The 53,379-nt window shown below is 73.2% G+C and carries 55 protein-coding genes; 17 read left to right on the plus strand and 38 right to left on the minus strand.

Translation table 11 applies throughout. From position 1 onward, the window contains the following. Positions 1-124: 124 nt before the first annotated feature. Positions 125-856, minus strand: a complete 732-nt coding sequence (locus ACIQM3_RS22370; protein WP_401510312.1) for a VIT1/CCC1 transporter family protein — start codon at positions 854-856, stop codon at positions 125-127. Between the two features lie 223 nt (positions 857-1,079). Here ACIQM3_RS22370 and ACIQM3_RS22375 point away from each other — a divergent pair, with 223 nt between their 5' ends. From ACIQM3_RS22375 to ACIQM3_RS22405, 7 genes are all read left to right on the plus strand, one after another. Beyond that, entirely contained in the window at positions 1,080-2,237 is a 1,158-nt protein-coding gene (locus ACIQM3_RS22375) for an ADP-ribosylglycohydrolase family protein (protein ID WP_401626911.1), read from the plus strand. Positions 2,238-2,302: 65 nt separating this feature from the next. After that, the gene (locus ACIQM3_RS22380; protein ID WP_401627436.1) at positions 2,303-3,559 is read left to right on the plus strand and encodes an ADP-ribosylglycohydrolase family protein; all 1,257 of its coding nucleotides are present in this window, start codon (positions 2,303-2,305) and stop codon (positions 3,557-3,559) included. Then, on the plus strand, positions 3,495-4,691 hold the full coding sequence (locus ACIQM3_RS22385; protein ID WP_401626913.1) for an ADP-ribosylglycohydrolase family protein: 1,197 nt from the start codon (positions 3,495-3,497) through the stop codon (positions 4,689-4,691). Before ACIQM3_RS22380 ends, ACIQM3_RS22385 begins: the two co-directional genes overlap by 65 nt. Next, positions 4,688-6,055: an ADP-ribosylglycohydrolase family protein gene (locus ACIQM3_RS22390; RefSeq protein WP_401626915.1), complete on the plus strand. Its 1,368-nt coding sequence runs from the start codon at positions 4,688-4,690 to the stop codon at positions 6,053-6,055. The genes ACIQM3_RS22385 and ACIQM3_RS22390 overlap by 4 nt, the downstream gene beginning before the upstream one ends. Next, the gene (rbsK, locus tag ACIQM3_RS22395; RefSeq protein WP_401626917.1) at positions 6,052-6,936 is read left to right on the plus strand and encodes a ribokinase; all 885 of its coding nucleotides are present in this window, start codon (positions 6,052-6,054) and stop codon (positions 6,934-6,936) included. Before ACIQM3_RS22390 ends, rbsK begins: the two co-directional genes overlap by 4 nt. Continuing rightward, on the plus strand, positions 6,933-8,129 hold the full coding sequence (locus ACIQM3_RS22400) for a CaiB/BaiF CoA transferase family protein (protein WP_401626919.1): 1,197 nt from the start codon (positions 6,933-6,935) through the stop codon (positions 8,127-8,129). Before rbsK ends, ACIQM3_RS22400 begins: the two co-directional genes overlap by 4 nt. Continuing rightward, positions 8,126-8,947: an HpcH/HpaI aldolase/citrate lyase family protein gene (locus ACIQM3_RS22405; protein WP_401626921.1), complete on the plus strand. Its 822-nt coding sequence runs from the start codon at positions 8,126-8,128 to the stop codon at positions 8,945-8,947. Before ACIQM3_RS22400 ends, ACIQM3_RS22405 begins: the two co-directional genes overlap by 4 nt. A 79-nt stretch (positions 8,948-9,026) precedes the next feature. Here ACIQM3_RS22405 and lgt read toward each other — a convergent pair whose 3' ends face one another. Further along, the gene (gene lgt, locus ACIQM3_RS22410) at positions 9,027-10,055 is read right to left on the minus strand and encodes a prolipoprotein diacylglyceryl transferase (RefSeq protein ID WP_401626922.1); all 1,029 of its coding nucleotides are present in this window, start codon (positions 10,053-10,055) and stop codon (positions 9,027-9,029) included. Positions 10,056-10,243: 188 nt separating this feature from the next. Between lgt and ACIQM3_RS22415 the strand changes: the two genes are divergently transcribed. Continuing rightward, the gene (locus ACIQM3_RS22415; RefSeq protein WP_401626923.1) at positions 10,244-10,561 is read left to right on the plus strand and encodes a hypothetical protein; all 318 of its coding nucleotides are present in this window, start codon (positions 10,244-10,246) and stop codon (positions 10,559-10,561) included. 35 nt (positions 10,562-10,596) lie between these two features. Further along, positions 10,597-10,881, plus strand: a complete 285-nt coding sequence (locus tag ACIQM3_RS22420; protein WP_401626924.1) for a hypothetical protein — start codon at positions 10,597-10,599, stop codon at positions 10,879-10,881. A 151-nt stretch (positions 10,882-11,032) separates the two neighbouring features. On the opposite strand, the gene ACIQM3_RS22425 is transcribed toward ACIQM3_RS22420, so the two are convergent. From ACIQM3_RS22425 to hisI, 10 genes are all read right to left on the minus strand, one after another. After that, positions 11,033-11,866 carry a thioredoxin domain-containing protein gene (locus tag ACIQM3_RS22425; RefSeq protein ID WP_401626926.1) on the minus strand — a complete coding sequence of 278 codons (834 nt, stop codon included), beginning with the start codon at positions 11,864-11,866 and terminating at the stop codon, positions 11,033-11,035. Between the two features lie 75 nt (positions 11,867-11,941). Further along, the gene (trpA, locus tag ACIQM3_RS22430; protein WP_401626928.1) at positions 11,942-12,754 is read right to left on the minus strand and encodes a tryptophan synthase subunit alpha; all 813 of its coding nucleotides are present in this window, start codon (positions 12,752-12,754) and stop codon (positions 11,942-11,944) included. Further along, positions 12,751-14,031, minus strand: a complete 1,281-nt coding sequence (trpB, locus tag ACIQM3_RS22435) for a tryptophan synthase subunit beta (protein ID WP_401626930.1) — start codon at positions 14,029-14,031, stop codon at positions 12,751-12,753. The genes trpA and trpB overlap by 4 nt, the downstream gene beginning before the upstream one ends. 138 nt (positions 14,032-14,169) lie before the next feature. Beyond that, entirely contained in the window at positions 14,170-14,439 is a 270-nt protein-coding gene (gene trpM / locus ACIQM3_RS22440) for a tryptophan biosynthesis modulator TrpM (protein WP_401626932.1), read from the minus strand. 8 nt (positions 14,440-14,447) lie between these two features. Continuing rightward, positions 14,448-15,257 carry an indole-3-glycerol phosphate synthase TrpC gene (gene trpC, locus ACIQM3_RS22445; RefSeq protein WP_356712289.1) on the minus strand — a complete coding sequence of 270 codons (810 nt, stop codon included), beginning with the start codon at positions 15,255-15,257 and terminating at the stop codon, positions 14,448-14,450. A gap of 114 nt (positions 15,258-15,371) precedes the next feature. Further along, positions 15,372-15,848, minus strand: coding sequence for a DUF2752 domain-containing protein (locus ACIQM3_RS22450; protein WP_401626934.1), 477 nt, complete (start codon positions 15,846-15,848; stop codon positions 15,372-15,374). A gap of 83 nt (positions 15,849-15,931) precedes the next feature. Further along, positions 15,932-16,183 carry an HGxxPAAW family protein gene (locus tag ACIQM3_RS22455; protein ID WP_401626936.1) on the minus strand — a complete coding sequence of 84 codons (252 nt, stop codon included), beginning with the start codon at positions 16,181-16,183 and terminating at the stop codon, positions 15,932-15,934. Between the two features lie 94 nt (positions 16,184-16,277). Beyond that, positions 16,278-16,937: a TIGR02234 family membrane protein gene (locus ACIQM3_RS22460; RefSeq protein WP_401626938.1), complete on the minus strand. Its 660-nt coding sequence runs from the start codon at positions 16,935-16,937 to the stop codon at positions 16,278-16,280. A gap of 14 nt (positions 16,938-16,951) precedes the next feature. Beyond that, on the minus strand, positions 16,952-18,445 hold the full coding sequence (locus ACIQM3_RS22465; RefSeq protein WP_401626940.1) for an anthranilate synthase component I: 1,494 nt from the start codon (positions 18,443-18,445) through the stop codon (positions 16,952-16,954). Between the two features lie 11 nt (positions 18,446-18,456). Next, a complete protein-coding gene (hisI, locus tag ACIQM3_RS22470) occupies positions 18,457-18,837 on the minus strand; it encodes a phosphoribosyl-AMP cyclohydrolase (protein WP_401626942.1) in 381 nt (126 codons plus the stop codon). Positions 18,838-18,921: 84 nt separating this feature from the next. Between hisI and ACIQM3_RS22475 the strand changes: the two genes are divergently transcribed. After that, entirely contained in the window at positions 18,922-19,554 is a 633-nt protein-coding gene (locus ACIQM3_RS22475) for a TIGR03085 family metal-binding protein (RefSeq protein ID WP_401626943.1), read from the plus strand. 90 nt (positions 19,555-19,644) lie between these two features. Here the strand turns inward: ACIQM3_RS22475 and ACIQM3_RS22480 are convergent, their stop codons facing one another. From ACIQM3_RS22480 to ACIQM3_RS22490, 3 genes are all read right to left on the minus strand, one after another. After that, on the minus strand, positions 19,645-21,246 hold the full coding sequence (locus tag ACIQM3_RS22480) for a cation acetate symporter (RefSeq protein WP_401626945.1): 1,602 nt from the start codon (positions 21,244-21,246) through the stop codon (positions 19,645-19,647). A gap of 216 nt (positions 21,247-21,462) precedes the next feature. Continuing rightward, positions 21,463-22,809, minus strand: a complete 1,347-nt coding sequence (locus tag ACIQM3_RS22485) for a PucR family transcriptional regulator (RefSeq protein WP_401626947.1) — start codon at positions 22,807-22,809, stop codon at positions 21,463-21,465. A gap of 209 nt (positions 22,810-23,018) precedes the next feature. Beyond that, positions 23,019-25,769, minus strand: a complete 2,751-nt coding sequence (locus ACIQM3_RS22490; RefSeq protein WP_401626948.1) for an AAA family ATPase — start codon at positions 25,767-25,769, stop codon at positions 23,019-23,021. A gap of 160 nt (positions 25,770-25,929) precedes the next feature. On the opposite strand from ACIQM3_RS22490, the gene ACIQM3_RS22495 reads away from it, so the two are divergent. Further along, positions 25,930-26,703: an alpha/beta fold hydrolase gene (locus ACIQM3_RS22495; protein ID WP_401626950.1), complete on the plus strand. Its 774-nt coding sequence runs from the start codon at positions 25,930-25,932 to the stop codon at positions 26,701-26,703. Between the two features lie 63 nt (positions 26,704-26,766). Here ACIQM3_RS22495 and ACIQM3_RS22500 read toward each other — a convergent pair whose 3' ends face one another. The 10 genes from ACIQM3_RS22500 to hisD form a co-directional block, all read right to left on the minus strand. Continuing rightward, the gene (locus tag ACIQM3_RS22500) at positions 26,767-27,696 is read right to left on the minus strand and encodes an alpha/beta hydrolase family protein (protein ID WP_401626952.1); all 930 of its coding nucleotides are present in this window, start codon (positions 27,694-27,696) and stop codon (positions 26,767-26,769) included. A gap of 257 nt (positions 27,697-27,953) precedes the next feature. Further along, entirely contained in the window at positions 27,954-28,886 is a 933-nt protein-coding gene (locus ACIQM3_RS22505) for an alpha/beta hydrolase family protein (protein WP_401626953.1), read from the minus strand. Positions 28,887-29,075: 189 nt separating this feature from the next. Beyond that, a complete protein-coding gene (gene hisF / locus ACIQM3_RS22510; protein ID WP_401626955.1) occupies positions 29,076-29,831 on the minus strand; it encodes an imidazole glycerol phosphate synthase subunit HisF in 756 nt (251 codons plus the stop codon). Beyond that, positions 29,828-30,226, minus strand: coding sequence for a RidA family protein (locus ACIQM3_RS22515; RefSeq protein WP_401626957.1), 399 nt, complete (start codon positions 30,224-30,226; stop codon positions 29,828-29,830). Before ACIQM3_RS22515 ends, hisF begins: the two co-directional genes overlap by 4 nt. Continuing rightward, a complete protein-coding gene (priA, locus tag ACIQM3_RS22520; RefSeq protein WP_104789850.1) occupies positions 30,223-30,948 on the minus strand; it encodes a bifunctional 1-(5-phosphoribosyl)-5-((5-phosphoribosylamino)methylideneamino)imidazole-4-carboxamide isomerase/phosphoribosylanthranilate isomerase PriA in 726 nt (241 codons plus the stop codon). The genes ACIQM3_RS22515 and priA overlap by 4 nt, the downstream gene beginning before the upstream one ends. Continuing rightward, on the minus strand, positions 30,948-31,589 hold the full coding sequence (hisH, locus tag ACIQM3_RS22525) for an imidazole glycerol phosphate synthase subunit HisH (RefSeq protein ID WP_401626959.1): 642 nt from the start codon (positions 31,587-31,589) through the stop codon (positions 30,948-30,950). Before hisH ends, priA begins: the two co-directional genes overlap by 1 nt. 11 nt (positions 31,590-31,600) lie before the next feature. Beyond that, positions 31,601-31,768, minus strand: a complete 168-nt coding sequence (locus ACIQM3_RS22530; protein ID WP_401626961.1) for a hypothetical protein — start codon at positions 31,766-31,768, stop codon at positions 31,601-31,603. Continuing rightward, positions 31,765-32,358 (minus strand): imidazoleglycerol-phosphate dehydratase HisB, encoded by a 594-nt coding sequence (hisB, locus tag ACIQM3_RS22535; RefSeq protein WP_031098999.1) that lies wholly within the window; start codon positions 32,356-32,358, stop codon positions 31,765-31,767. The genes ACIQM3_RS22530 and hisB overlap by 4 nt, the downstream gene beginning before the upstream one ends. Beyond that, positions 32,355-33,479, minus strand: a complete 1,125-nt coding sequence (locus ACIQM3_RS22540; protein WP_401626963.1) for a histidinol-phosphate transaminase — start codon at positions 33,477-33,479, stop codon at positions 32,355-32,357. Before ACIQM3_RS22540 ends, hisB begins: the two co-directional genes overlap by 4 nt. Next, positions 33,476-34,798, minus strand: coding sequence for a histidinol dehydrogenase (hisD, locus tag ACIQM3_RS22545; protein WP_401626965.1), 1,323 nt, complete (start codon positions 34,796-34,798; stop codon positions 33,476-33,478). The genes ACIQM3_RS22540 and hisD overlap by 4 nt, the downstream gene beginning before the upstream one ends. A gap of 160 nt (positions 34,799-34,958) precedes the next feature. On the opposite strand from hisD, the gene ACIQM3_RS22550 reads away from it, so the two are divergent. From ACIQM3_RS22550 to ACIQM3_RS22570, 5 genes are all read left to right on the plus strand, one after another. Next, complete coding sequence (locus ACIQM3_RS22550; RefSeq protein WP_401626966.1) at positions 34,959-36,560, plus strand: oxidoreductase; 1,602 nt, start codon at positions 34,959-34,961, stop codon at positions 36,558-36,560. A gap of 222 nt (positions 36,561-36,782) precedes the next feature. Then, on the plus strand, positions 36,783-37,817 hold the full coding sequence (locus ACIQM3_RS22555; protein ID WP_401626968.1) for a hypothetical protein: 1,035 nt from the start codon (positions 36,783-36,785) through the stop codon (positions 37,815-37,817). Positions 37,818-37,828: 11 nt separating this feature from the next. Continuing rightward, the gene (locus ACIQM3_RS22560) at positions 37,829-38,605 is read left to right on the plus strand and encodes an LON peptidase substrate-binding domain-containing protein (protein WP_401626969.1); all 777 of its coding nucleotides are present in this window, start codon (positions 37,829-37,831) and stop codon (positions 38,603-38,605) included. Between the two features lie 17 nt (positions 38,606-38,622). Continuing rightward, a complete protein-coding gene (gene ybaK, locus ACIQM3_RS22565) occupies positions 38,623-39,123 on the plus strand; it encodes a Cys-tRNA(Pro) deacylase (protein ID WP_401626971.1) in 501 nt (166 codons plus the stop codon). A 65-nt stretch (positions 39,124-39,188) separates the two neighbouring features. After that, positions 39,189-39,578 carry a TraR/DksA family transcriptional regulator gene (locus tag ACIQM3_RS22570; RefSeq protein ID WP_401626973.1) on the plus strand — a complete coding sequence of 130 codons (390 nt, stop codon included), beginning with the start codon at positions 39,189-39,191 and terminating at the stop codon, positions 39,576-39,578. 51 nt (positions 39,579-39,629) lie between these two features. Here the strand turns inward: ACIQM3_RS22570 and ACIQM3_RS22575 are convergent, their stop codons facing one another. From ACIQM3_RS22575 to ACIQM3_RS22635, 13 genes are all read right to left on the minus strand, one after another. Further along, a complete protein-coding gene (locus ACIQM3_RS22575) occupies positions 39,630-39,803 on the minus strand; it encodes a hypothetical protein (protein WP_401626975.1) in 174 nt (57 codons plus the stop codon). Positions 39,804-39,885: 82 nt separating this feature from the next. After that, positions 39,886-40,935 carry a metallopeptidase TldD-related protein gene (locus tag ACIQM3_RS22580; RefSeq protein WP_401626976.1) on the minus strand — a complete coding sequence of 350 codons (1,050 nt, stop codon included), beginning with the start codon at positions 40,933-40,935 and terminating at the stop codon, positions 39,886-39,888. Beyond that, a complete protein-coding gene (locus ACIQM3_RS22585) occupies positions 40,932-41,717 on the minus strand; it encodes a JmjC domain-containing protein (protein WP_401626978.1) in 786 nt (261 codons plus the stop codon). Before ACIQM3_RS22585 ends, ACIQM3_RS22580 begins: the two co-directional genes overlap by 4 nt. Then, a complete protein-coding gene (locus ACIQM3_RS22590) occupies positions 41,714-42,550 on the minus strand; it encodes a hypothetical protein (RefSeq protein WP_401626980.1) in 837 nt (278 codons plus the stop codon). Before ACIQM3_RS22590 ends, ACIQM3_RS22585 begins: the two co-directional genes overlap by 4 nt. Beyond that, complete coding sequence (locus ACIQM3_RS22595) at positions 42,540-43,475, minus strand: DUF692 family multinuclear iron-containing protein (RefSeq protein WP_401626982.1); 936 nt, start codon at positions 43,473-43,475, stop codon at positions 42,540-42,542. Before ACIQM3_RS22595 ends, ACIQM3_RS22590 begins: the two co-directional genes overlap by 11 nt. Then, a complete protein-coding gene (locus ACIQM3_RS22600; protein ID WP_401626984.1) occupies positions 43,475-45,400 on the minus strand; it encodes a B12-binding domain-containing radical SAM protein in 1,926 nt (641 codons plus the stop codon). Before ACIQM3_RS22600 ends, ACIQM3_RS22595 begins: the two co-directional genes overlap by 1 nt. Positions 45,401-45,403: 3 nt before the next feature. Continuing rightward, the gene (locus ACIQM3_RS22605; protein ID WP_401626985.1) at positions 45,404-46,666 is read right to left on the minus strand and encodes a tetratricopeptide repeat protein; all 1,263 of its coding nucleotides are present in this window, start codon (positions 46,664-46,666) and stop codon (positions 45,404-45,406) included. Beyond that, positions 46,650-47,984, minus strand: a complete 1,335-nt coding sequence (locus ACIQM3_RS22610; RefSeq protein WP_401626987.1) for an MFS transporter — start codon at positions 47,982-47,984, stop codon at positions 46,650-46,652. Before ACIQM3_RS22610 ends, ACIQM3_RS22605 begins: the two co-directional genes overlap by 17 nt. 184 nt (positions 47,985-48,168) lie before the next feature. Continuing rightward, a complete protein-coding gene (locus tag ACIQM3_RS22615) occupies positions 48,169-48,294 on the minus strand; it encodes a hypothetical protein (RefSeq protein ID WP_393755593.1) in 126 nt (41 codons plus the stop codon). 455 nt (positions 48,295-48,749) lie between these two features. After that, entirely contained in the window at positions 48,750-49,475 is a 726-nt protein-coding gene (locus ACIQM3_RS22620; protein WP_401626989.1) for an ABC transporter permease, read from the minus strand. Between the two features lie 34 nt (positions 49,476-49,509). Beyond that, on the minus strand, positions 49,510-50,358 hold the full coding sequence (locus tag ACIQM3_RS22625) for an ABC transporter permease (RefSeq protein ID WP_401626990.1): 849 nt from the start codon (positions 50,356-50,358) through the stop codon (positions 49,510-49,512). 55 nt (positions 50,359-50,413) lie between these two features. Continuing rightward, a complete protein-coding gene (locus ACIQM3_RS22630) occupies positions 50,414-51,394 on the minus strand; it encodes an ABC transporter ATP-binding protein (protein ID WP_401627438.1) in 981 nt (326 codons plus the stop codon). A 118-nt stretch (positions 51,395-51,512) separates the two neighbouring features. Then, complete coding sequence (locus ACIQM3_RS22635) at positions 51,513-52,772, minus strand: NYN domain-containing protein (RefSeq protein WP_401626992.1); 1,260 nt, start codon at positions 52,770-52,772, stop codon at positions 51,513-51,515. A 269-nt stretch (positions 52,773-53,041) separates the two neighbouring features. Here ACIQM3_RS22635 and ACIQM3_RS22640 point away from each other — a divergent pair, with 269 nt between their 5' ends. After that, complete coding sequence (locus tag ACIQM3_RS22640; protein ID WP_099176222.1) at positions 53,042-53,221, plus strand: hypothetical protein; 180 nt, start codon at positions 53,042-53,044, stop codon at positions 53,219-53,221. Positions 53,222-53,379 lie beyond the last annotated feature (158 nt).

A 53,379-nucleotide genomic window follows, 5' to 3' on the forward strand; every position in this document is an offset into this window, starting at 1 on the left:
GGGCCCCCCCCCCCCCCCCCGTGGTGGGGGCCCACCCCCCCCCCCACCCCGGGCCCCGCGGGGGGGGGGCCCCCCCCGCCCCCCCCCCCCGCGGGGGCCCCCCCCCCCCCCCCCCGCGGGGGCGTCAGCCGACGGCCACACCGAAGAGCGCGCCCAGGCCGTACGTGATCGCCGCGGCGGCCCCGCCGAGCACGAGCTGGCGCAGTCCGCTGAACCACCAGGTCCGTGCCGTCACCCTGGCCACGACAGCCCCGCAGCCGAAGAGGCCGGCCAGGGCGAGGAGCACGGCGGGCCACATCTCGGTGGCGCCGAGCAGATAGGGCAGCACGGGCAGCAGAGCGCCGAGGGCGAAGGCGCCGAACGAGGACAGGGCGGCGACGAGGGGAGAGGGCAGGTCGCCCGGGTCGATGCCCAGCTCCTCACGGGCGTGTATCTCGAGCGCCTGCTCCGGGTCCCTGGACAGCTGGCGTGCGACCTCCTGGGCGAGGGCGGGCTCGACCCCGCGGGACTCGTAGAGTGCGGCGAGCTCCCGCATCTCGTCCTTGGGGTGCTTGCGCAGCTCGCGCCGCTCGACGGCGAGCTCGGCCTCGACGAGCTCGCGCTGCGAGGCGACGGAGGTGTATTCCCCCGCGGCCATGGAGAACGCACCGGCGGCGAGTCCGGCCAGGCCGGTGATGACGATGGTCTGCTGGGAGACCGCCCCTCCGGCGACGCCCGTCATCAGGGCGAGGTTGGAGACGAGACCGTCCATGGCGCCGAACACCGCGGGCCGCAGCCAGCCGCCGTTGACGTCGCGGTGCGTGTGGTTGTCCCGGTGGGCCTCGTGCAGTACGGCGTCGGTCTCGATGATGGACACAGCTCTCCCCTTTTCCGGGAGCGGTCCCCAAGTTGCGCTTCCCGCTCCACACCGTCGAAAGTACGCACGAAAAAGCCCTCCCGCCAGCAAGGAAGGCCGAACTTACCTGCCTCACGGGCGTCACCCGGGCGGCCGATTTGTACGAAATACGAGCCTCTCTTCGGTGCGATCGGGGAAACCTCGCATATCCGGTTGTTCCGGGTGCGAGTGAAGGGTCGACACGATGGAGCTCATGGCGGACGGTCCGGCGGCGGGCACGGGTGACCGGGCGCGGGGGGCTTTGCTGGGGCTCGCGGTGGGGGACGCGCTCGGCGCACCGGCGGAGAACATGCGCCCGTCCGAGATCCGCCGTCGCTGGGGCCGTATCGAGGGTTTCGTCAGCGACGATCCGGCGGGGACCGACGACACCGAGTACGCGATCTTCTCCGGACTGCTGCTGGCCAGGCACGGATCGGCGCTCACCGTCTCGCATGTCGAGCGGGCCTGGCACCACTGGATCGCGGATCTGGACGAGGGCCCGTTCCGGGGAGCCGGATTCAGCGAGCGCGGGACGCTGGAGAATCTGCGGCGCGGGCTGGCCGCGCCGATCTCCGCGCAGCACCGGCACGCCTGGAGCGACGGTCTCGCGATGCGGGCGGCGCCGTTCGGGGTGTTCGCGGCGGGCCGTCCCGCCGAGGCCGCCCGTCTGGTGGCGGTGGACGGCCGGGTGAGCCATGACGGGGAGGGCATCTACGGCGGTCAGGCGGTCGCGGCGGGGGTGGCGGCCGCGATGGTGGGGGCGGGGCTGGCCTCGGTGATCGCGGCCGCGCTCTCGGTCGTGCCGATGGACTCCTGGACGGCCCGTTCGCTGCGCCGCGCGGTCACGGCCGCGCAGCGCTCGTACCCGGACCGGCTGGCCGGGGAGCGCGCGGTGCGGTCCGCGGTGGTGATCGGCGGCTACCCGTGGACGGATCTGGCGCCGGAGGCGGTGGGCCTGGCCTTCGGGGCCCTCACGGCGGCGCGCGGTGATTTCCGTACGGCGGTGCTCACGGCGGTGAACATGGGCCGGGACGCCGACACCACGGCCGCCGTGGCGGGCGCGCTGGCCGGTGCCCTGCACGGGGCGTCGGCGATCCCCCGGGACTGGGCGGCGGCGATCGGCCCGGTGCGGGGCAGCTGTCTGCCGTCCATGCGGGGGTACCACGTCCTGGACATCGCGGATCTGCTGACCCCGGACGACGGGGAGGACACGCCGGCCCCGGACCGGGAGCCCGCCGCCGCACCTGTGCCCCCGCGGCATGAGCCGCCCGGGGCGCGGCCGCCGGGCCCCGCGTGGCACACGCCCGTACGCACCACCGCCCTGGCAGCTCCGGCCTCCGGCGTCCGGCAGGACGCCCGGTGACCGCCGCCCGCGGACCCGGGCGGGGCGCGCCCACCGCGCCGGTGGAGTCCGCCTCGCACGTGGCCATCACGATCACCTCAGGTCCGGCGGCCGACGGCGGCGCCAGGGGCCACGGCGCACCGGGCAGGCAGGCCAGGATCGAGGGGCTGCTGCTGGGGCTGGCCGCCGGTGACGCGGCCGGGTGGCCGGCCGCGCGGCACCGTGCGGCGCGGATGCCGGAGTGGACGAGGCGGCTCACCAGGGAGCTGGACACCTTCGCGGAGCAGAACGCGACGACGACCCTCCCCGTGCCCATCGCCCTCAACCAGCCGCCCGAGCCGTTGCGGCTCGGGCCGTCCGACGACGCCGAGTGGGCCGCGTTCTCCGCCCGGACCGTGCTGGCCGCCGCGGCCGACCACGCGCCGGACCTCTCCCCCGGCCACCGGATGCGGGACGCGGTCGACCGTTCGTGGAACGCGCTGGCGGCGAAGGTGGCCGCCGCGAGTGCCCGGGCGCCCGAGGTCGAGTCGGCCGTCCTTCCGCTCCGGGCCCGGATCTCCGTACGCGCCGGGCTCGGCAATCTGGCCGCCGGGCTGCGCCCTCCCGCCACCGGCCACGACAATCCGCACTACTTCGACGACGCGGCCTGTGTGCGGGCCGCCGTGCTCGCGGTCGTGCACCCCGGTGACCCGGCGGCGGCGGCCGCGCTCGCCGAGTTCGACGCCCGGTACACACAGGACGGCGACGGGGTGCACGGCGCCCGCGCGATCGCTGCCGCGATCGCCGAGGCCCTGGCCGGGGCGGACGTCGACACGGTGGTGAACGCCGCACTCGACCAGCTCCCCGAGGGAACCGAGATCGCGCGCAACGCCGTCCACGCGGTGCGGCTGGCCCGGGAGTTCGCGGACGAGGCGGCGGGCGCCTTCGCGCTCGTCCCCGTGCTGGAGCACCAGATCGTGGACCACGTGTACAGCTACGGGATCGCCGCCGCCGAGACCGTGCCGGTCGCCCTGGCCCTGACGACCGCCGCCCGGGGCGAGTTCGCCCAGGCCGTGCCCGCGGCGGCCTGCCTGTCCCGGGTCGCCGATTCGGCGCCTGCGCTGGCCGGGGCCCTGACCGGGGCGCTGGGCGGGACGGCGACCGTGCCCGCGGGCTGGCGGGAGGCCTGCCGGACGCTGGCCGGGTGTGCGCTGCCCCGGCTGGCCGGTGCGGACCTCATCGAACTCGCCGGGCTGCTGGCAGCCACGGAACCGGCCACCCCGGGTGGACAATCCCGACATGGCACACAAAACATCCGCACCGCTCGAGGCCGTCACGACCACCACGACGCTCACCCTGGATGAACGCATCACCGGAGCCCTCGTCGGCGCGGCCGTGGGCGACGCGCTCGGCGGACCCGTCGAGGGCTGGACACCGGATCAGATCGCCGAGCGTCACGGCGGCCGGGTGGCCGGCGTCGTCGGGCCCTGGTACGGCGACGACTGGCGCACGGCGCGCCCCATCGCCCCGTACCACAAGGGTGACGGGCACGTCACCGACGACACCTTGATGACCCACGCTCTGGTCCGGGTGTACGAGACGGTGCGCGGTCACCTCGACGCGTACTCCGTCGCCGACCATCTCGTCCCGGACCTGATGTCGCGGCCCCGCTGGATCCCGGAGCTGGAGGCCGAGGCGCTCCCCCTGCAGCGGATCTTCCTCGCGGAGAAGTGGATCGTCACCCGGCTGCACTACGGGCACGCGGACCCCCGCGAGGCGGGCTCGGGGAACATCGTCAACTGCGGGGCGGCGATGTACATGGCCCCGGTCGGCCTGGTGAACGCGGCCGACCCGGAGGCCGCGTACGCGGAGGCGCTGGATGTCGCGGGTGCCCACCAGTCCTCGTACGGCCGGGAGGCGGCCGGGGTCCTGGCCGCCGCCGTCGCCGCCGCGTGCGCTCCGGACGCGACCCCCGCCTCGGTCGTCGGAACCGCTCTGGGCCTGGCCAAGGACGGCACCCGGTCGGCGATCGAAGCGGTGTGTGAAGTAGCCGTCCGCTACACGGACTTCGAGTCCGCGCTGGTGCCGCTGCGCGCGGCGGTCGCGCCGTTCGACACGGTGGGCCCCCACTACCGCGACCCCTCGCTGGGCGCCCGGCGGCCCTCCCGGCTGCACTCCATCGAGGAGCTTCCGGTCGCGCTCGGCATGCTGCTCGTCGGCGACGGCGACTACCGGCGCTCGGTGCTGGGCTCGGTCAACTACGGCCGGGACTGCGACTCGATCGCCACGATGAGCGGCGCGCTCGCGGGCGCGCTCCACGGCGAGCAGGGCATCCCCGCGGCCTGGGTGAAGACGGTCGCCGAGGCCAGTCGCCTCGATCTGCACGCCCCGGCGCGGGCCCTCGCGGAGGTGGCCCGGGAGGTCTTCGCCCGGGACACCGCCCGGCGCCGCGCACACGAGGCGGCGTTCGCCGTGCTGACGGGCGACGGCCGGTGAGCGTACGCCTGACGTGGGTCCAGCCCGAGGACCTGGTGGGCCACGAGCTGCGCCAGGCCGCGCAGGACGGCCGGGACGCCGGGGACATCGAGCAGCGGTGGTATGCGGCGGGCGGTGCTCCAGCCCCGGAGCGTGCGGGGGCCTCGGAGCCCGCCGCCCCGCGCCGGCTGCGCGCGCTCGCCGGGGAACTCCTGGACGAACTCGCCCTGCTGGAGTGCCCGTCGGCGGAGGACGAGCCGACCGGCCTGGCCGGGATCCGGGCGGCGTGCCCGCGCTGGCCCGCTCCACACGCCCGCCCCGTGTCCTTCGGGCCCGACCGTCTGCACGCGGCCTGGCTGGGGCGGGCCGCGGGCTGTCTGCTGGGCAAGCCGGTCGAGAAGCTGCCCCTGGCCGGCATCCGCGCCCTGGCCCGCGCCACCGGCAACTGGCCGCTCACCACCTGGTTCACCGCCCGGGGGCTGCCCGGTGAACTGGCCGCCGCGTACCCGTGGAACCGCCGCTCGGCACCCACCTCCCTCGCCGAGAACATCGACGGGATGCCGGAGGACGACGACCTCAACCACCCCTTGCTGACCGTGCTGCTGCTCCAGCGGCACGGCCACGGGTTCAGCACCTCCGACCTGGCCCGGCTGTGGCTCGACGAGCTCCCGGCGGGCCGTGTCTTCACCGCTGAGCGGATCGCGTACCGCAATCTGCTCGACGGGATCGAGCCGCCGGACACCGCGCGCCACCGCAACCCCTTCCGGGAGTGGATCGGCGCCCAGATCCGGGCCGATGTGCACGGCTGGACGCATCCCGGCGACCCGGGGGCCGCCGCGGAACAGGCCTACCGGGACGCGGTTCTCACCCATACGGCGAACGGGGTGTACGGCGCGATGTTCACCGCCGCGGCCCTCGCCGAGGCCGCCGGCGGCGAGACGGATGTGCACGGCTGTCTGGCAGCCGGGCTGCGGGTGGTGCCGCCCCGGTCCCGGTACGCGCGTGCGGTACGCCTCGGTGTCCGGGCCGCCCGCGAGGAACCCGACTTCGACACGGTCGTGGACCGCCTCCACGACGCGTACGGCTCCACCCACCACTGGGTGCACGTCCTGCCCAACGCGGCGCTGCTCGCCGCCGCCCTCACGCACGCTGACGGGGACTTCGGCCGCTCTATCGGCTGCGCGGTGTCCGGCGGCTGGGACACCGACTCGAACGGTGCGACGGCCGGTTCGCTCGCGGGCCTGCTGGCCGGGCGGGCCTCCGCACTGCCCGACCGGTGGACCGCTCCGCTCAAGAACCGCCTCGCCACCTCCGTCCCCGGCTTCGACTCCATCGGCTTCGACACCCTCGCGGAACTGACCCATCAGGAGGTATGCCGCCCATGACCGCGATCGCTGTGCTCGGCAGCACCAATATGGACCTGGTCGCCTACGTCGCCCGGGCTCCCGGGCGCGGGGAGACCGTCACCGGACGGGAGTTCCGGACCGTCCCCGGCGGCAAGGGGGCCAACCAGGCCGTCGCCGCGGCCCGCGCGGGAGGCGAGGTGGTGATGATCGGGGCGGTCGGGACCGATGAGTACGGCTCGTCGCTCCGGACGAACCTGGAGCACGCCGGTGTGGACACGGAACTGCTGCACACCGTCGCCGGACCCAGCGGCACCGCGCACATCGTCGTCGACGACGAGGGGTCCAACGCGATCGTGGTGATCCCCGGCGCGAACGGCACCGTGACCGCGCTGGGCCCCGGGGAGAGAGCCGCCGTCGCGGCGGCCGGCCTGCTCCTCCTCCAGCTGGAACTCCCGCTCTCCGCCGTGGCGGAGGGAGCCCGGACCGCGAAGGCCCGGGGTGTACGGACGATCCTCACCCCCTCCCCCGTGCAGCCGCTGCCGTCCGGACTCCTGGACGACGTCGACCTGCTGATCCCCAACGAGCACGAGGCCGCGGCGCTCACCGGGTGCGTGGAACCGCACGCCGCCGCGCAGATCCTGCTGCGGCAGGTCCCCGAGGTCGTGATCACGCTCGGCAGGAAGGGGTGCCTGTACGCGGCACGCGGCGGCGAACCGGTCCTCTTCCCCGCCCCCGAGGTCACCGCCGTCGACACGACCGGAGCCGGGGACACCTTCGTCGGCACGCTCGCCGTGGCGCTCGGCGAGGGCCGGTCCGTGCCGGAGGCGCTGGCCTGGGCGTCCTCCGCCGCCGCGCTCTGTGTGCAGAAACCGGGCGCCTCCACGTCCATGCCGTACCGAAGCGAGATCGATGCCCTATGAGTACGACGACCGCTCCCCTCTCCGGCCTGCGGGTCCTGGACCTCGCCACCCTCTTCGCCGGGCCCCTCGCGGCCACCATGCTCGGGGACTTCGGGGCCGAGGTCATCAAGGTCGAGCATCCGCGCAAGCCCGATCCCTCGCGCGGTCACGGCCCCGCGAAGGACGGCATCGGCCTGTGGTGGAAGCTGCTCGGCCGGAACAAGCGGACGCTGACCCTCGACCTGTCCGCCCCGGGCGGCCGGGACGTGCTGCTGAGGCTGGCCGCGGAAACCGACGTGATCATCGAGAACTTCCGGCCGGGGACCCTGGAGCGCTGGGGCCTGGGCTGGGAGGAGCTCCGTGCCGTCAACCCCCGGCTGGTGCTGGCCAGGGTCACGGGCTTCGGGCAGACCGGCCCGTACGCGCACCGGCCCGGATTCGGCACGCTCGCCGAGGCGATGAGCGGTTTCGCCGCCGTCACCGGCGAGCCCGACGGGCCGCCGACCCTGCCACCGTTCGGCCTGGCCGATTCGATCGCGGCGCTCGCCACGGCGTACGCGGTGATGACGGCGCTGGCCGGGCGCGATCTCACCGGGCAGGGACAGGTGGTGGACATGGCGATCATCGAGCCGATCCTCACCGTGCTGGGACCGCAGCCGCTCTGGTACGACCAGCTCGGATACGTCCAGCCGCGGACCGGGAACCGCTCCCGCAACAACGCCCCGCGCAACACCTACCGCACCTCCGACGGCCACTGGGTCGCCGTCTCGACCTCCGCCCAGTCGGTCGCGGAACGCGTGATGCGTCTGGTGGGGCGCCCGGAGCTGATCGAGGAACCGTGGTTCTCCGCCGGGACGACCCGCGCCGAGCACGCCGACGAACTCGACGAGGCGGTGGGCCACTGGATCGCCCGGCGCACCAGGGAGGAGGCGGTGGACGCCTTCGAGAAGGCCGAGGCGGCGATCGCGCCGATCCAGGACGTACGGGATGTGATGGAGGACCCGCAGTACCGGGCGCTGGGCACGATCACCGAGGTCGACGACCCCGAGCTGGGGCCGCTGCGGATGCAGAACGTGCTGTTCCGGCTCTCGGAGACGCCGGGGGCGATCCGCTGGGCCGGCCGGCCGCACGGAGCGGACACGGACGAGATCCTGGCGGAGCTCGGCCTCTCCGCCCCCGCGGTCGCGGCGCTGCGGGACGAGGGGGCGCTGTGAGCGGCCCGGCGGTGGCGCTGACTTGGCTGTACGTTCCCGGGGACCGGCCCGAGGTGGTCCGCAAGGCGCTCGGCTCGGGCGCGGATGTGGTGATCATCGACCTGGAGGACGCCGTCGCACCGGATCGTAAGGAGTACGCGCGGTCGGCGACGGCGGAGCTCCTCTCGGATCCGGTCACGGCGGATCCGATGGCGGTGCCGGTCCATGTCCGGGTCCACGGCGAGGGCGACGTGAAGGCGCTGGCGGGGCTGGCGGGACTGTCCGGGATGCGGCTCCCGAAGATCACCCATGCGGCGTCGGTGCACCATGTCGCGGCCCTGGCCCCGGGTGTGCCGCTCTATCCGCTGCTGGAGTCGGCGCTGGCGATCGAGCACGCGTACTCGATCGCGGGGGCGCATCACGCCGTACGGGGTGTCGCGCTGGGCGAGGCGGATCTCCGGGCGGATCTGGGGGTGCGGGACGACGCCGGTCTCGACTGGCCGCGCAGCCGTGTGGTGGTCGCCGCCCGGGCGGCGGGGCTGGACCCGCCCGTGATGTCGGTGTACACGGATGTCCGGGACCTGTCGGGGCTGCGGTCGTCCTGCGCGCACGGGAGGGATCTCGGGCTGCTCGGCCGGGCGGCGATCCATCCCCGGCAACTGCCGGTGATCGAGCGGGCGTTCCGGCCGACGTCGCGGGAGGTGGAGGCGGCGGAGCAGATCGTGGAGGCGTCCCGGACGGAGGCGGGGGCGCAGGCCCTGCCGGACGGGAGGTTCGTCGACGCGGCCGTGGTGGCGACCGCGGAACGCACGCTCGCGTTGGCGCGCTCGCACCGGTGAGGCCCGTACATGGTCGAAGGGGCCGCCGGACCGTGGTGGTCCGGCGGCCCCTTCGCGATGCGTGCGGGGCCGGGGAGCGTCAGCTCCTGTCGGCCTTCTGCGGGGTCCCGTCGGCCTCGGGGGCCTGCGTGTCGGCCTCCTCGGAGCTGTCTGCGGTCCCGGAGGCGGTCCCGGAGGCGGTCCCGGAAGTGGTCCCGGAGGCCGTTCCGGAGGCGGTCTCCTCGGAAGCGGATTCCTCGGAGCCGGTCTCCGCGGAGGCGTCGGCGGCCTTCTCGCCGTCCTTGGTCAGGCTCACCGCGGCGGGCTCGACGACCTCCTCGCGGCCGGGGCGCACCTTCGCCGAGATCACGATGTAGACGACGGCGAGCACGAACACGATGATCGCGGTCCACACGTTGAGCCGGAGGCCCAGCACGTGGTGCGCCTCGTCGACGCGCATGTACTCGATCCAGCCGCGGCCCGCGCAGTACGCCGCGACGTACAGCGCGAAGGCCCGGCCGTGTCCGAGCTTGAAGCGGCGGTCCGCCCAGATGACCAGGAGCGCGACACCGACGCACCACAGGGACTCGTACAGGAACGTCGGGTGGTAGGTGCCCTCGACCCGGTTCGTGCCCTCGCTGATCTTCAGCGCCCAGGGGACGTCGGTCGGCTTGCCGTACAGCTCCTGGTTGAACCAGTTGCCCCAGCGGCCGATCGCCTGGGCGAAGGCGATCCCGGGTGCCAGTGCGTCCGCCCAGGCCGGGAGCGGGATCCCACGGCGGCGGCAGCCGATCCAGGCACCGACCGCGCCGAGCGCGATAGCGCCCCAGATACCGAGGCCGCCCTCCCAGATCTTGAAGGCGTCCACCCAGTTCTCACCGTCGCTGAAGTACAGCTGGTAGTCGGTGATCACGTGGTAGAGCCTGCCGCCGACCAGGCCGAAGGGCACGGCCCAGACGGCGATGTCGGCGACGGTGCCGGCTTTGCCGCCTCTGGCGACCCAGCGCTTGTTGCCGAACCAGACGGCGACGAAGACACCGATGATGATGCAGAACGCGTAGCCGCGGAGCGGGATCGGGCCGAGCTCGATCACGCCGGTCGACGGGCTGGGAATGAAGGCAAGGTTCATGACGGAGTCGACGCTACCTTGCCGGACGGGACGTACGGCAAGCCGTCCGGCAACTTCTGGGTAACGGGACCCCGGCGGAGCACCCGCTCCCACCACCGGGGTGGCCGCGAGGGACGTGCCTTCACCTGGGCTCGGCCGGGTGCGGTGCCTTCTGGACGGCAAGGCCGCCTTCCGCCACCATACTTGTCATGAACGCGACTCAAAAACTGAGCGTCGCCCTCACCGCGACCGCAGCTCTCGCCCTCGGCACCGCCGGTGCCGCGTGGGCGGAACCGACCGTTCCGGAACACGCTGTCATCGTCTGTGACAGTGCGAGTCTCTACGCGAATTACGACAGCGCGTCAGGACCGGCCGGACTGAAACGGACCTTGCTCCGTGGCGACAAGGTGGGGCACACCCGTGGCGCCCACCCGGTCTACAACGGCTGGGCGGCCACGTTCGACTTCGGGCCCAACGACTGGGGCTTCGTCAGGCAGGAGTGCCTGGGCGGCTTCGGATCCTGGTGATCGACGACCATGACAAGACGACGGAAGGACCACGCATGACCCGCACGAGCAGGCTCGTCACCCTGGCCCTGGCCCTTGCCGCGACAACCGTGATGACCGTCAGCCCTGCCGTCTCCGCCGACGGCACCGAGGGCGAACGCGAAACCGTCTGCGCCGAGGACCTCTTCGTCCGGGTCACCGCCCCCCACGGAGCGTGGATGGGCACGCTGCGCCGAGGGCAGACCTTCCTGGTCGAACAAGGCGGCGGCGACTGGGTCTACGGCTTCGCCTACGGGGACATCAACCGCCGCGGCTGGGTGCAGAACGGCTGGTTCTGCTGAAGCGTTGCTCGCCACGTGACGGGCCCGTGCTGCCCGGCGTCGAAGGGCGGGCGGCCGACCTCCGGCAGTTGCCGGCGTGACGGCAACTGCCGGAGGCAGGCCACGGCCGGCGGCGTGACGCGGCCATCCGCCGCGCGGTGCGACTCGGTCGTCAGTCCTCCGCGGGGGACGCCGACGGCGTCGCCCCCACGGTGCCCGGCTTCTTGCCCTTGTTGGCCTCGGCGACCCACTTCTTGATGTTGGCGGCGGAGATCTGTTCGTTCCCCTTCTTCGGGAAGATCGACTCGCCGTTGAGCAGCGCGGTCGGTGTGCCCTGGAAGCCACCTTCGGTGAACGCCTTGTTGGACTTCTCGACCCAGCTGTCGTGCGTGCCGTCCTCCACACAGCTGCGGAAGGCGGGCGTGTCCAGGCCCTTCACCTTGCCCGCCAGCTCGATCAGCTTACTGTTCTCACCGAAGGCGTCGTCGGTCTCGGCGGGCTGATCGCGGAAGAGGGTGTCGTGGTACGGGGCGAACTTGCCGGCGTCCTGGGCGCAGGCGGCCGCGTTGGCCGCGCGCAGCGAACCGCTGCCGCCGAGGTTGCCGTCGATGATCGTGGCCAGGTGGTACTCCACCTTGAGCCGGCCGCTGTCGGTGAGCTCCGTGATCGTGTCGCGGAAGGTGTTCTCGAACTGGGCGCAGACCGGGCAGCGGAAGTCCTCCCAGATCGTGAGCGTGGACGGCGCGTCGTCGGCCCCGACCTGGAGGGCGAGACCGTCCTTGCCCATCGCCCCGGACGGGGTGACGGCGGGCCCGGCCTCGCTGTCGTTGTCGTTCTTGCCCGCGTTGGCCGCGATCACGCCGATCACGGCTGCCAGCGCCAGCACCCCCACCACGGCGGTCGAGACGATCAGCGTGCGGCGGCGGCGGTCGCGCGCCCGGTCCTGCTCACGCTGCTGGGCGAGCCGGTCGCGTGCGGCTCTTCTACGGTCTTGGTTCTCGCTCACACCGCGCAAACGAACCGGGGAGGCACGTCAGCGCCTCCCCGGTCCCAGGTCCACCCGTACGGGTGACGCCCGCTGTCAGCGCTTTCGAACGCCTTCGGCCAGTTCAACCGCCAGCGCGCGGACGGCGGCGAGACCGGCGGCCTCGTCCGGGGCGTCCAGCATCCGCTTGACGAAGGCCGAGCCGACGATCACGCCGTCGGCGAAGCCGGCGACTCGCTGGGCGTGCTCGCCGGTGGACACGCCGATGCCCACGCAGACGGGCAGGTCCGTGGTGGCGCGGGTGCGGCGCACCAGGTCCTGGGCCTGCTCGCCGACCGACTCGCGGGTGCCGGTGACGCCCATCAGCGAGGAGGCGTACACGAATCCGGAGCCCGCGGCCGTGATGGTGGCGAGGCGCTCGTCCTTGCTGCTCGGGGCGACGACGAAGACGGTGGCGAGACCGTGCTTCTCGGCGTGCTCCCTCCACAGCGCGGACTCCTGGACGGGCAGGTCGGGCAGGATGCACCCGGCGCCGCCGGCCTCGGCCAGCTCGGCGGTGAAGCGTTCCACGCCGTAGCGGTCGATCGGGTTCCAGTAGGTCATGACGAGGATCGGCGCGCCCGTGGCCTCGTGCGTCTCGCGGACCGTGCGCATGATGTCGGCGATCTTGAGGCCGCCGCGCAGCGCGATGTCGTCGGCGGTCTGGATGACCGGCCCGTCGAGCACCGGGTCGCTGTGCGGGAGCCCCACCTCGATGATGTCGGCGCCGCCCGCCACGGCGGCCTTGACGGCGGCGATGCCGCCGTCGACGGTCGGGAAGCCGCCAGGCAGGTAGGCGATGAGCGCCGCCCGGTCCTCGGACGCCGCCCGGGCCAGCGTCGATTCGAGAAGCTCTCGGTTGCCGCTCACTTGGTGACCTCTTCCTCTCCGTCGGCCACATCGGCCTCGACGACCGCGTCGGCGCCGTCGTACAGCCCGAAGTACCTCGCTGCCGTGTCCATGTCCTTGTCGCCGCGGCCGGACAGGTTGATCAGGATCAGCCCGTCCGGGCCGAGCTCCCGTCCGACCTCCAGGGCCCCGGCCAGCGCGTGCGCGCTCTCGATGGCCGGGATGATCCCCTCGGTGCGGGAGAGGAGGCGCAGCGCCTGCATGGCGTCGTCGTCGGTGACGGCGCGGTACTCGCCGCGGCCGACGTCCTTGAGGTAGGCGTGCTCGGGGCCGATGCCCGGGTAGTCGAGTCCGGCCGAGATCGAGTAGGGCTCGGTGATCTGGCCTTCCTCGTCCTGGAGGACGTAACTGCGCGAGCCGTGCAGGATCCCGGGCTCGCCCGCGGTCAGGGTCGCCGCGTGCTCGCCGGTCTCCACGCCGTGTCCGGCGGGTTCGCAGCCGATCAGCCGGACGCCCCCGTCCGGGATGAAGGCGTGGAAGAGGCCGATGGCGTTGGAGCCGCCGCCGACGCAGGCGACCGCGGCGTCCGGCAGCCGGCCGGTGCGCTCCAGGATCTGGCGGCGGGCCTCGACACCGATCACCCGGTGGAAGTCGCGGACCATCGCCGGGAAGGGGTGCGGTCCGGCGACCGTGCCGAAGAGGTAGTGCGTGCGGTCCACATTGGCGACCCAGTCGCGGAACGCCTCGTTGATGGCGTCCTTGAGTGTCCTGGAGCCGGACTTCACGGCGACGACCTCGGCGCCGAGCATCCGCATGCGCGCCACGTTCAGCGCCTGCCGCTCGGTGTCGATCTCGCCCATGTAGATGGTGCACTCGAGCCCGAAGAGGGCGCAGGCCGTGGCGGTGGCGACGCCGTGCTGGCCCGCTCCGGTCTCCGCGATGACGCGGGTCTTGCCCATGCGCTTGGTGAGCAGGGCCTGGCCGAGCACGTTGTTGATCTTGTGCGAGCCGGTGTGGTTGAGGTCCTCACGCTTGAGGAAGACGCGGGCGCCTCCGGCGTGCTCGGCGAAGCGTGCGACCTCGGTCAGCGCGCTGGGCCGGCCCGTGTAGTCGACCATGAGCTGGTTGAGCTCGGCGGCGAAGGCCGGGTCAGCCTTGGCCTTGTCGTATTCGACGGCCACCTCGTCCACGGCGGCGACCAGCGCCTCCGGGATGAACTTGCCACCGAACGCGCCGAAGTATCCCTCGGCGCTGGGGATCAGACCCTCGGGGTCCGGGATGAAGAAGTCGGACGACATGCGACGTGCTCCTCGAATCGCAACGGGTGATGTCACCGTATGCGCCATGAGCGGAGCGCCACGCCGACCGGTCGACGGTCGGTGCGGTGGGGCGTGCGGATCCCCCTGTACGGGGGGACGGGCGACGGCCGGGGCTCGCTACGGCGCGGACCCCGTGCGCCATCGCATCCCGTTGACCTGGCCCGGCTCGTCGCCGATCACGTAGCGCACGCGCCGGCCGTGCACACGCCGGGCGGGGGCGCGGCAGCCGCGGTGCCAGAAGGGCGGCGCGCAGCGCCTCGGTTGAGGGTGGCGGAGGGAGACGGGCGGGCGGCAGCCGCGCGCCAGCGGCGCGTGCGGGTCCCGGGCGCTCGCACCGGCGGGGCGCAGGCCCGGCCGGATGCGGGCGGCGGGAGGGTCGGCGGGCACGGGTGGGATCAGCTCCGTCCGTGCCGGAGTGCCGGGTGGGCGCCTGCGGCGACCAGGTCGGCGACGGCGGCCCGGGGGTCACGGCCGGTGACCAGGGACTCGCCGACGAGCACCGCGTCCGCGCCGGCGTTGGCGTAGGCGATGAGGTCGTGCGGGCCGCGGACGCCGGACTCGGCGACCTTGACGATGTGGTCGGGGATCTCGGGGGCGACGCGTTCGAAGGTGGAACGGTCGACCTTGAGGTCCTTGAGGTTGCGCGCGTTGACACCGATGATCTTCGCCCCGGCGTCCACGGCGCGCTCCGCCTCCTCCTCGTCGTGGGCCTCGACGAGCGGCGTCAGGCCGATCGACTCGGCCCGCTCGATCAGCGAGACGAGGGCCTCCTGGTCGAGGGCGGCGACGATCAGCAGCGCGAGGTCGGCGCCGTGGGCCCGTGCCTCCCACAGCTGGTACGAGGTGACGATGAAGTCCTTGCGCAGGACCGGGATGTCGACCTTGGCGCGGACGGCCTCCAGGTCGGCGAGCGATCCGCCGAAGCGGCGCTCCTCGGTGAGGACCGAGATGACGGATGCGCCGCCGGCCTCGTAGTCCGCGGCGAGCGCGGCCGGGTCGGCGATGGCGGCAAGGGCCCCCTTGGAGGGGCTGGAGCGCTTGACCTCGCAGATGACGGTCACGCCCTCGCCGCGCAGGGCGGCGACTCCGTCCTTGGCCTGGGGAGCGCGCGCGGCGCGTTCCTTCAGCTCGTCGAGGCTGACACGCGCCTGCCGCTCCGCGAGGTCGGCGCGGACGCCGTCGATGATCTCGTCGAGCACACTCACGCGAGCGGCCCCCTTCCGAAGCGGTGATTAGGTACAGGATCAGCCATCTCGATGGTATCCGCAGGACGGCTCAGGGCCCGCATCCGGCGGCCTAACGTCCCACTACCTGGTCATTCAGGGCGCCAGCGCCGAGCCGAAGGGCAGATTCCTGACCACGGAGAACACCAGCAGCACCGCCCCGATGCCCCACCAGTAGCCGGGCGCGAGGCCGATCCGCAGGGGCTTGCCCCGGCTCGCGCGGACCGCCCAGAGCAGCCAGACCGCGGCGAAGACGGCGTAGCCGACGACGGCCAGGGCATTGGCGCCGAGGGCGGCGGCCAGGTCTCCGTGGGCGAACGCGTGGGCGCTGCGCAGCCCGCCGCAGCCGGGGCAGAGCAGGCCGGTGAAGCGGAGCATGGGGCAGACCGGGTAGTGGCCGGGTTCGTTGGGGTCGACCGTGGCGACGTAGCCGAAGGCTCCGACGACGGCGGCCATGACGCCGACGGGCGTGGCCAGCCGGCGGAGCCGGGAGACCGGGGCGGGGGCCGGCAGACCGGGGCCCGGTACGGGGGGCTGGTCCGGGGCGGCGGCGGGAGAGGCTGAGGCGTCCACGGGCCGATTGTCCCCGCTCACGACGCGAGGCGCAGCCCGGTCAGGGCTGCGCCTCGCGTCGTGTCGCCGATGCTCGTGACCGGTCAGACCGTGATCTGTGCCCGGGAGGCGCGGGCCCTGGCGGCCGCCATCTCGTCGGACTCCTTCGGCATGCCGAGGCCCGCCATCTTCATGGCGAGACCGACGACCCCACCGAGGACGACGACGGCGAGACCGGCCCAGAAGCCGAGCGTGTTCGCCGCGACCATGAAAAGGCCGGCGATGCAGAAGCCGATGAAGGAGATGATGACACCGGTCCAGGCGGCCGGGGTGTGTCCGTGGCTGCTGCCCGCCATGAGTTGCTCCTAGTTGGTGTTGCGCTGAAGGTGTCGCGCTTACGAAAGCTTGCTGCCATTGTCCCGTACGTGCCGGTGGACGTGAGGCTGGGGGTCATGCCTCGCGCGTCGGGTCCTCGCCGCGGTCCAGGGCCTTCCACAGTTCCTCGGGCCGGTCGGGGTCCGGGGCGGTGCGGGGGGCCTTGCGGGGGCGGGGGGTGCCGTCCCGTTCGTACCGTCCCGACATGGCCGGCCAGCGGCTGCCGTAGCGCAGGGCGAGCAGTCCGGCGAGCAGGATGAGCAGCCCGCCGGCCGCGGTGACGTAGGGCCATGCGGTGTGGCTGAGGGCGTCGACGGCGGCCGAGGTGTTGCCTGTGGTCTGCGCGGCCTGCTCGTCCAGGGCCGCCCTGTCCGAAGCGCCCGCGTAGGCGCTCAGCCCGGCGCCGAGGCCACTGAGGGCCAGCAGTCCGGCGACGATCAGCCGGCCGCCGCCGCGGACGGCGAAGACGGCGACGAGGGCGGCCAGACCGACGACGGCCAGGGCGGCGGGGAGGCCGGTGACGTCCTGGCCGTCGGCGCTGAGCGGAAGGGTGCCGCCGCCGACGGCCGCCTTGCCCTCGGCCCAGGTCTGCCCGGAGGCGAGGAGGACGACGGTGGCGCCGGCCGCCCCGAGGAGCAGGCCGGCGGCCAGGCTTCGGCGGCCTCCCGCGCTGTCGGGCGCGGAGGCGGCTCGGGCACGGGGCTGGGGTACGGGGACAGCACTCACGTACTCCACTATCCCCTACCGGCTCAGTGAGCTCCGAGGCGGTTCGCCGTGTGCACGGCTCGCAGGACCGCAGCGGCCTTGTTCCGGCACTCCATGTCCTCGGCGACCGGGTCGGAGTCCGCGACGATGCCCGCGCCCGCCTGGACGTACGCGGTTCCGTCGCGGAGCAGGGCGGTCCGGATGGCGATGGCGGTGTCGGAGTCCCCGGCGAAGTCGAGGTAGCCGACGCAGCCTCCGTACAGGCCCCGGCGGCTGGGTTCGAGCTCCTCGATGATCTGCAGGGCGCGGGGCTTGGGCGCTCCGGAGAGGGTGCCCGCGGGGAAGCACGCGGTGAGGACGTCGAAGGCGCTGCGGCCCTCGGCGACGCGCCCGGTGACGGTGGAGACGATGTGCATCACGTGTGAGTACCGCTCGACCGACATGAAGTCGACGACCTCGACGCTGCCGGGCTCGCAGACCCGCCCCAGGTCGTTGCGGCCGAGGTCGACGAGCATCAGGTGCTCGGCGCGTTCCTTCGGGTCGGCGAGGAGCTCGTCGGCGAGCGCCTGGTCCTCCTGCGGGGTGGCGCCGCGGTGCCTGGTCCCGGCGATCGGGTGAACCATGGCCCGGCCGTCCTCGACCTTGACGAGCGCCTCGGGGCTGGAGCCGACGACGTCGAAGCCGTCGAAGCGGAAGAGGTACATGTACGGCGACGGGTTGGTGGCACGCAGGACCCGGTAGACGTCCAGCGCGCTCGCCGTGCAGGGCGTCTCGAAGCGCTGGGAGGGGACGACCTGGAAGGCCTCGCCCGCCCTGATGCGCTCCTTGACGTCCTCCACGGCGTCCATGAACGCCTGGCCGCCCCAGAGCGCGGTGTACGGCGGGAGCTCGGAGGGCGGCAGCGCGGCGGGGGTGTTCTCCACGGGCCTGGAGAGGTCGCGCTCCATGGCGTCGAGCCGGGCGACCGCGTCCTGGTAGGCCTCGTCTACCCCGGTTTCCAGGTCGTTGTGGTTGATCGCGTTGGCGATCAGCAGGACGGTGCCGTTCCCGTGGTCGAGCACGGCGAGGTCCGAGGTGAGCAGCATGGTGAGCTCGGGGAGCTTCAGGTCGTCGCCGCCGTGCTCGGTGATCCGCTCCAGCCGGCGTACGACGTCGTAGCCGAGGTAGCCGACCATGCCGCCGGTGAACGGCGGCAGGCCCTCGTCGCCGACCAGGTCGCGGGGGGTGTGCAGGGTCTCGACGGTGGCCCGGAGCGCCTGCAGCGGGTCGCCCTCGACGGGGACGCCGACGGGCGGGGTGCCCAGCCAGTGGGCCGCTCCGTCGAGGGAGGTCAGGGTGGCGGCGCTGCGTACCCCGATGAAGGAGTAGCGGGACCAGGTGCGGCCGTTCTCCGCGGATTCGAGGAGGAACGTGCCGGTGCGTTCGGCCGCGAGCTTGCGGTAGAGCCCGACCGGGGTGTCGCCGTCCGCGAGGAGCCGGCGGCTGACGGGGATGACACGCCGGTCGACGGCGAGCTTGCGGAAGGTCTCGAGATCCATGGCGGCTGACCTTATCGGGGCGCGGTGAGCGGAAGGACGTCCTGGTCGAAGCAGGTGCGGTCGCCGGTGTGGCAGGCGGCACCCGTCTGGTCGACCTTCACCAGGACGGTGTCGGCGTCGCAGTCCAGGGCGACGGACCTGACCTGCTGGGTGTGGCCGGAGGTGTCGCCCTTGACCCAGTACTCCTGGCGGCTGCGCGACCAGTAGGTGCAGCGGCCCGTGGTGAGGGTGCGGTGCAGCGCCTCGTCGTCCATCCAGCCGAGCATGAGCACCTCGCCGGTGTCGTACTGCTGGGCGATGGCGGGGAACAGTCCGTCGGGGCCGCGCTTGAGGCGGGCGGCGACGGCCGGGTCGAGATTGCTGGCGGGCGCGGAGCCGGGCGTGCTGGTCATGGGCCCATTGTGCCGCGCCGGGCGGGACCGTCCGGCCGTGCGTCCACTGGGCGGACCGTGGGCGTCGGTCGTACGCTGGCGGGCATGTCGACCCATGCGAAGCGTGAACGTCTTCTGCTCGCCGACCTGTTGGAAGCGGCGGGTCCCGAAGCCCAGACCCTGTGCAACGGCTGGAAGACCCGTGACCTGGCCGCCCATGTCGTGGTACGTGAACGCCGCGCCGACGCGGCGGGCGGGATCATGCTGGGTGCCCTGAAGAACCGCTTGGAGCGGGTCCAGGCCGAGTTCGCCGCCAAGCCGTACGAGGAGCTGATCCAGCTCATCCGTACGGGGCCGCCGCGCTTCTCCCCCTTCGGTCTGAAGCAGCTGGACGAGGCGGCCAACACCGTCGAGTTCTACATCCATACGGAGGACGTGCGCAGGGCCCAGCCCGACTGGTCCCAGCGGGACCTCGATCCGGTCTTCGCCGATGTGCTGTGGTCGCGCACGGAGAAGACGGCACGGATGCTGGGCCGCCGTGCACCGGTGGGGCTGGTGCTGCGGCGCCCGGACGGCCAGACGGCGGTCGCCCACAGGGGCACCCCGGTGGTGACGGTCACCGGGGAGCCGGGTGAGCTGCTGCTGTTCGCCGCCGGGCGGCAGGACGCGGCGCGGGTGGAGCTGGAGGGCGACAAGGACGCGCTGGCCCGGCTGCACACGGCCGAGCTCGGCCTGTAGCCCCTTCCTTCCGGGTCCCTGGGCGCCGCCGCGGGAGCGTACGGGCGCCGCCGCGGGCGCGTACGGGTGACCGGCGCTCCTTCCGGGGCCCTAGGCGCCGCCGCGGGCGCGTACGGGTGCCCGGCGGGAGCGGTGGCGGTGCCGGTCGTCCGGTGCGGCGTCCGGGTCCTGCCCCGATCCGAGCAGCCCGAGGAGGAATCCCGCCGGGATCGTGACCAGGCCCGGGGTCTGGAGCGGGAAGACGTCGAAGTCCCACTCCGGGAAGAGTGCGATCGGTGTGCCGGAGAACGCCGGTGACATGACCATCAGGACGACGATCAGCGGAAGCGTCCCGTACACGGTCCACCGCACCCCGCGGGCGTTGAAGCGCGGCCGGAACAGGGCGTACAGCAGGACGGGCGGCAGGACCGAGGCCGCCGCCGCGAAGGACAGGGAGAGCAGCACCTGCGGGTTGCGGTCGTGGGTGTAGGCCGAGAGGAGGACGGCGAGCGCCCCGATGCCGACGACGGCCCAGCGGGCGCGCCGGATCTCCCTGCCGGAGGCCTTGCCCTCGCCCTGGGCGCCCGACTTCACCGTGAAGTCGCGGGCCAGGGACGAGGCGGCGGCCAGGGTGATCCCGGCGACGGCGGCGAGGGTGGTGGCGAACGCGGCGCAGGCCACGAGTGCGAACAGGGGGCTGTCGCGTGGACCGGCCGCACCCGGGTCGAGGGCGCTGGTCACCATCAGCAGGGAGGTGCCGCCGGCCGGGTCGGCGGCGTGCAGCAGTTCGCGGCCCACCAGCGCGGAGGCTCCGAGTCCGACGATGACGATGCCGACGCAGAGCAGGGCGACGGGGCTCACGGCCCAGATGCCGGCCCTGCGGGCGGTCCAGGCGTCGCGGATCGGGTGGAGCCGCATCATGATGTGCGGCATGCAGGCGGCGCCGAGCAGGAGGGTGATCTGGAAGCCGATCAGGTCGAGCCCGCCCGCGAGTCCGTGGCCGAACTGCAGGCCGGGGCGCGCGTAGTCGCCTCCCGCCCCGCTGCCCGCCCGGGCGGCGTCGAAGAGGGCGAACGGGGACCAGTCGAAGCGCGCGAGGACGAGTCCCGCGAGCAGGGTGACGGCTCCGAGGACGACGGCCACCTTGAGGATCTGGATGTAGCCGGTGCCCCGCATCCCGCCGAACGCCGAGTAGCAGACCATCAGTGCGCCACTGGCGACGGTGCAGCCGGTGAGGGCGCCGTCGGGCAGCCCGAACATGGAGGTCATGACGCGGCCGGCGGTGGTGAGCTGTACGAGCAGCAGCGGGGCCAGTACGACGAGGGTGGCCACGCCGAGCGCACGGCGTACGGACCCGTCGCCGAGCCGGTCGGCGAGGAAGTCCCCCATGGTGAACACGCCTTTGCGGCGCAGGCGTTCGGCGAAGAGGCGCATGACGAGGGCGAGCGAGGCGACCGTCGCCAGGGCGAACAGCAGGCCGTCGAATCCGGCGAGCGCGACGGATCCGGTGGTGGAGAGCAGCGTGGCGGCGGAGACGTAGTCGCCGGCGATGGCCAGTCCGGCGCTGACGGGACCGAGGGTGGCGCCGCCCGCGTAGAAGTGCTCCGGATCGTCCTGGTCGGCGGCGGCGAGTCCGCACAGCAGCAGGGACACGGCGACGAAGGCGAGGAAGATCACCACGGCGAGGGACCGGGCGTCGATCGCGCCGCTCACCGGATCCGCTCCGCCGGTACGGCTGTGCAAGGGGCAGCTGAAGACATGCCCGTCATGGCATCAGCCGGGGCGGGTGCGGCACAGGGGGCCGGGACGGGGCGCGGCGCGGGTACAGCCCGCCCGGGGAAGGACTGTGCCCCCGCACAGTCGGCGGCCCCCGGCCCGGGAAGTACCGCCCCCGAGGCCAGGCGCCCCCGCCGCCGTGGGCAGCCGCCCTCAGCCCGGCAGCAGCCGTCGTGCCGCCAGCGCCAGGGACACCTCGACGGCGTCGGACGGCCGTGTCAGGCAGCGGCCCGTCAGCTGCTCGAACCGCCGCAGCCGGTTCAGCACCGTGTTGCGGTGGCAGTAGAGCTTCGCTCCGGCCCGCTGGGCCGAGCCGTCCGAGTCGAGCCACGCGGTCAGCGTCTCGATGAGCACGTCCCGGTCCGCCGGATCGAGCCGGTCCAGCGGCCCGAGGACCCGGTCGGCGAGCGCCGTCCCGAGGCCGGGCGAGGAGACGACGAGCGCGGCGGGCAGGTGCTCGTCGAGCAGTACGGTGCCGCCGGACGCCGGGCAGGTGCGCAGCGCCGTCTCGGCGAGGCGCCGGGCGTCACCGACGGAGGCGAGCCCGTCGACCACCGAGCTGATGCCGACGCGGGATCCCGGAGGAGCCGTCAGGCCCGCTGCGAGCGCGGAGAGTTCACCGTCGGACACCGAGGCGGAGGCGGGCGCCTCCTCGCCGTCGCCGTCGCCCGGAGGCTCCGGCTCGGCGGCCACCGGGACGGTCCCCAGCGGCAGGACCGCCAGTTCCACTTCCCCCGCCGAGTGCCAGAGTGCGGGCGTCCCCTCGGCCAGGGCGACCGGCGCACGCCCGGTGCCGTGCGGGGCGCGGCGGGCCCCGGCGACCGCCAGCACGGCGTAACGCCCCTGCACCGGGAGGCCCAGCATCGCCGCGGCGTCCGGCAGGTCGGCGATCCGGGCGGTGCCGTCCAGCAGGGCCGCCGTCATCAGGCGCTGCTGGTTCTCGCGGCGCCAGGAGAGCCGCCGCTCCGCCTGCCGGTACGCCTCGGCCACCACGCCGCAGTGTTCGTCGACGAAGTTCCAGACGTCCGCGGCGACATGGACCAGCAGCCGGGTGTCCTCGGGGTGGCGCCGGGCCGTGTCGTCGATCAGGTCCTGCCAGACCATCGCGCCGCCCATCCGGAAGGCGTGCATGACCGCGTCGAGCGGTACGCCCTGCTCGGCCCGGCTCTCGCCGATCCAGCGGGAGGTGCGGTGGGCGGCCTCACGGAACTCCCGGGGCTGGATGAGGGAGGCGACGTTGTGCCGGAGCGAGTGGTGGACCTCCTGCCAGATCTCGGTGGGCTCGGTCTCCATCGCGGCGCGGTAGGCGGGCTCCTGCTCCCGCAAGGCCTCGACCAGCCGGTCCGTGAGCTCCGGCAGCGCATCCAGGAGCCCACGGGCCGCCCGGTGGAGCACCGCCACTGCCTCGCGGTCGGCCAGGGAGCGGACGCGGTGCGGCAACGGCGCTACGGGGGGCGGTCCGGGCAGCGCCCTGATCCGTGAACGTACGACCTGTGGCATGGCGGCCTCCACCGGGAATCGGCCGGCCGAGTTGGGCCGGCCCCGGTGTGTGCCCGGCCCGGCATTGGGCGGGCGCACACCGATCGATCCTGACGACCGCAGAATGGCATACCGCCCGGTCGGTACCTAGAGGTATGCGCGGTTCTTCTCATCACGGTCCTGCAACCTCGCCCCGCCGGGCCGGGCCGGCCCGATCCGAGGGAGAGGCCCTAGCGGTCCAGCAGCCTCGCCAGCTCGGTCCGGGACCTGACCCCGAGCGCCGCGAAGACGTTGCGGAGATGGTGGTCGACGGTCCGCGGGCTCACCGAGAGCCGCACCGCCACCTCACGGTTGGTGGCGCCCTCCGCGACACAGCGGGCGATCCGCTGCTGCTGCGGGGTCAGTCCGGCCAGCGGCCCGGGGCCACTCTGGTCCGGCACGTCCACCGCCTCACCGGCGGCCCGCAGCTCCCCGCCCGCCCGTTCGGCCCAGACGCGGGCCGAGCAGCGTTCGAAGGCGACCAGCGCGTCGCGCAGCGGGCCGCGGGCCTCACGGGTGCGGCGCAGCCGGCGCAGCAGCTGGCCGTGGAGGAGCTGGGTGCGGGCGCGCTCGAAGTCGCCGCCCGCGCGGTCGTGGTGGGCCAGCGCCTCCTCGTACCGGGCGGCGGCCTTCCCGGGCGGCGCCAGCAGGGCGCGGCAGCGGGCCAGCTGGGCGGGGACCTGGGGGTCGGTCGTCCGGGCGGTCCACAGCGCGAACTCCTCCACGGCCACCGCGAGTTCACCGGCCCTGTCGTCGGCACGGCCGGAGAGCACCATCGCCTCGATGTAGCACGGCACGGCGAGCATCCGGGTGGCGAAGTGCCCCGTCCCCGGCCCCGGCCTGACCAGCGGACCGAGCCGGGCCGCCGCCTCGCCGGGCCGCCCGGCCGCAAGGTCCGCGCGGGCGACCGCCCAGGTGGCGAGCATGGCGGCCTGGGCCAGACCGTGCGGCCCCGCCCCGGCCAGCGCAGCGTCGGCATGGGCGGCGCACGCCTCGGCGGGCCCCTCCACCGAGGCGGCGAGCGCGAGCACGGAGTGCAGATGGGTGGCGGAGTTCTGCTGCCCGGTACGGCGGGCCGCGTGCAGCCCCTCCAGCGCGTGGGCCCGGGCCCTGGCGTGCTGCCCGGAGCGCAGTTCGGCGTACGCGAGCTGCTCCAGGGCGTGCGGCAGCAGGGCTTCGGGCCCCCGGGTGCGTACGACGGCGAGGGCGCGGGCCCCTGCCCGGCAGGCCGCGTCGACCTCACCGAGCACGAGGGCCGAGGCGCCCGCCCGCAGGAGCTCGTCGGCGTCCTCGGCACGGTCTGCGGAGTCGAGGCAGCACCGCAGGAGGGCGTGGCCCCGGTCGGGGTGCCCGGCGAGCACGGCGCACATCCCGGCGCGGTACTGCGCCATGGACCGGTCGGCGGCGGTGACGGGGACGCGGTTCATGGCGTCCAGGTACGCGATGGCGTCCCCCATGTCCCACGCCGCCTCCGCCGCGCCGAACAGGGCGTCCAGGGTGCGGCGGGGATCGGTCGGGGCGAGCAGCTCCGCCGCGGTCAGGAGGGCCTCACGGGCGTCGGTGGCCGGTCCGTCGCGCAGGGCGAGCATGCCGCGTACGTAGGCTGCGGCGCCTCCGGCGAGGTGGGGGCCGACGCGGGCCAGCATGGCGCGGGCCCGGCCGGTGTCGCCGGCCAGCCGCGCCTGCTCGGCGGCGGCGGCGAACCGTGCGGCGCGCAGCTCCTCGTCGGTGGAGAGCGCGGCGGCGCGGGCCAGCGCAGCCGACCGTTCGCCGTGCGGGCGGGGGGCGGTGGCCGCGGCCTCCAGCTGTCCGGCGAGCGCGGCGTCCGGCCCGGGCGCCGCGCAGGCCAGCTGGACGAGCGCGGGCAGCGGGGCCGAGCCGGGCCCGGTGAGCAGCCCGGCGAGCAGTTCGTGCACGGCCCGGCGGCGGCCGGGCGGCGCCCGGTGCAGGACCGCGCGGCGCAGCAGTGGATGACTGAAGTGCACGCGACTGCCCGCACGTTGGAGCGCCCCGGCGGTGCCGGCGGGCGCGAAGAGCACCCGGTCCAGGTGCACGGTCGCCAGCCCGGCCCGGGCGCCTGCCCGCAGCAGCAGGGCGGCGTCGGCTCCGGCCCCGTCCGGCTCGTGCTCCTCCGCGGCCGCGGCCAGCAGGAGCAGGGCGCGGGTGTCGGGGGGCAGGCCGTCCAGGTGCTCGGCGTGGGCGTCGAGGACACCCTCGGCGCCGGGGAGCGGGTACGGCAGCGCGGTGCGCCCCGCCAGCTGCCCGGGGGTGAGACGGCCGACCAGTCCGGCCAGCAGCCGTGGGTTGCCCGCCGCCTCGTGCAGGAGTTCGCTTCGTACGACGGGGTCGACATCGGCCGTGCCGTCGGTGAGCCGGTCCAGGAGCGCGGTCGCCGCGTCGTCGTCGAGCGGTCCGAGGCGCAGCGCGGGCAGCCCGGCGAAGGCGGTCTCGTCGGCCGCGCCGATCACCACCGCGACCCGGCTGCCCGCGCCGAGCCTGCGGGCGGCGAAGCCGAGTGCGGCGCGGGAGTCGGGGTCCCAGGCGTGCGCGTCGTCCACGCAGACCAGTAGGGGCTGTTCGGCCCCCAGGCCCCGCAGCAGGCCCAGCAGGCCGCCCGGGGTGATCCCGGAGCCCAGGATGGTGTCGGGCGTGACGGGCAGCGGGCCGGGGGCGGAGCAGAGGAGGGCGTGCAGCCCGCTGTACGGCAGTCGCTGTTCGGTGGGGGCCGCGGCGGCGTACAGGACGGGGCCGCCGTGCCTTCCGAGGTAGTGGGCGGCGGCCTGCCGCAGCAGGGCGGTACGGCCGAGGCCGGGCGGCGAGGTCAGCACCAGCGCTCCGCCGTCCCCTGCCCGCAGCCGCCCCAACAGGGTTTCCAGGATGGCCAGTTCACCGCTGCGGCCGTACAGCCGGAGCGGACTGTGCACGGTCGTCGATGGGGTCACGCTCTCACGTTACTTCCGCGTAAACAGCGTCGGAAGGCTCGCGTCCGCTCCCTGTTCCCGGTCGGCCCGGAGCGGTGCGGGCTCCCAACGGAACGGCGTCCGTGCTGTGCCGGGGCACAGTCCCGGCCCGTTCGGCGGCGGCCGCCCGTAACGTCGGTGCATGACTGATGAATTGCGTACACACGACGGTTTGACCCTGCGTTACTGGTCCTGGTCGCGGAAGCCGGACAGCGCCCTGCCCCCGGTGGTCCTGCTGCACGGCTTCGCCGCGCACGCCCGGCTGAACTGGGAGGGCCCCGGTGTCGTCGAGGCGCTCGTGGCGCGGGGCCGCCGGGTGTACGCCCTGGACGCGCGGGGTCACGGCGAGTCGGACCGGCCGCACGACGACACCCACTACGGCGAGTCGCTGATGGCCCGTGACGTGCGTCTGCTCATCGACCGCATCGGCGCGGACCAGGTGCATCTCGTGGGGTATTCCATGGGCGCGGTGGTGGCAGTCCTGGCCGCGGCGGAGGACGCGCGCGTCAGCCGCCTGGTGGCCGGGGGCATAGGTGCGGGCGCGGTGGAGGTGGGCGGCCTGGACACCCGGGTGATGCCGCCCGAACTGGTGTCGGCGGCGCTGACGGCCGACGACGCGGCGGACGCCCCGGAGCGGACCCGGGCGTTCAGGGTGCTGGCCGACACGGCGGGCGGCGACCGGCTGGCGCTGGCCGCGCAGATACGGGCGGTGCACCGGGACGCGCTCCCGCTGGACCGGATCGTCGTCCCCACGCTGGTCCTGGCCGGTGCGAGCGATCCCCTCGCGAACCGGCCCGAGGTGCTGGCCTCGGCGATCGCAGGGGCCGAGCTGACCGTGGTGCCGGGCGACCACCTGACGGCGGTGCGCGATCCCGGATTCGCCGAGGCCATCACGGCGTTCCTCTCGCGCGGCTGAGGACCCGGCGACGCGAAGGGGCCGGACCGCGGTACGCGCGGTCCGGCCCCGGTCGCCCCCGGATCAGTGCGGGCAGTTGCCCCGGTACTCCGCGATCGTCAGGCTGGCCGACGGGATCGGGCAGAGGAACTGCTCGTAGCGGGTGTCGTTGTCGATGAAGCGCTTCAGCCACGAGATGCTGTACTTCGCGATCGTCGTGTTGGACGTGTTCGGGGTGAAGTGGGTGGCACCCCGGAGCTCCAGGTACGCCTTGTCCAGCGAGCCCGGCAGCGAGTTGTAGAACGGCTCCGAGTGCGAGGCGACGGACGCGACGGTGTCACCGTCCGCCCCGACGACCAGCGTCGGGGTCTGCACCTCCGGCCACGTCTTGTCCGTGTTCCAGCCGGTCAGCGGGATCGCCGCCTTCAGCGACGGACGGTCCTTCGCGGCCTCCAGCGTGCCGCCACCGCCCATGGAGTGCCCCATCACGCCCAGCCGGGAGGAGTCCACCCGGGTACGGACCGAACTGTCCTCGGTCAAGTAGTCCAACGCGGCGAGCAGTTGGTCACCGCGACTGGCCGGCTGGTCCAGCGTGGTGTTGGTGTCGATGGTGAACACCACGAAGCCCTGCGACGCCAGACGCGGACCCAGCCACGCGATGCTCGACTGGTAGGCGGTGAAACCGGGCGAGATGACGACCGCGCCGAACGTCCCGTCCGAGGTGGACGTCGGGTAGTAGATCGTCCCGCCGCCGAACCCTCTGACGCTCAGCGACGACACGGACGTCTGGGACGTCGCGTACGAGCCGCGGCTCGCCTCGATACTCGAATTGCTCGGCGCCGGACCACGCTCGTACGGATTGTCGGCGGCCTGGGCTCCGCCGGGGACGAGCGCGGTGAGCAGACCGGCGGTCGCCGCCGCTGCCGCCAGGGCGCCCTTGACGGTGCGGGAGCGGCTCTTCGACATCCGGTGGTGGCGCGGGGAGATGTCGCCGGAGGGGAGGTGCTGCTGCACGAGGATTCCTCTCGATTGTGGCGGAACCGCATCGGGACCGCCGACCGCCCCGTCGTCCAGGGGCTTCGGGAGTGCACCGCGTCGGTAGCGCCGTCCTTCATCGACCTGCCGCCACTCTCGCGCCGGGCACCCCACGCGGTCATCGGCGAGATCGCCGGTCTTCGCTCCGGATCCCGCGGCCGGCCGACGGGCGGCGGGCGGGCGGCAGCACGAAGGGCCGGGCCGCGTGCACGCGGTCCGGCCCCAGGTTCTGTCGGTCAGGAGGTGTGCGGGCAGTTGCCCCGGTACTCGGCGATCGTCAGGCTCGTCGACGGGATCGGGCAGAGGAACTGCTCGTAGCGGGTGTCGTTGTCGATGAAGCGCTTCAGCCACGAGATGCTGTACTTCGCGATCGTCGTGTTGGACGTGTTCGGGGTGAAGTGGGTGGCACCCCGGAGCTCCAGGTACGCCTTGTCCAGCGAGCCCGGCAGCGAGTTGTAGAACGGCTCCGAGTGCGAGGCGACGGACGCGACGGTGTCACCGTCCGCCCCGACGACCAGCGTCGGGGTCTGCACCTCCGGCCAGGACTTGTCGAGGTTCCAGCCGGTCAGCGGGATCGCCGCCTTCAGCGACGGACGGTCCTTCGCGGCCTCCAGCGTGCCGCCACCGCCCATGGAGTGCCCCATCACACCCAGCCGGGAGGAGTCCACCCGGGTACGGACCGAACTGTCCTCGGTCAAGTAGTCCAACGCGGCGAGCAGTTGGTCACCGCGACTGGCCGGCTGGTCCGACGTGGTGTTGGTGTCGATGGTGAACACCACGAAGCCCTGCGACGCCAGACGCGGACCCAGCCACGCGATGCTCGACTGATAGGCGGTGAAGCCGGGCGAGATGACGACCGCGCCGAACGTCCCGTCCGACGTGGACGTCGGGTAGTAGATCGTCCCGCCGCCGAAGCCCCTGACACTCAGTGAGGAGACCGTGGTCTGGGACGTCGCGTACGAGCCGCGGCTCGCCTCGATACTCGAATTGCTCGGCGCCGGACCACGCTCGTACGGATTGTCGGCGGCCTGCGCGCCCGGCATCAGCGCCGTGACCAGACCGGCCGTGGCGGCCGCCGCCGCGACGGCGAACTTGACGGTGCGGGAGCGGCTCTTGGACATCCGGTGGCGGCGCGGGGAGATGTCGCCGGAGGGGAGGTGCTGCTGCACGAGGGGGGATCCTCTCGGTTGTGGCGAACCACACCGCGGCAGCCGGCCGCCCCGTCGTCCTGGGGCCTTCGGGGGAGCACCGCGTGGTGGCGCCGTCATGTTGTTGACGGCGCCACTCTGTCGGCGCGCCCACCGGGCGGACATCGGCGAGATCGCCGGTCTTCGCGACCGGCGATCTCCCTGCCTGTGTCAGCGAACGGGGTGCCCGGCCTCGCGCAGGGCACCCTTGACCTCGGAGATCCGCAGGTCACCGAAGTGGAAGACCGACGCTGCGAGGACCGCGTCGGCGCCGGCGCCGACGGCCGGCGGGAAGTCCGCGAGGCGGCCCGCGCCGCCCGAGGCGATGACGGGGACGGTGACGTGGGCCCGTACCGCCTTGATCATCTCGGTGTCGTAGCCGTCCTTCGTGCCGTCCGCGTCCATCGAGTTGAGCAGGATCTCGCCCGCCCCGAGCTCGGCCGCGCGGTGCGCCCACTCGACGGCGTCGATGCCTGTGCCCCTGCGGCCGCCGTGGGTCGTCACCTCGAAGGTGCCCTCGGGGGTGCGCCGGGCGTCGACGGAGAGCACGAGGACCTGGCGCCCGAAGCGTTCGGCGATCTCGCGGATCAGGTCGGGGCGGGCGATGGCGGCGGTGTTGACGCCGACCTTGTCGGCCCCGGCGCGCAGCAGCTTGTCGACATCGTCGGGGGTGCGGACCCCGCCGCCGACGGTGAGCGGGATGAAGACCTGCTCGGCGGTGCGGCGCACCACGTCGTACGTCGTCTCGCGGTCACCGCTGGAGGCGGTGATGTCGAGGAAGGTCAGCTCGTCGGCGCCCTCGGCGTCGTACAGCTTGGCCATCTCGACGGGGTCGCCCGCGTCGCGCAGGTTCTGGAAGTTGACGCCCTTGACGACGCGGCCCTGGTCGACGTCCAGGCACGGGATGACCCGTACGGCGAGGGTCATCGCTCACCTGCCCGGTAGGCCTCGACCTCGACCTCGACGACGAGGGAGGGGTCGACGAAGCCGGACACGATGATCATGGAGGCCGCGGGGCGGACGTCGTCGAACAGCTCCTTGTGGGCGCGGCCCACCTCGTCGACGTCGCGGGCGTGCGTGATGTACATCCGGGTGCGGACGACGTCCTCGCGGCCGAGTCCGGCCTGCTTCAGGGCGTCGAAGGCGACCTGGAAGGAGGCGACGGCCTGCTCGTACGGACCGCCAGCGGAGATCTGGCCGTTGACCACGGAGGTGCAGCCGGAGACCAGGACAAGGCCGTTCGGGAGCTGGACCGCCCGGGAATAGCCGAACTTCTCCTCCCAGGGGCCGCCCGAGGAGAGGCGGCGTACGGAGTCCGTCATCCGGCGACCGCCTTGAGGGCCTCTTCCAGGGTGAACGCCTTGGCGTACAGCGCCTTGCCGACGATGGCTCCCTCGACGCCTTCCGGGACGAGCAGGGAGATCGCGCGGAGGTCGGCCAGCGAGGAGACGCCGCCGGAGGCGACGACGGGCTTGTCGGTGGCGGCGCAGACGTCGCGCAGGAGGGCGAGGTTGGGGCCCTGCAGCGTGCCGTCCTTGGCGATGTCGGTCACGACGTAGCGGGCGCAGCCCTCGGAGTCGAGGCGGGCGAGCGTCTCGTAGAGGTCGCCGCCGTCGCGGGTCCAGCCGCGGCCGCGCAGGGTGGTGCCCCGGACGTCGAGGCCGACGGCGATCTTGTCGCCGTGCTCGGCGATGACCTTGGCGACCCACTCGGGGGTTTCCAGCGCGGCGGTGCCGAGGTTGACGCGGCGGCAGCCGGTGGCGAGGGCGGCCTCCAGGGAGGCGTCGTCGCGGATGCCCCCGGAGAGCTCGACCTTGATGTCCATGGCTCCGGCCACCTCGGCGATCAGCGCGCGGTTGTCGCCGGTGCCGAAGGCGGCGTCCAGGTCGACGAGGTGCAGCCACTCGGCGCCGGAGCTCTGCCAGGCGAGGGCCGCCTCGAGCGGGGAGCCGTAGGAGGTCTCGGAGCCGGATTCGCCGTGCACGAGGCGGACGGCCTGTCCGTCGCGGACGTCTACGGCGGGGAGCAGTTCAAGCTTCGGCATTACAGCGTCTCGATCCAGTTGGTCAGCAGCTGGGCGCCGGCATCGCCGGACTTCTCGGGGTGGAACTGGGTGGCCCACAGCGCGCCGTTCTCCACGGCGGCCACGAACCGCTCTCCGTGCGTGGCCCAGGTGACCTTGGGGGCACGGATCTTGTCGTTGGTCACTTCGAGGGACCAGTCGTGCGCCGCGTAGGAGTGCACGAAGTAGTAGCGGGCCTCGGCGTCCAGGCCCGCGAAGAGCTGGGATCCCTCGGGGGGTTCGACGGTGTTCCAGCCCATGTGGGGCACGACGTCGGCCTTCAGCGGTCCGACGGTGCCGGGCCACTCGTCGAGGCCCTCCGTCTCGACGCCGTGCTCGATGCCGCGCTCGAACAGGATCTGCATGCCGACGCAGATGCCCATGACGGGACGCCCGCCGGACAGCCGGCGGCCGATGATCCATTCACCGCGCGCCTGCTTCAGTCCCGCCATACAGGCGGAGAAGGCGCCGACGCCGGGGACGAGCAGCCCGTCGGCGTTCATCGCGGTGTCGAAGTCGCGGGTGATCTCCACGTCCCCGCCGACGTGGGCGAGGGCCCGCTCGGCGGAACGGACGTTGCCGAAGCCGTAGTCGAAGACGACGACCTTCTTCTTGTCGCTCACAGTCCTCTACCTCAGTCCCAGATTCCCTGGATCCGCATGATGCCCGCCACCAGGCACATCACGGATCCGATCCCTAGGAGCACGACGACGCCCTTGGGCATGCCCTGCTTCCAGAAGGAGTAGACGCCGCCGGCCAGGAAGAGGCCGACGATGATCAGAACGGTGTTGAGGCCGGTCACAGGGCGCCCTTCGTGGACGGAAGGATGCCGGCTGCGCGCGGGTCGTGCTCGCTGGCGTAACGGAGGGCGCGGGCCAGCGCCTTGAACTGGCACTCCACGATGTGGTGGGCGTTGCGGCCGTACGGGACGTGGACGTGCAGGGCGATCTGCGCCTGGGCGACGAAGGACTCCAGGATGTGCCGGGTCATCGTCGTGTCGTACTCGCCGATCATCGGAGCCATCTTCTCCGGCTCGGTGTGCACCAGGTAGGGGCGGCCGGAGAGGTCGACGGTGACCTGGGCGAGCGACTCGTCCAGCGGGACGGTGCAGTTGCCGAAGCGGTAGATGCCGACCTTGTCGCCGAGCGCCTGCTTGAAGGCGGCGCCGAGCGCGAGGGCGGTGTCCTCGATGGTGTGGTGCGAGTCGATGTGCAGGTCGCCCTCGGTCTTGACCGTGAGGTCGAAGAGCCCGTGCCGGCCGAGCTGGTCGAGCATGTGGTCGTAGAAGCCGACCCCGGTCGCGACATCGACCTTGCCGGTGCCGTCGAGGTTGATCTCGACGAGCACGGAGGTCTCCTTGGTGGTCCGTTCCACCCTGCCTACGCGGCTCATGCGTCGTGCTCCTTCTTCAGTTCGCGCACCGCATCGAGGAACGCGTCGTTCTCTGCCGGGGTTCCCGCGGAGACCCGCAGCCACCCCGGTACGCCGTTGTCCCGGACCAGGACGCCCCGGTCGAGGATCTGCTGCCAGGCGGTGTGGCTGTCGGCGAAGCGGCCGAACTGGACGAAGTTGGCGTCCGAGTCGGTGACGGCGAAGCCGGACTCCCGCAGCGCGTCGACCAGCCGGTCGCGCTCGCTCTTGAGCTGCGCGACGTACCCGAGCAGCGTATCGGTGTGCTCCAGTGCGGCGAGCGCGGTGGCCTGCGTGACGGAGGACAGGTGGTACGGCAGCCGCACCAGCTGGACCGCGTCGACGACGGCGGGGTCGGCGGCGAGGTAGCCCAGCCGCAGGCCGGCGGCGCCGAAGGCCTTGGACATGGTGCGCGAGAGCACCAGGTGGCGACGGCCCTCGATCAGCGGGAGCAGTGAGGGGCTGTGGCTGAACTCGCCGTACGCCTCGTCGACGACGACCATCGAGGGCCCGGCCGCCTGGGCGGCGTCGTAGAGCTCCACGACGGTCTCCGCGTCCACGGCGGTGCCGGTCGGGTTGTTGGGCGAGGTGATGAAGACGACTTCGGGGCGGTACTCGGCGATGGCCTTCTTCGCGGCCTCGACGTCGATGGTGAAGTCCTCGTTGCGCGGACCGGACATCCAGCCGGTGCCGGTGCCGCGGGAGATCAGGGCGTGCATCGAGTACGAGGGCTCGAAGCCGATGGCGGTGCGCCCGGGGCCGCCGAAGGTCTGCAGCAGCTGCTGGAGGACCTCGTTGGAGCCGTTGGCCGCCCAGACGTGGGCCGTGGTGACCTCGTGTCCCGCGGTGCGCGTGAGGTAGCGGGCGAGCTCGGTGCGGAGCTCCACCGCGTCACGGTCGGGGTAGCGGTTGAGGTCGCGGGCGGCCTCACGGACCCGTTCGGCGATGCGGTCGACGAGCGCGTCGGGCAGCGGGTACGGGTTCTCGTTGGTGTTCAGCCGGACCGGCACGTCGAGCTGGGGCGCCCCGTACGGGGACTGGCCGCGCAGTTCGTCGCGGATCGGGAGGCTGTCCCACGCGTTGGTGGTGCTTTCGTCGGTCACGCTTGCGGAACCTTCCAGCCGAACCTGGCCTTGAGCGCGGCGCCGTGGGCGGGGAGGTCCTCCGCCTCGGCGAGGGTCACCACGTGGTGGGTGACCTCGGCGAGGGCGTCGCGGGTGTAGTCGACGATGTGGATGCCGCGCAGGAAGGACTGCACGGACAGGCCCGAGGAGTGGCAGGCGCAGCCGCCGGTGGGCAGGACGTGGTTGGAGCCGGCGCAGTAGTCGCCGAGGGAGACGGGCGACCACGGGCCGACGAAGACCGCACCGGCGTTGCGGACCCGGTCGGCGACGGCGGCGGCGTTCTCCGTCTGGATCTCCAGGTGCTCGGCGGCGTAGGCGTCGACGACCTTGAGGCCGTCCTCCAGGTCGTTGACCAGGACGATCGCGGACTGGCGGCCGGCCAGGGCGGGCTCGATCCGGTCCGTGACGTGCTTGGTCGCGGCGACCTGCGGCGTCAGCTCGGCCTCGGTGGCGGCGGCCAGCTCCTCGGAGTCGGTGACGAGCACCGCGGCGGCCATCGGGTCGTGCTCCGCCTGGCTGATCAGGTCGGCGGCGACGTGCACCGGGTCGGCGCTCGCGTCGGCGAGGATCGCGATCTCGGTGGGTCCGGCCTCGGCGTCGATGCCGATGCGGCCCTTGAGGAGGCGCTTGGCGGCGGCGACGTAGATGTTGCCGGGGCCGGTGACGAGGTTCACGGGCAGGCAGTCCTCGGTGCCGTACGCGAACATCGCGACGGCCTGGGCGCCGCCGGCGGCGTACACCTCGTCGACGCCGAGGAGGGCGCAGGCGGCGAGGATCGTGGGGTGCGGCAGGCCGCCGAACTCCTTCTGCGGCGGGGACGCGACGGCGATGCCCTCGACGCCGGCCTCCTGGGCCGGGACGACGTTCATGACCACGGACGAGGGGTAGACCGAGCGTCCGCCCGGGACGTAGAGCCCGACGCGCTCGACGGGCACCCACTTCTCGGTGACCGTGCCGCCGGGTACGACCTGGGTGGTGTGCGTGGTGCGGCGCTGCTCGCGGTGGACGAGGCGGGCGCGGCGGATCGACTCCTCCAGGGCGGCGCGCACGGCGGGGTCGAGCTGCTCCAGCGCCCCGGTGACAGCGCCGGCGGGGACCCGGATCGAGTCGAGCCGGACGCCGTCGAATTTCTCCCCCCACTCGATCACTGCCGCCGAGCCACGATGGCGTACGTCCTCGCAGATGGGCCGCACCGTCTCCAGGGCGGCTTCCACGTCGAACTCGGCACGGGGCAGCAGGTCGCGCAGGGCGCCGCCCTCGGGGAGGGCGGTACCGCGCAGATCGATTCGAGAGATCACACCGCAATTCTCTCAGACCGGTTCAGCCGTCCGGTCGCCCGTATCACTGGCTGATACATGTCCCGGCTGTCACTGCTGACCATTAGCGTTCACGTGGTCACACAGAGGGAAGAACGACTGTACGAAGCGCGGGTCGGACCGCGCAGGCGGAGGTGAGGCAGTGACCGAACCGCACGACGGCGAGATCCCCGACGGGCTCAGCGCCGCGGAGCTCGGTATGTGGCAGTCCTTCCGGAACGGCACGACCTACGATCTGCGTGTCCACGATCCGGTGCGCGACGACCCCTTCGCCCCGCACATCTGGGGCCCCGAGCGCAGTGTCGGCGCGCGCACGGTGGCGCGCCTGCTCCTCGACGGCCCTCCCGCGCGGCCGGGGCGGGTGGCCGCGCTGAAGCTCCGGGGCCTGCGGATCACCGGGAAGCTGGACCTGGCGGGCGGCCGGGTGTCTCCGTACGTCGAGCTCACGGGCTGCCGCTTCGAGCAGGAGGTCGTCCTGCCCGAGTGCCACTTCACCACGCTGCGGATGGTGGGCTGCGCGGTGCCGAGGCTGGACGCGGCCCGGCTCCACACGGAGGGCGATCTGCATCTGCCGCGGTGCCGGATCGATCGCGGCGTCCGGCTCACCGACGCCCAGATCGGCACGGACCTCCTGATCAACCAGATCGGCATCGGCCCCGACCGGCGCGGCCGCGCCTTCGTGGGCGACGGGATGTCGGTGGCGCAGGACCTGCAGGCCGAGATGATCGAGACGCGCGGCGAGCTGAGCCTGCGCGGGGCGAAGGTCGGCGGTTCGCTGAGCCTGCGCGGCAGCCGGCTGCGCGCCACGGACGGGCGGCGGGCCCTGAACGCCCCGCAGCTCAGCGTGGAGCGCACGCTGTACATGACGGAGGCGTGGGTGAGCATCGACACGGGGAACCAGGGCACCACTCCCCCGTTCGGTGTCGCGCGCGGCGGTGGTCCGGCGCGCGGGACGCGGGCGCAGGTCTTCGAGTGCCGGGGCGCGGTGCGGCTCGACGACGGGCGGTTCGGGGACGCGGTGGACCTGCACAAGGCCCGGTTCGTGCTCGCCGACCGCGAGGAGCTCTCGCTGCGCCGGATCGTCACGCCCGAGCTGCGCTTCAACGCGGAGCGCCCGAGGGAGGGCCGGGTCGTGCTGAACGGCGCGAAGGTGGTCACCCTGATCGACGTGTCGACCAGCTGGCCGGGCCCGGGCGGCCTGGCGATGGGCGGCTTCGTGTACGAGAACCTCGTCCCGTACGGCCATTTCCCGCTCTCCCGGCGCCTGGAGTGGGTGCTGGCCGCGACCCCGGAGTACGTCCCGGAGCCGTACGAGCGTCTCGCGGCGGTGCTCCGCAGCTGCGGGGAGGACGCGGACGCCCGCGAGGTGCTGCTGGCCAAGCAGCGGCGCCGGCGCGAGACGCTGCCGCCCGCGGGGAGGATCTGGGGCTATCTGCAGGACTGGACGGTGGCGTACGGCTACCGGCCGGGGCGGGCCCTGGTCTGGATGGCGGTGCTGTGGGCGGCGGGGGCGGTGGCCTTCTCGCAGTACCGCCCGGAGTCGATCAAGGGGAGCGAGCATCCGCAGTGGAATCCCGCGCTGTACGCGCTGGATCTGCTGGTGCCGGTGATCGATCTCGGGCAGGACGGTTACTGGCTGCTGGAGGGCGGCTGGCAGTGGACGGCGGCGGCCCTCGTGCTGCTGGGGTGGATATTGGCCACGACGGTGGCGGCGGGCGCGTCCCGGCTCCTGCGGCGCGGCTGACCGGAGGGCGGCGCCCCGCCCGGCCGGATCCCTGTCGGCGCGGCGGTCGAAAGGCCGGTCGAGGCCCGGCAGGAAGGGCGGTTATCGGCAACCGTACGGTCGGAATCGCGCCACTCGCACCCGCTTCCTTTGCCCTTTCTTGACCCCGCCCAGGGCAACCCTTCCACTCGCTACAGAAGCTTCACAGAGGCCCTCTGGCGCAGCCCTCACCAGGGCTTTTCAATGGTCTGCACCATGGCTTTCCTCCGCGCACTGCTGAGTACCGCGCGCACGTTCCGGTACGGCCCCGGGCTGACCGCCGGGCTGCCGGCGGACGACGCGGTGATGCTCGACGCCCCCGACGAACGGCTCTCCCCCGCGCTGGTGGCGGCGGCCCTCGGAGACTTCGAGCCCGCGGCCAAGCTCCTCGCCACCACCAGGGACTCCGCCGACTGGGAGGCCCGGGACCGCACGCTGGCCCGGCTGGTCGCCTTCGCACGCGGTCGCGACGGCTGGCTCACCGGCTGGCTGGCCGCCGCCCCGCGCGACCCGGACGCCCTGCTCGTCAAGGCCGCGCTGGCGGTGCGCCGTGCCTGGGAGTCCCCCGCCCACGCCGAGCTGCTGCGCGAGGTCGGGCCGCTGATCACGGCGGCGGCCGAGGCCGATGCCCACGACCCGGTGCCGTGGCGGCTGGCGCTCGACCACGCCCGGGGCACGCACGCCTCGCACACGGTCTTCGAGTCGCTGTGGGAGCAGGCCGTCCGCCGCTCCCCGCACCACTACGGCAGCCATGTCTCCGCTCTCCGGTATCTCTCGGCCGAGTGGTACGGCTCCCACCGCGAGTGCTTCGACTTTGCCGAGCGGGCGGCCGAGGACGCCGCCGGGGACTCCCTGGTGCAGGCCCTCCCCGTGCGGGCGGCCTTCGCCCTGCTGCGGGACGAGAAGGCGTCCGCGCGGGCGAACTCCGTGCAGACGGACCGGATCGACGCCGCCGCCGACCTCGCCATCCGGTTCTCGGCCGGATTCCCCGCCGGTGATCCCTGGCCGGCCGAGGTCCGCAACCTGCTGGCCTACGTCCTGGTCGCACGGGGCCGCGCGGCCGAGGCGCTGGAGCAGTTCCGGCTGATCGGGCCGTACGCGACCTCGTTCCCGTGGGCCTCGGTGACCGGGGAGGCGCTCGGCGGATTCCTCGACGCGCGGGCCGATGTCCGGCTCCGGGTGGCCTCTTCCACCCCCCTGTGCGGGCGGCCGGAACACGGCGGGCGCCGCGGCCATTAGGCTTGGCCGTTGTGACCACCGCTCGCCTGCCTCTCTTCCCGCTGAACGCGGTGCTGTTCCCCGGCCTCGTGCTGCCGCTCAACGTCTTCGAGGAGCGTTATCGCGCCATGATGCGCGACCTGCTCGAGATCGACGAGGACGAACCGCGCCGCTTCGTGGTGGTCGCGATCCGCGACGGCCGCGAGACCGCCCCGACGGCCACCGGCATGCCGGACACGGTCGCCACCGCGCCTCCCGCCGAGCGGGCTCCGGGCGACGGCTTCGGGCCCGATCCCATCCAGACGTTCCACCGGGTCGGCTGCGTGGCCGACGCGGCGAAGATCCGTGAGCGCGCCGACGGCAGTTACGAGGTCCTGGCGACCGGCACCACACGGGTCCGGCTGCTCTCCGTCGACGCGAGCGGCCCGTTCCTCACGGCCGAGGTCGAGGAACTGCCCGAGGATCCTGGGGCCGCCGAGGGTGAGGACTCGCCCACGGACGAGGCGGGCGCCCTCTCGGAGGGCGTGCTGCGCGCCTTCCGCAGCTACCAGAAACGGCTGGCCGGAGCGAGCGAGCGTTCCCTGACGACCGGTGCGGACCTGCCCGACGACCCGTCCGTCGTCTCGTATCTCGTGGCCGCCGCCGCCGTGCTCGACGTCCCGACGAAGCAGCGGCTGCTCCAGGCGCCGGACACCGCGACCCGGCTGCGCGAGGAGCTGGCGCTCCTGCGCCGGGAGACGGCCGTCATCCGGCACCTGCCCTCTCTCCCGGCGTCCGAGCTGACCCGCGACCCCACGTACCCCAACTGACCCGAGGACCGGCCCCGGTGGCGAAGAAGTCCAGGAAACAGCAGTCCGGCTCCACCCCGGCCACGGTCGCCCTGACCACGGCCGGCACCGCGTTCACGGTCCACGCGTACGACCACGACCCCTCGTCGCCGTCGTACGGGGAGGAGGCGGCCGAAGCGCTCGGTGTATCCGCCGACCGCGTCTTCAAGACCCTGGTCGCCGAAGTCGACGGTGAGCTGGTCGTCGCGGTCGTCCCCGTGGCGGGATCCCTGGACCTGAAGGCGCTGGCGTCGGCGGTGGGCGGCAAGCGTGCGGCCATGGCCGACCCGTCGGCGGCCGAACGCACCACGGGCTATGTGAGGGGAGGCATCTCCCCACTGGGCCAGCGCAAGCGCCTGCGTACGGTCCTGGACGCGTCGGCCGGGTCGTATCCCACGATCTGTGTCTCGGCGGGGCGACGGGGCCTGGAGGTCGAGCTCTCCCCCTCCGACCTGGCCACTCTGACGGACGCCACCCTGGCCCCGGTCGGCCGGACGTAGCGGGGAAGCCCGCGGCACGTGAGGTTCGCGGAATGCGGACCCCCGGCACGACCGTTTCCGCACAGGTGAATGAGTTTTCTTCTTCTGTACGTGGCGGACCGGGCGGCCTGGCGGCCACCCGGGAGCGACTGCTCGCGGAACGCCGCTCCACGGAGTCCCGGCTCGCGGCGCTGCAGAGTGATTTCGACGGGATCGTCGAGGCGAACGCGCTGGTGGCGGTCGACGACGAACACGACCCGGAGGGATCCAGCACCGCCTTCGAGCGGGCCCATGTCGCCTCGTTGCTGGACCGGGCGCGGGACCACCTGGAGGAGGTGGACCGGGCCCTGGAGCGGCTGGAGCGAGGCGACTACGGGCGCTGCGAGGCGTGCCGTGAGCCGATCCCACCGGGCCGTCTGGAGGTGCGTCCGGCAGCGACGACCTGTGTGCGGTGCGCTGCCGGCGCACCCCGCTGACGCCGTTCGCGACGGGCCGGGAAAGCGTGAACCGCTTCCGCCGGCACGTGGTCAGCGCTTGAAGGCGCCCTTCGACTTCTCCTTGGTGTCCCGGCCCTTGCCGCGGGCCTCCAGGGCTGCTCCCTTGGCCGCGGTGGTGTCGTCGCCGACCGCGTGGGCCACCTTGCGTACGGCCTTCCCGACGATCTGCTCGGTCTTGGCCTTGCTCTTCTCTCCGGCGCTCATGTCGGTCCTTTCCGTAGGTGCTCACCCAGTCGCCTGCCCCTGTCCCCGGGACGGAAACGGCCTGAAGCCGAAACGCACCGTGCTACGCGGGTGCCGCAGCGCCCGCGGAATCGCCACCGGTCCCGCTCGGCGTGGGTACGCGCGGAGCCCCCGGGCGGGTCAGCAGCCGTTCGACGTCCGCGAGCGGGCGCAGGACGCAGCGGTCGAGCAGCAGGGACGGGCTGATGAGGGTCGAGCCGACCTCGTGCCCGGCCTTGACGCAGGTGTAGGGCGAGCTGTGCACCGTCACGTCGTCACCGACAGCCGTGATCCGGCCGGCCAGCGCGGCCTTACGGGCGCAGATCGCCACCGGTCCGACGATCTCCCGGGTCACGCGGCCCGCCCGTACCCGGCGCGCCCACAGCAGTTCCAGGATCAGGTGTCCGCGCACGGAGAAGCCGCCTATCGCCGTGCCGAGCAGCCAGCCGTCGCCCATCCGGCCGCGCAGCACCTGCGCCGTGTCCCGGCCGGCCGCGACCTCCAGCACGCTGCAGCGCGGGACGACCGCGCCCCCGCGGCCCCGGCCGTGCCCGGTGCTGCGGCCGCCGCTGAGCGCACGGGTGCTCCGGTCGGTGAGCAGCCCCGTCCAGTAGCCCTCGCGCAGCAGCGTGACGGTCCGCGCGGCGGTGCCCTCGTCGTCGCGCGCGTAGCTGCCCGCGTACGGACGGGCCCCGGGCCGGTCCCGTACGGTCAGCGGGGCCGGCGTCCAGCGCTCGCCGAGGACGCGGCCGAGGGCGCCGCCGTCGGAGAGGTAGTTGTCGGCCTCGCTCGTGTGCCCGAAGCACTCGTGCGCCAGTACCCCGGCTGCCGTGGGCGACAGCAGCGCCGGTCCTGTCACCGGCTCCGTCAGCGGTGAGCGCAGCCGCAGCAGCGCCTGGTCGTCGAGGAGCTGCCGTACGCCCTGCCGTACCTGTCCTGCCACGAAAGGCGGGTCGTAGGCGGCGGCGCCCCACTGGGGCGTCGTGCCGTGGTCCGGAGCACCGAGGCTGATGCGCACCCGCCACAGCCCGTCCTGCTCGTCCGGGACGATCCGTGCCCGCGGCCCCAGCTCCAGGCGCGCCGCGGCCAACGCCGCGGCCAGGACGTCGGTCACGGCGAGGGCACGTCCGTCACCGCCCGCAGCGCTCGTCGCAACGCGTCCTCGAGCCCTTCGGTGTCGGGCGCGCCGAGCGGCAGCGGCTGCCACCAGGCCGCTTCTTGTGACAGTGCGCTCAGCAGGGGCTTGAGGTGCTGGGAGAGCGCGCTCCGCGCGTTGTAGGAGAAGGAGACACTGACGGAGCCTTCACCGTCGTCCCCCTCCACGCCCTCGTGCGGTGCGAACAGCGGCAGGTAGAGCACGTCGCCGGGGTGCAGCTCCGCGCGCAGCGGCTCCTCGGGCAGCCGGCCGGAGGGGACGAAGCCCTTGGTCTCCAGCATGCGGCTGCGCTGCCGCTCCGGCGCGGTGTCCTCGGGCAGTCCCACCAGCCAGGTCTTCGAACCCCGCTGCTGCACGACGAAGTTGTCACTGTGGTCGAAGTGGCAGCCGATTCCCGCGCCGCGGCCCCGGGTCACCGACAGGTCCGCCGTGCACTCGTCCCAGCCGAACAGGTCGGTCAGCTTCGCGCAGGCGTCGGCCAGTTCCGGCAGGGTGTGCTGCGCCTGGTTGACGAAGAGCACCGTGCCGTCGGGCCGCCGCCGCACCTGTGCTCCGGACCCGGGCTCCTGCGGTGTCCCTTCGAGGCGGCGCTCGAACGCCTCGATGTCGGGCCAGTCGAGGGAGGGGGCCAGGAAGCGCGGGCCGCAGCCGCGCCAGAGGACCGGGCGGCGGCGCCAGTGCTCGCGGTAGAAGAGGTCCAGGTCGAACCGGTCCGCCTCCGGCAGAATGCGTGTGGTCATCGCAGCCCCCAGGCCCGCAGTCGCTGAAGCAGTTTCGCCCGTACGTCGGGTGGCGTACCCACGTCGTGACCGGCCAGGACGGAGGTCAGCGCGTCGAAGAGGGGGCGTCCGGCCGGGCCGATGACGCAGCGCCCCGCACCCGCGAGGAACATCGTGGGGCGCAGGTCCCAGCCGGCGGGCGCCTCGGAGTAGTCACGAAAGGCGCAGAAGGTGCCTCCGTGAAAGGCCGAGTCGCGCAGCGTGACGTCGAAGGTGGCCTCCGCGCCCGTGGCGATCGCGCGGGCGACGGCGCAGGCGGCCTCGTGGTGCGCGAGCGGCTCAAGAGCGCACTCGGGGTCGAAGGCCGGTCCGGCAGCCATGAACCGGTGGAAACACTCGGGCAGCGAGAGGCCACGCCCCCGGGGGGAGTAGGGCACGTCGCGGAAGTGCTGGAACTGCGGTGAGGCGAGGAAGAGTTCGGCCACCGCGTTGGTCCCGTGGCCGTGGCGCTCCTGGATCGTCTCCAGGGTGCGCGGAAAGGCCCCCTTCAGTCCCTGCCCGGTTCCCGTGCCTCCGCTGACCACCGCCGAGCGGATGTTGCGCCCGACCAACCGCAGTTCCGTCAGGTCCACCCGGTCGAAGACCTCGACCAGGTCCGCGTCGAGCGGCGGCCGCATGCCGCCGGGGCCCTCCGCGGCGAACGCGGAGCGGAACCGCTGGTCGTACAGCAGCCGGTCGAGGACGCCCAGGATGCGTCCGTGCCGCCCGGCCTCGGCCGCGTCCCCCGGGCCCGGCCCGCCCTTCACGTCGTACGCGTCGTCCGCGTGGTCCACCGCGGTGGCCTCATGCGGCATGGGCGGTCTCCTTCCAGTCGCGTACGAGGGAGAAGAGGCGCTCCGCGTTCGGCCGTGACTTGGGCACGAGCACCCCGTCGGCGGTGAACTTCGGGTCCTCGTAGGTGATTCCGGTCAGCCGCGGCATCATCGGCAGCAGGTGTTCCAGCAGGGTGAGCTGCTCGTCGAGGAGCACGCCGTGGTGCAGGTCCCGGAAGCGTCCGTCGACGATCTGGCAGCCGGACAGGTGCACCTCGTGGCAGCGGTCGAGCGGCAGGGCCTCGAGACCGTCGAGCATGCGCGCTCCGGTGCGCCCCATCAGCCACTGGTAGGCGAGGATGTGACCGATGTCGATCGTCGCGTGCACGCCCGTCTCCCGGACGACGGTGTCGAAGAACGCGAAGGCGTCCAGCGTGCCGACCAGGAAGCTGCCGCCCTCGGTGAAGCCGGGGAACTCCACGGACAGTGGAGCCCGCAGCCGCTCGCGCCACTCCGCGACCCCCGCCACGCAGCGCCGCAGCCCCTCCGCGGTCAGTACGGGCGGCATCGGGTACGGCAGGCTGCGGCCCCCCAGCGACCAGATCCCCAGGTCCTCGATGATCCAGCGGAATCCGTAGCGTTCGACCAGCGCGTTGGTGAAGTCCGCGACGGCTGACCGCTCGTACCGCTCCGGGGAGCCGGTGTTGAGCAGGGTGTGGTGGAAGGCGCGCGGGCGGCCGTCTCCGAACAGGGTGAAGAGGCCGTCGTACGCGGGGAAGTAGCGCTCGGGTGTGAGCGGGCCGTAGTCGATGGGCTGGAAGGCGACGAACATGTAGTCGTACGTCTGCGCGTTACGCCGCAGGAACGCCGCGACCTGGTCGGTCGGGCGGCCCTCCCCTGTCTTCTCGAATCCGATGCGTTCGCCCCAGACAAGGTCCATGCCCAGGCCGAGCCCCAGTTTGTCCATCAGGCACTCTCCGCTTCCGGTGGGTCGAGCACGAGCAGCCTCTTGTCGACCATCTGCGCCAGCCAGCGGCGCGCCCCCGGCTCCTCTGAGGTGAGGCCGCCGCCGGGGGTACGCTCCACGCCCGCGGGTACGGCCGCCATCCGTGGCCAGGCGACGTCGGCCAGGAACCAGCGTGTACGGACGGAGTCGAGCGCCACTCCGAAACGCGGCCGGGCCCGCAGCGCCGGCCCGGTGGCCGCCGTCCCCGCCGCGGGCCGGTCCCGCGCGCGCGGCGAAAGGTCGGGCCGGACGGCCCGTTCGGCGTCCGGCACCGCCTCGACGGTCATCCGCAGCAGCCGCTGCCTGGCCTCCTCCGTCGCGGTGTCCTCGAGGAGCGCACCGCCGACCCGGCCGCCGGCGAAGGCCAGGCCCTCGTTGGTGATCAGGTAGGCGTCGTCGTCCTGGCGCCGCCGGCCGGCCCACAGGTAGCTGCCCGGCTCGGCGACGACCAGCTGCATGGTGTCCAGGCCCAGGTCCGCCGGGTGACGCTGCACCACCTCGACCGTCTCACGGGAGCCCTGGAGGGCGTCGTCGTGGTCGAAGCCGTCCATGAACGACAGGTTGGTGACGATCCCGGCCCGGGTGAGGTTGAGTACGGCGCGCTCCGCGTGCGCCGCGTCCTGGCCCTTGTGCAGGGAGTCGAGGATGCCTTGGTGGGCGGTCTCGAAGCCGGTCGACAGTTGTACACAGCCCGCCGCGCGCAGCCGTTCGCAGAAGGCGGGGTCGGCCAGTTCGCGTTCCAGACGCGCCCGGACCCGGAAGGTGAGCGACGCGCCGCGTCGGCGGACCGCCTCCGTCACGCGCAGCAGATGGCGCAGTCCGGTGTTCTCGTCGGTGACCGCCACATCGGTCATCCCCAGCCGGCCGGACAGCGCCACCAGGTGTCCGGCGGCCACCTCCGGGTCGATCTGCTGGAAGGCACGGGCGTCGCGGTAGCGGTTGCCGTACGAGCAGAAGGTGCACTTCCCCCAGTAGCAGCCGACCGTGAGCCGGTAGGGGAACTGGTGGGCCATGTTGGTGTAGACGGAGAAGTCGAACGGTGCGAAGTCCGGCATCGGCTGCTCGCTCAGCACGAAGCCGTCCGCGAGCCCCGTCCGCTCCCGCCCGACGCCGCCCGCGCCGGTGGTGTCCTCTCGCGTGCCCTTCCTCTCGCCCGCCCCCGGAACGCGGTCGCCGGAGCTTAGGACGCGGGTGAGGAAGTTCTCGCCGTGGCCGAGGCACCAGTGGTCGACGGCGTGGGAGGCGGTGACGTGCCGGCGCAGCGGTGCCGCCCACATCTGCACGGTGGGTCCGCCGAGCGCGATCCGCAGCGCGGGGCGCCGTTCCTTGAGCAGCACGCACAGGGTGAGGACGGGGACGAGCTGGCTGAAGAAGGGCACGGAGAAGGCCAGCATCCGAGGCGGGTCGTCGGACAGCAGCTCCTCGATGCGGTCGGCGCACCAGCACGCCGACCAGCTCTCGCGGCCGGCGTCGACGTACCTGTCCAGTTCGGACAGCAGCAGCGGGCCGTCGACGATCCAGCCATCCTGGGAGGCCTGCTGGGTGACGTAGCGGACCGACGCCTGGATGGCCGCTTCCTGGGCGAAACCGGTGGAGCGGTCGCGGGCGGTCTCCAGGAGCCGGGTGCCGTGCCGGGCCCGGTAACGCTCACTGACGGTCCGGTAGATCTCGCCCGCGCTCGGCGCCGACGCGCCGGGAACCGGGTCTTCCGCGGCGGACGGCTCGTGACGGCGGAGCAGGACTCGGGCGCGGTACTCCAGGTTCAGATCGAGTGTGCGGACCCGGTAGCCCTGAGCCGTCCAGGCGGCGGCGAGCTGCGGCAGCGCGAGGTACGGGAACTGAACGGCCTCGCTCACAGGCGGCATCACCAGCAGTACGTCGCTCATCGCTCATCCCCCTCCCGTGCTCCGCCCGGTGGTCCGTGCCCGCGTCAGCCGTTCGATGAGGTCCAGGCGGTCCCGTGCCGCCCCTGCGCTCTCCGGGTCGCCCCGCGCCTCGGCGAGCACCCGGACGGTGCGCCAGACCCCGGCGCGCAGCGGCAGCTCTTCGGCCACGGCGCGGAATTCCGCCAGCGCGGCGCCGGGGCCCTCCAGGCGCAGGGTGGCGCGGGCCGACAGGACACGCGCGTGCATCGCGAGGGTGTCGCGCGGGTCGAGCGCGACGGCCTCGCGCAGTCGGTCCCTCGCGGCGCTGTGATCGCCCCCCGCGTAGTGCGCCGCGCCGATCTTGTACGCCAGCCAGCTCGACCGGTACCCCTGGGCGGCCGCCCGCTCGTAGCATTCCTGGGCCCACGCGGGACTCGCGGAGGCGTTCACCAGGCCGCGCAGGGCCACCGCCACTCCTGACGCGGGATCCTCGGCGCCGGACTCCCTGCCCTCCGCCTCGGACCCGTCGTGGGCGGGGGACCCGGCGCCCCGGTGGACGCACAGCATCAGGTCCTCCGGCCACGGGGTGGAGGGCAGGAAGGAGGACTCCCGGGCCCGCAGCCCCAGCCGTTCCGCGACGTCCGGGCCGACTCCGCGGAACTCGCCGGGCAGGAACCCGGAGCGGGTGGACCACGTCATCGCGGACAGTTCGCCCCCGCAGGCAGCGACCAGGCCGGCCAGGTCGTCGACGGAGTGGTCAGGCCTGCCGTGCTCGTCCATCAGCCAGTCCAGGTCGATGTCGGTGACGACGTCTCCGGTCACATGCCGGTCCAGGTGGCGGGTGAGGAGATCAGGCGGTACGACCGAAAGCCGTACCCCGCACAGTGTCACCGCCAGGCAGCACTCGCCGGTCCGCGGGTCGGCCGGGGCGCCGCCGGTGGCGATGAGGGACACGCAGTCCACCGCCCTGCTCTCCCAGCCCGCGTACGAGGCCCAGCTCGGCACCCACACCAGGTCGGTGAGACCCGCGGAGAGGGCGGCGGCGGACCAGAAGTCGTCGAGCCCGAATGCGCCGGGCACGCCGCGCACGGGCAACCGGCGCAGCAGCTCCGCGGGCGACGTCCCGGCGCCGGCCGCGGCGCGCAGGGCCTCCTCCCCGCCGGGGGCGAGGGGCTTGAGGTCCAGGTGGCGGTCGAAGCAGACGACGGTGCGGTCGCGGTAGGGGCTCTGCGGCCACAGCGCCGCGACCTCGCCGTGCTCCTCGAACAGGTCAACTCGTCCCTGCATCCCGCACCCTTTCCGGAAGCGGCGCGGCCTGCGCCGGCGCGGGGGGCGTCCTGGGGGCCGGCAGGGGCACCGAGGAGAAGCGGCGCGCGTCCGGGCTGAGCATCGCGGCGGCAGTGGTCACCAGGACGAGGACGCCTGCCCACAGCATGATCGTGCGGGCGTCGGCGAAGCGGAGCAGCACCGCGCCGAAGAGCTGGCCGAGGGGCAGTGAGGCGAAGGAGAAGAAGAAGTCGGCGGAGAACGCCCTGCCGTGCAGCCTCTCGGGCACCTCCCGGCGCAGTCCGGCCATCTTGACGACGTCGAACGCCTGCTGGCCGATGCCGCCCGCGACGAACGCGGCGGTGAGCAGCAGCACCGATCCGGTCGCCACAGGTGCAAGCACGGTCACGCCGAAGAGGCCGAGCAGCGCCAGCGAGTACAGGCCCCTGCTCCGGCCGGTGACGCGGCCGCCGACCAGTGCGCCCACGACGGTGCCCACCGCGAAGGAGCCGAGCACGAAGCCGTAGACGGTCGCGCTGTGTCCCGTTTCCAGCAGGAACACCGGCAGGGCGACCATCCACGGTCCGACGGCGAGCAGGACGTGGACGACGGCGAGAATCTGCACGTGCCGCAGCCACCGCACCCGCCACAGCACGGCGAGCCCGCCGAGGGCGGACCGCAGCAGTGACTCATCGGGCTCGGTGGAGGGCTCGGTCGAGGGCTCGGTGGAGGCCTCGCCGGCCGGTTCGGCCGGTCCGGTCCTCGCGGGGCTGTCGGGTACGGGGCGTGCGGCGTAACGGGCCCCCGCCCAACGGGTCACGACCGCGGACACACCGAAGGCCACGGCGGCGGCGACGGCTCCCGCCGACGAGCTGAGCACGGCCACGAGCGTGGCGGCGAGGGTGGGGCCGACGATGCCGGAGGTGTTGCGCATGCCTTCGAGAAGGCCGTACGCGGCGGTGACTGCGGCTTCCTCCGGGTCGGCACTGCCGGAGCCGTCAGGCGCGCCGGTTCCTCCGTCAGGTTTCCTGGCCGCGCGCGTGTCCTTGCGCAGCACCTGCGGAGTGATCAGCAGCAGGGCCGGTTCACTCACGGCTTCACACAGGCCGATGAGGACGGCGACGCCGAGAACGACGGCGTCCAGCCGGCCGTCCCAGAGGAGGGCCAGCGCGATGAGCGCGAGGAAGCGGGTGGCGTCCGCGGTGACCGCCGCGGCGACGGGGTTGACGCGGTCGAGAAGCGCCCCGCTGAAGAGGACGACACCGCCGAGTGCAATGAATCGGGCGGCGAATACCGCTCCGATGGTCTCCGCTGTCGTTCCCGACTGTGCCGCCGCCACGACGACAATGATCGGAAAGAATGCGTCACCGAGCAGAGAAACAGCCTGCGCAAGGCAGAGCCCGGCGAAACGCCGATTTCCGAGCAGCTGAAGATATGTTCTCACCGGGGACGCGAGACCTTTCTCGAGGAGCCTGCCACCGGCGGTTTCACCGGCCGACGGCAGGCCTGCGTCGGTCCTTCGGTCAGTTCTTGAAGCGGAACGCGTGGAAGGCGACGCTTTCGTCCAGGTCCTCGGCCTCCAGGACTTCCAGGCTGTCGAGGTCTTCGATTTCGTCGAGGATGGTCTGCTCGTTGCGTGACTCGCCCATAATTCCTCCTGAAAACGGAAGGAGCGCGGCAGGCTGATTCCCACAGCGCCGAGAAAAAGGCTAGCCGGGGACTTCCCGCTTTGAGAATGGCGCTCACCCTTTCTGGCTGAAAGGGCGCTCCGAACAGCTCGAAGGGTGTTCCGAACACCTCACGCCCGACCCTGCGAATACCGGTGCCGAACTGGGCAGAATGCGTGAGCGGAAGGGGGAATTCAGAATTCGCAAGGGTGTGCGATGGCCGGTTCCCCATCCTTCGAAAGGGTGTCGTCCGGCTCCGCCCCTCCGGTCGACACCGGGGCGATACTCAGTGGTCGAGCGGCGCCGCGGAGTCCGGGGGCGACACCACCCGAATCATCTGCTTCGGCAGGAAACGCACCGCCGTACGGGCGACCTCCCGGCCGCGGAGCACGGGTCTCCGGCCGCCGACACCGACAGGCGACCGTGTCCGGAGCCTGCTACGGCCGGCCCGGGTCCTGCTTGTCCGCCGGCCGGCCGCCCTCTGCCGCCGGCCACTCGGGGGCACCGGAGGCGGCCCCGTCCCCCGCCTCGGCCCGGGGCGCCCCGTACGGGCTCTCCCACTCCGGCTCAGGGTCCCGCGGCCCGAACAGCGCCGTCAGCCCCAGGTGGACGATCATCGCGGCGATGGGCCAGGCGAGCATCGCCGCCCCCACCGCGTGCAGCTCCAGCGGCGCGTCGAAGGTGACCCCCTTGCCGACCTCCTTGGCATGGGCCACCACATCGGACGTCGGCCCGAACCAGGTGCCGATCCCCCACGCCAGCAGGGAGCCGAGCAGCCCGCCCAGGGCGAGGCCCACCACCAGCGGGATGCCCCCGCGACGACGGAGGAGGAACACGACGGCCGCCGAGACCAGGCCGAAGACGAGTGCCAGCAGCACGAACGTGCCGTCGGCGCCGATGGCCTCCTCGCCCTCGCTGTTCTTGAGGAACACGGCGGTGTCGTCGGAGACGAGCGGCACCCGGGGCGCCAGCCACAGCCAGAGCAGTCCGAGGCCGACACCCGCCACCGTCAGCACGACAGCGATCACCGCGGCCTGCCGTAGCTCCGCACGCCGCTCGTCCGGCCCCGGCTGCTCGCCGGGCTGGACGTGCGACCCCGCGGGCGGGCTCTGCCAGGGGTCGTTCGGCTGGGGCTGGTGCGGCGGCGTCAACGGTGCGGTCACGGTGCCATCGTGCCAGGCGGACGTGTGCGCCGCCTCACCGGACCGCCGCACGCCGGTACGCCCATGTGGCCACGGCCAGCGAGAGCACACCGACCGCCGCGCACACCGCGAGGTCGAGGGCGACGACCGCCCAGTCGGGGTGGGCGTCGAAGGACCGGGTCAGCGCCTCGACGCCGTAGGTCGAAGGGAGCAGATCGCGCGCCCACCCGACCGGGCCGGGCAGCCGCTCGGCCGGCAGCACGCCCAGCAGCAGTGCCGCAGACATGCCCAGCTGCCCGAGCAGCGTCGCCACCTCCTGCCGCGGCGCCAGAAGCCCGAGCGCGGCGCCGAGGCCGGAGAGCGCGGCCCCGGAGAGCGGGATGACGGCGACGAGCACCCACAGGTGCGTCATCGGGAGTCCGAACAGCACGCTGCCCGCCACCGCCGTGACGATCGTGCCGGGCACGGTGAACGAGGCGTACGCGCCGGCCGCTCCCAGCACCACCGCGGCCGGCGGTACCGGCAGCGTCGCGTAGTGGTCGAGCCCGCCGCCGGCCCGGAGCTGGCCGAAGTACTGGGCGAGCAGGTTGAGCGCGACGAAGGCCACGACCAGCACGCTGGAGCCGGCGACGACGGCGCGTGCCTCCGCGCCTCCGTCGACGACCCCGCGCATCAGCACCATGATCCCGACGGACTGGAAGGTCGCGACGAACAGCAGCGGAATGCGCGCGACCCTCGCCCGCGACAGCTGCGCCCGGTAGACGGCGGCCAGCGACGGGAGCAGCCTGGCCCGGGGCGCGAGGGCCGCGGGGGCCGTGCGGGCGGGCGGTCCGGTCCGTACGGCGGAGGCCCGCGCCTTCGGCCCGGTCATCTTCGCGGACTCCGTGGGAACGATGCTCGTCACCTGGCAGTGCTCCCGTCCGACTCCGACACGTTTCGCGACACGTTCACCGTCCTGCTCACGCCTTCACCAGTCCCTCGGCCCTGGCGGCGTCCCCGCCGAGCGCCAGATAGACGTCCTCCAGGCTGGGCGTGGCCAGCGTGAAGTCGTCGAGCGAGGAGAACGCCGCCCCGCCGGTCACCGCGGCGACCGCGGCCCGCGCCTCGTCGGGTCCGAGCCGCAGCACCCACTTGCGCCCCGACTCCTGCGCGGATTCGCGGAGCGCGGCCACCTCCGGGACGTCCAGCGGTGCGCGCTCGCGCCACACGAGCTCGACCCGCACCTCGCCGGCCACCCGTTCCTTGAGCCCTGACGGGGTGTCGCAGGCGATGACCCTGCCGCGCTCCATGACCGCCACCCGGTCCAGGACGGTCTCGGCCTCGATGACGTTGTGGGTCACGAGCAGCACCGTCGCGCCGTGCTCGGCACGCCTCCGGTCGACGGCGGACCAGACGGAGCGCCTGGCGACGGGGTCCATGCCGGTCGTCGGCTCGTCCAGCACCAGCACAGGGCGCTCGCCGACCAGTGTCGCGGCGAAGCAGGCGAGCCGCCGCTGTCCGCCGGACAGCTTCTTCAGCGGGCGTCCGGCGAGGCCGGTGATCCCGAGCTCCTCGAGTACGTCGTCGCGGGCGGCGCGCGCCTCCCGTACGGGCAGGCCTCTGAGCCGCCCGGTGGTCTCCGCGGCGAGCGACACGGTCAGTTCGTCGAGGGCGGTGGACTCCTGGCCCAGGTAGCCGATGAGCCGCGAGGCCCGCTCGGGGTGGCGCACCAGGTCGTGTCCCAGCACCTCCACGCTCCCGGAGTCGGGGCGCATCAGTCCGGTGAGCTGGCGTACGAGCGTGGACTTGCCCGCACCGTTGGGTCCGAGGAGTCCGAAGATCTCGCCGCGCCGGACATCGAGGCGGACCCCGTCGGTGGCGCGCACCTCGGGGGTGCCGGCGCGGCCTCGTCGGCCGCGGACGGCGGGGTAGGTCTTGACCAGGTCACGCACCGCGCACACGGTGCCGGTCTGTGCCTGCGCTGCGCCCGTAGCCTGTGCTGTGCCCGTACTCACGAGGTATGAGCCTACGGGGTCGGATGCCCCGGATTGCGTCCGGGGCCGGGCAGCGCCGCCCCGCTCACTCCCCCGCGGGAGCGTGCTCGGCGGCGGCCCGTACGTCGATCTCGCGCCAGAACCCGGCCCTGATGGCATAGCGGTCGTGCTCGTCGATCTGGTCGTCCTTGTGCGCCAGCAGCCCGAAACGGGCCGCGTACCTCAGGAGTTCCCCGTCGATGCGGTGCGGGATGCGGGGGTACATGGTGGACAGCTTCTGCAGGTGGACGGTCTCCGGCAGCCGTTCCATCCAGCGCCGGGCGAAGACCTGGCCGACCTCGAAGGGGTCACCCCCGACGGTGGTGATGTCCTCCTCCCGGTCCGCCCAGCGCTGTTCCGCGCTGGTGAGCTGGGCCAGGGTCGGCAGGGACGCGGTCTCGGCCGGTTCGCCGAGCGGTCCGCCGCGCTCGACCCAGCCCTTGTCGGACGACCAGCGCAGCGTCGCGTTGGCGGCCGGCGGCTGCGCGGTCTGCTGCGCGGTCCCCGCTGCGGGTGCGCGCAGGCTCGCCAGGTCCTTGGGAGTGGGGACGCCCTTGTGCCCGGGCGTCGGTGCGGGGTGCGGGGCGGCTTCCGTGTCCGCCGTGCCTGTGCCGTTACGGGCCGCGGCGGCCTGGGCCTCGGACGCCCGCTCGGCGGAGGCGGCGAGGGCGGCCTCCGGCAGCGGCGCGGACAGGATCGCGGCGATCTCGGGGCGCGGGACGGGCGGGGGCGCGCAGACGCCGCCGGTCTCCTTGGCCCGTACGGCCTTGGTGATCCAGGCCCGGTCGAGCACCCGCCGCTCGTCGGCCTCGGCGACGAGGTCCTCGGACTGGTTGTAGTCGCCGTCGGCGGCCTGCACGGCCCAGAGGTGGACGGCGACGCCGTGCTCCTTGGCGGACATCAGCCCGGGCAGCAGATCACCGTCGCCGGTCACGAGCACCACGTCGGAACAGGCGCGGTTCCTGGCCAGCTCGGTCAGCTCGGCGTGCATGGCCGCGTCCACACCCTTCTGCGCCCACCGTCCGTCACTGCGGGTGAGCGCGCCGAGCCGAACGGTCACCCGGGGCATGACGCGCAGCCGGCGGTGCTCGGGCTGCGGCACGCGGTCGGGGGCGCCGTCGAACCAGTAGATACGCAGCAGGGGCTGTTCCGTATCGGCCTCCGCCCGCTCGCGCAGGCCCTGGATGAGGGCCGCGTGGTCGACGGTGATGCGGGAACGGGCGGGCTCTCCGGCCAGCAGACTCGCGGCTGCGCCCAGCAAGTAGCCGGCGTCCACCAGGACGACGCAACGGTCCACGCGTTCCACCCTCTTCCAATTCGGGAGCGGATCAGCGGCCCCTGACATGGGGGGTGCGTCCGCCGGCCCGGGATTCGCTTACTCAGGGTTTCCTTCGAGTCTGCCCGACGGCACGGGGGTTAAGGTCCGGAACTCGATCATCGGCGTGGCGGATCGGGGAACGGCGGATCATACCTCGCCTACTACGCTCGGTAATGATCCAACATGCGTCCTTTGTGGTGATATGTGAGTCTGACAGCGGTTCTGGACCCCCCAGAGCCTCCACAGGAGGCATCACGATGGCGAAGAACAAGAACCGCAAGCAGGGCAGCCAGCAGGACCGCGCTTCGGCCGCGGAGCGGGGCGCCGAGGAGGCCAAGTCGACGGCGTACGAGTCGCAGACCCAGCCCCAGTCGCAGGCGCAGGGCAGCCCGGCGGACGTCGCGCGCAAGCACCAGAAGCGCTTCGGCCACAACTGACCGGTTCACGGGCCGGCAGGCCGAGAGGGGCGGGCCCCCCCCGGGGGGGGGGGCCCCCCCCCGGGGGGGGGGGGGCCCCCCCCCCCCCCCCCCCGCCCCCCCCCGGCCCGCCGCGCCCCTTCGCCACCCCTCCGGAGGCCCATGTGCTGGGTGTTCTG

The organism is Streptomyces sp. NPDC091271, assembly GCF_044757505.1.
In the GTDB taxonomy this organism is placed as follows: Bacteria; Actinomycetota; Actinomycetes; order Streptomycetales; family Streptomycetaceae; genus Streptomyces.

Coding starts and splice junctions, on each gene's coding strand:
- ACIQM3_RS22420 (WP_401626924.1), top strand. CDS start 10,597: ATGACCCGCACGAGCAGGCTCGTCACCCTGGCCCTGGCCCTTGCCGCG.
- rbsK (WP_401626917.1), top strand. CDS start 6,052: ATGACCGCGATCGCTGTGCTCGGCAGCACCAATATGGACCTGGTCGCC.
- ACIQM3_RS22615 (WP_393755593.1), bottom strand. CDS start 48,294: ATGGGCGAGTCACGCAACGAGCAGACCATCCTCGACGAAATCGAAGAC.
- ACIQM3_RS22385 (WP_401626913.1), top strand. CDS start 3,495: ATGGCACACAAAACATCCGCACCGCTCGAGGCCGTCACGACCACCACG.
- ACIQM3_RS22555 (WP_401626968.1), top strand. CDS start 36,783: ATGGTCTGCACCATGGCTTTCCTCCGCGCACTGCTGAGTACCGCGCGC.
- priA (WP_104789850.1), bottom strand. CDS start 30,948: ATGCCGAAGCTTGAACTGCTCCCCGCCGTAGACGTCCGCGACGGACAG.
- ACIQM3_RS22485 (WP_401626947.1), bottom strand. CDS start 22,809: ATGCCACAGGTCGTACGTTCACGGATCAGGGCGCTGCCCGGACCGCCC.
- ACIQM3_RS22640 (WP_099176222.1), top strand. CDS start 53,042: ATGGCGAAGAACAAGAACCGCAAGCAGGGCAGCCAGCAGGACCGCGCT.
- ACIQM3_RS22475 (WP_401626943.1), top strand. CDS start 18,922: ATGTCGACCCATGCGAAGCGTGAACGTCTTCTGCTCGCCGACCTGTTG.
- hisI (WP_401626942.1), bottom strand. CDS start 18,837: ATGACCAGCACGCCCGGCTCCGCGCCCGCCAGCAATCTCGACCCGGCC.
- ACIQM3_RS22465 (WP_401626940.1), bottom strand. CDS start 18,445: ATGGATCTCGAGACCTTCCGCAAGCTCGCCGTCGACCGGCGTGTCATC.
- ACIQM3_RS22600 (WP_401626984.1), bottom strand. CDS start 45,400: ATGAGCGACGTACTGCTGGTGATGCCGCCTGTGAGCGAGGCCGTTCAG.
- ACIQM3_RS22575 (WP_401626975.1), bottom strand. CDS start 39,803: ATGAGCGCCGGAGAGAAGAGCAAGGCCAAGACCGAGCAGATCGTCGGG.
- lgt (WP_401626922.1), bottom strand. CDS start 10,055: ATGAACCTTGCCTTCATTCCCAGCCCGTCGACCGGCGTGATCGAGCTC.
- ACIQM3_RS22495 (WP_401626950.1), top strand. CDS start 25,930: ATGACTGATGAATTGCGTACACACGACGGTTTGACCCTGCGTTACTGG.
- ACIQM3_RS22415 (WP_401626923.1), top strand. CDS start 10,244: ATGAACGCGACTCAAAAACTGAGCGTCGCCCTCACCGCGACCGCAGCT.
- ACIQM3_RS22605 (WP_401626985.1), bottom strand. CDS start 46,666: ATGCAGGGACGAGTTGACCTGTTCGAGGAGCACGGCGAGGTCGCGGCG.
- ACIQM3_RS22515 (WP_401626957.1), bottom strand. CDS start 30,226: ATGACGGACTCCGTACGCCGCCTCTCCTCGGGCGGCCCCTGGGAGGAG.
- hisF (WP_401626955.1), bottom strand. CDS start 29,831: ATGACCCTCGCCGTACGGGTCATCCCGTGCCTGGACGTCGACCAGGGC.
- ACIQM3_RS22455 (WP_401626936.1), bottom strand. CDS start 16,183: ATGGCGGGCAGCAGCCACGGACACACCCCGGCCGCCTGGACCGGTGTC.
- ACIQM3_RS22400 (WP_401626919.1), top strand. CDS start 6,933: ATGAGTACGACGACCGCTCCCCTCTCCGGCCTGCGGGTCCTGGACCTC.
- hisB (WP_031098999.1), bottom strand. CDS start 32,358: ATGAGCCGCGTAGGCAGGGTGGAACGGACCACCAAGGAGACCTCCGTG.
- ACIQM3_RS22375 (WP_401626911.1), top strand. CDS start 1,080: ATGGAGCTCATGGCGGACGGTCCGGCGGCGGGCACGGGTGACCGGGCG.
- ACIQM3_RS22585 (WP_401626978.1), bottom strand. CDS start 41,717: ATGACCACACGCATTCTGCCGGAGGCGGACCGGTTCGACCTGGACCTC.
- ACIQM3_RS22595 (WP_401626982.1), bottom strand. CDS start 43,475: ATGGACAAACTGGGGCTCGGCCTGGGCATGGACCTTGTCTGGGGCGAA.
- trpB (WP_401626930.1), bottom strand. CDS start 14,031: ATGTCGTCCGACTTCTTCATCCCGGACCCCGAGGGTCTGATCCCCAGC.
- ACIQM3_RS22590 (WP_401626980.1), bottom strand. CDS start 42,550: ATGCCGCATGAGGCCACCGCGGTGGACCACGCGGACGACGCGTACGAC.